Below are 42,831 nucleotides of genomic sequence, written 5' to 3' on the forward strand. Positions count from 1 at the left end.
CTGGAGGTGACCCGCGCCGTGGCCGATGCCATAGGGGGCGGCCGCGTGGGCCTGCGCCTGTCGCCCGTCACGCCCGCCAACGACATCCACGACAGCAACCCTCAGCCGCTGTTCGAGCATCTGGCGCGCCAGCTCGCGCCGCTCTCCCTGGCCTACATCCACGTGATCGAGGGCGCCACCGGCGGGCCGCGCGAGGTCGAGGGCAACCCCTTCGACTACGCCGCCTTCAAGGCCGCCTACCGCGATGCCGGGGGGCGCGGCGCCTGGATGGTCAATAACGGCTACGACCGCGACATGGCCCTGCAGGCCGTGGCCAGCGGCCACGCCGACATGGTGGCCTTCGGCAAGGCCTTCATCTCCAACCCCGACCTGGTCGAGCGCCTGCGCCGCAACGCGCCGCTCAACGAGTGGGACCGGTCCACCTTCTACGGCGGCGGCGAGAAGGGCTACATCGACTATCCGGTCATGGCGGAATCTTGATGAAAATCAATTTCCGCAGGCCGGTGTGCCGGCCTGCGGCGCGAACACCAGCCGCGCGCACAGCCCCCTGCCCTGCGGCCCGGGGGTGAGCTCCAGGCGCGCGCCCAGCAGCTCGGTGTAGCGCGTCACGATCCCCAGACCCAGGCCCGCGCCCTGGCCCAGGCGCTCGCCCTCGCGGCCCTGCATCCAGCGCTGCTGCAGCTGCTGGCGCTGCACCGGCGCAATGCCGGGGCCGTTGTCGAGCACCGAGAGCACCACGGAGCCCTCCTCGCGCGCCAGCTCCACCGTCACCTGCGGCGCCTCGCCCGCGGGCGGCACGCCGTAGCGCAGGGCGTTGTCGATCAGGTTGTTCAGCACGCCCTCGATCAGCAGCGGCTGGCCCTGCACCGTGACGGACTGCTCCAGCCCCAGCGCGCCCAGGTCCACGCCCGCGGCGTCCGCGCGGGGCAGGAAGCGCAGCACGGTGTCACGCACCAGCTGGTCGAGCAGTACCGGCTGCAGCGGCATGGAGCCATGCGCCTCGTCGGCCAGCGCCAGCGCCAGCAGCTGGTCCACGAGGTGGCTGGCGCGCGCCTCGCTTTGCACGATGCCGGCCAGCTGTTCGCGCCATACGGCCGGTTCCTTCTGCGCCAGGCCGTAGCTGGCCAGCGCGCGTATGCCGGCCAGCGGCGTGCGCAGCTCGTGCGCCACATTGCCGGCAAATTCGTGCTGCGCCCGCACGCCATCGGCCACGCGCGCCAGCAGGCCGTTCACGGACCTGCCCAGGCGCTGCAGGTCGCGCGTGGAGGCCTGCACCGGCATGGACGAAAGGTCGCGCGCGTCGCGCCGGTCCAGCGCCTGCTGGAACATGGCCAGCGGCTGCAGCTCCTGCCGGATGGCACGGCCCAGCCACCAGGCCAGCACCACGAGCAGCAGCACCTGCGAGGCCAGTGAGTACAGCAGCGCGCTGCGCAGCATGATGCTGCGGCTGTGCACGGTCTGCGCCGTGATGACCTCGAAGGGCGCCGGCGTGGCCAGCTGCAGCCGCACGGCGCGCAGCGCGCGGCCGTGAAAGAGCACGTCGGAGAAGCGGTAGACCTGCTCGCCGTGCGGCGGCCGCACGGGCAGGCTGGCGTTGCCGGCCAGCAGCGAGCCGTCCGCCCGCAGGACGGCGAAGTACACGGTCTCCACCTGGTCGAACAGCACGGCCTTGACCTCGCGCGAGCTCAAGGGGAACTCCAGCCCGTCCGGCCCCTCGCGCACATTGGCCGCGATGGCGTAGGCGTCGTCGAGCAGCGAGCGGTCGAAGGCGCGCTGTGTGAAACTGTTGGCCAGCAGCGCCGAGGCCACCGTGCCCACGAGCCAGATCAGCGCCAGCGGCCCCAGCACATGGCGCAGCAGCCGCGTGCGCAGCGAGGGCGGCGGCGCGGCCGGGGCCTGCGGCGGCGTGCTCATGGCATGCCGTCGGCGGGCGGCGCGGCCTGCGCCTCCAGCATGTAGCCCAGGCCGCGCAGCGTGCGAATGCCCGCGCCGCTGCCCGCCAGCTTCTTGCGCAGGCGCGAGATGAAGGCCTCCAGCGCGTTGTCGCCCAGGGTCTCGTCGAAGTCCGAGAGCTTTTCCGACAGGGTGCGCTTGCTCACCACGCGGCCCGGCGGGGTCATGAGCTCCCACAGCACCTCGAACTCTCGCGCGGGCAGCTCCAAAGGCAGGCCATGCAGCGCGAAACGGCGCACATGCCGGTCCAGCACCAGGGCGCCGGCCACGGTGCGGTCCTGCGTGCCCTGGCTGCGGCGCACCAGGGCGCGCAGCCGCGCCTCGACCTCGGCCAGGTCGTAGGGCTTGCCCAGGTAGTCGTCGGCCCCGGCGTCCAGCCCCGCGATGCGCTCGGGCGTGCGATCGCGCGCCGTGAGCACCAGCACGGGCGTGCGGTCGCCGCGCGCGCGCGCCGCGCGCAGCACCGCCAGACCGCTGCCCAGCTGCGCGCCGCCGGCGCCTTCGTCGGCCCCGCCCAGCGGCAGGTTCAGGTCCAGCAGCACGGCGTCGAACGGCTGCACGCACCAGAAATGGTGGGCCTCGGCGACGCTGGCCGCGACGTCCACGCGGTGGCCCGCATCGGCCAGGCTGCGCTGCATCACGCCGCGCAGCACGGGGTCGTCCTCGACGATCAGGATTCGCATGGAAGGGTGGTGAACGGGGAAGTACGCATTTTTACGCAGTGACCTGGTCAGGCTGCGGTCAGGCACGGCCGACGATAAACGGCGCGTATGAGCATACGACAGTTGTATCTTTTCTCCGCCCTGGCCTGGGCCATCGGCCAGGCCCCGGCCGGCTGGGCGCAGACCCCGCCCGCGGCATCCGGCACCCCCGCGCTCACGCTCGCGCAGGCCCTCGCGGCCGCGCGCGACAACAGCGACGTGGCCCTGGCCCGCCACGCCCTGGCGGGAGCGCGCGCCGACGTGCTCGCGGCCGACCATGCGCCCGTCCCCGTGCTGAGCGCCAAGGCGGCCTCCATCGACCTGCAGAACGGCGTGGGCGGCGGCAACGTCGTCACGCGCAAGCGCATCGACAAGTCCATAGGCATCGACTGGACCTGGGAACGCGGCGACAAGCGCGCCCTGCGCACGCTGGCCGCCCAGCGCGCGCTCGACGCCGCGCAGTCCGACGTGCAGGACATGCAGACCCAGCAGCTGCAAGCGGCCCTGGACGCCTACTACGACCTGCTGGCCGCGCAGGAGCGGCTGCGCGAGACGCGCGAGATCGAGCGCGGCATGGCCGAGCTCGACCGTGTGGCCAACCTGCGCCTGAAGGCCGGCGACCTGGCCCGCCAGGACGCCGCGCGCACGCGCATCGAGTCCGAGCGCGCACGCTCGGACTCCGAACTGGCCGAGCTCACGCGCACGCAGGCGGCCGTGGCGCTGGCCCAGCTCACCGCGCGCGGCCCGGGCCTGCAGGCCTGCGCCTGCGACTGGCCCGCGCAGGTGGCCGGCCCGGCGCCGGGCGGCGACCTGCTCGCCTGGGCCGAATCGCGCGCCGACGTGCGGGCGGCCCTGGCGCGCGTGCAGGCCGCGCAGGCGGAGCTGGACAGCGCCATGGCGCTGCGCAAGGCCGACGTGACCATAGGTGCCTCCTACGACCACTATCCCGGCACATCGAACCGGCTCGTGGAGCTGCGCGCGCAGATACCGCTGCAATGGGGCTACCGCTTCGAGGGCGAGATCGGCCGCGCCCAGGCCATGCTGAGCGCGGCCCAGGAAGCCCTGGACAAGACGCGCCGCCTGGCGCTGCTGGACCTGCAGTCGCTGCAGCAGCAGGCCGCCAGCGCCGCGCAGCGCGCCGCCGGCTACGAAAACGGCATCCTGCCGCGCGCGCGCGAGGTCGCGCAGAGCGCCGAGCTCGCCTACGCAAAGGGAGCCATACCGCTCACCGACCTGCTCGACGCGCGCCGCACGCTGCGCGCCACCGCGCTCGAGGCCCTGGCCGCGCGCGCCGACTACGCCAAGGCGCAAGGCAACTGGCTGCTGCGCACGCAGCCCCAGACGCTGCTGCCCTGAAAAACCCTTCTTCGACATCCGAACCCACCATGGTGCATTTCATACCCTCGCGCGTGCGCGCAAGCCGCACGACACGCCGGCCCGGCCACGGCCTGCTGGCCCTGGCCCTGTGCGCGGCCGCCGTGCTGCAAGGCTGCCACAAGGCCCCCACCGAACCCACGGCCCCGGAAGCGGCGCCGCCCATACTGCAATCGGGCCAGCTGCGCTTTCCGCCCGGCCATCCCCAACTCGCGCTGCTCGCCGTGACCGAGGCGCGGCCCGCCAGGGAGCTGGTCGTGGACCTGCCCGCGCGGCTGGTCTGGAACGAGGAGCGCACGCAGCGCGTGTACCCGGCGTTCGCGGGCCGCGTGTCGGCCATCCGCGCCGACCTGGGCCAGAGCGTGAAGGCCGGCGCGCCGCTGGCGCTGCTGGCCTCGCCCGACTTCGGCCAGGCCCAGGCCGACACGGCCAAGGCCCGGGCCGACCAGGCGCTGGCGCAGCAGGCCCTGGCGCGCCAGCGCGAGCTGTTCGAGGCCGGTGTCGTGGCCCGCAAGGACCTGGAGCAGGCCGAGGCCGAGGCCGCGCGCGCACGGGCCGAGGCGGCGCGCGCCGCCGCGCGCACCAGCCTCTACGGCGGCGGCGGCGCGGTGGACCAGCAGCTCGCGATCACGGCCGGCATGGGCGGCGTGGTGGTCGAGCGCAACCTCAACCCCGGCCAGGAGGTGCGGCCCGACCAGTCCGGCCCCGGCACGCCCGCGCTGTTCGTGGTGACCGACCCCTCCTCGCTGTGGGTGCAGATCGACGCGCGCGAGAGCGACCTGGCCTCGCTGCGCCCCGGCGACGCTTTCGCGCTGCAGGTGCCCGCCTACCCCGGCGACACCTTCACGGGCCGCGTGACGGCCACGGCCGACGCCATAGACCCCGTCACGCGCACGCTCAAGGTGCGCGGCCTCGTGCCCAACGCCGACCGGCGCCTGAAGGCCGAGATGCTGGCCACCGCGCGCGTGAGCGAGAGCCGCAGCGCCGCTTTCGTGGTTCCCGCCGCGGCGCTGACGCTCGACGGCGCCACGCACAGGGTCTACGTGCAGCGCGAGAGCGGGGTCTTCGAGCCGCGCACCGTCGTGCTGGGCCATGAGGGCCCGAAGAACGTGGAGGTCGTCCAGGGCCTCTCCGCGGGCGAAAAGGTGGTGACGCAGAACGTGCTGCTGCTGGCGCGCCAGTTCCGCCTTGCCCAGGAGGCCAGCGCCACCGGCTCCGAAGCCAAGGCGCAGCCCGCCAAGGAAGCGCCATGAAGCGGCTGATCCACTACGCGCTGCACCAGCCGCTCTTCATCGTGCTGGGCACGCTGCTGTTCGCCATGGCGGGCGTCATCGCGTTCAAGAACCTGTCCGTGGAAGCCTTTCCCGACGTGACGGACACGCAGGTGACCATCATCGCGCTCTACCCCGGGCGCGCCGCCGAGGAGGTGGAAAAGCAGGTCACGCTGCCGATCGAGGTCGCCCTCTCGGGCCTGCCCAATGCCATCCGCGTGTTCTCGCACACGCAGTTCGGCCTGTCGTTCACCGTGGTCACCTACGACGACAACGCCAACGTGCACATCGTGCGCCAGCAGGTGGGCGAGCGCCTGCGCAGCGTGGACCTGCCGCCGGGAGTGGAGGCCGATATCGCCCCCAACGCCACGCCCGTGGGCGAGATCATGCGCTACCGCCTCCGGGGCGACGGCTACTCCACCACCGAGCTGCGCAGCACCGAGGACTGGGTGGTCGAGCGCGCGCTGCGCCAGGTGCCCGGCGTGGCCGACGTGGTGGCCATGGGCGGCTCCATCAAGCAGTACGAGGTGCAGCCCGATCTGGACAAGCTGCGCGCCTACAAGCTCACGTTCCAGAACCTGCTCGACGCGCTCGGACGCGGCAACGCCAACGCGGGCGGCAGCTACGTCGCCCAGGGGGCCCAGCAGTACGCCATCCGCGGCATCGGCCTGCTGCAGTCGAGCGAGGACATCGGCCGCATCGTGGTCGCGGCGCATGGCGGCACGCCGGTGCTGATCCGCGACGTGGCCCAGGTCAAGGTGGGCGCCGTGCCGCGCCTGGGCACCGTGGGCCAGGACGACGACGACGACGTGGTCACCGGCATCGTGGTGATGCGCAAGGGCGAGAACCCCAGCGTCGTGCTCAAGGACGTGAAGGCCAAGATCGCCGACCTGAACGCGCGCAGCCTGCCGCCGGGCATGCAGATCGTGCCGTTCTACGACCGCACCTGGCTCATGGAGAAGACGCTGACCACGGTGTTCCGCAACCTCGTGGAGGGCGCGCTGCTGGTCTCGCTCGTGCTCTACATCTTCCTGTCGAACCTGCGCGCGAGCCTGGCCGTGGTGGTGGTGATCCCGCTGTCGCTGCTGGCCACCTTCATGGGCCTGAAGTTCATGGGCGTGCCGGCCAACCTGCTGTCGCTGGGCGCCATGGACTTCGGCATCATCGTGGACGGCGCGGTGATCGTGATCGAGAACATCATGCACCGCCTGGCCGAACGCGGCGAGGACATGGACGACCGCGACCGGCGCGAGACCATCATCGAGGCCGCGAGCGAGGTGGGCCGCCCCACGCTGTTCTCGATGCTCATCATCATCGCCGCGCACATCCCCATCTTCGCGCTGCAGCGCCACGAGGGCCGCATCTTCCAGCCCATGGCGCTGTCGGTGACCACGGCGCTCGTCGGCTCGCTGATCTTCTCGCTCACGCTGGTGCCGCTGCTGGCCTACTGGATGCTGCGCCGGAAGCTGCCGCACGGCGACAACCGCGTGGTCGTCTCGGCCAAGCGCCTGTACGGGCCGGTGCTCGACTGGGCGCTCGCGCGCCGCCGCACGGTGGTGGTGGTATCGCTCGCCATGTTCGCCGTCGCGCTGGCCGCGGCATCGCGCCTGGGGTCGGAGTTCCTGCCGGAGCTCGACGAAGGCACGATCTGGGTGAACGTGCGCCTGCCCGCCAGCGTGTCCAACGACGAGGCCGCGCGCATGCTGCGCCAGGTGCGCCAGGCCCTGCGCACCGTGCCCGAGGTGCGCACCACCATCTCCAAGGCGGGCCAGCCCGAGGACGGCACCGACCCCAAGACCATCAGCATGGCCGAGGTGTTCGTGGACGTGAAGCCCGCGGACCAGTGGCGCCCCGGCCTCACGCACAAGCAGCTCATCGAGGAGATGGACCGCGCGGTGTCCGCGATCCCCAGCCTGGAGCCCGCGTTCTCCCAGCCCATCCGCGACAACGTGCTCGAATCGATCTCGCAGATCGACGGGCAGATCGTCATCAAGGTCTCGGGCGACGACCTGGGCGAGCTCAAGCGCATCACGCAGGACATAGAGCGCGAGATCAAGCAGGTGCCCGGCGTCTACCGCGCCGAGATCGACCGGCTGGGCGACCTGCCCCAGCTCGTGATCGACATCGACCGCGACCGCGCGGCGCGCTACGGCCTCAACGTGGGCGACATCCAGGACGTGATCGAGGCGGCCCTGGCCGGCAAGGCCACCACCAGCCTGTGGGAGGGCGAGCGCAAGTTCGCCGTCGCGGTGCGCCTGCCCGAAGACCGGCGCGCCATCGCCAGCCTGCCGGGCACGCCCATCGCCACGCCGGACGGCGGCTACACCACGCTCGGCGCCGTCGCCAGCATCCGCGAGACCACGGGCGCGATGAACATCGCGCGCGAGAACGGCAGCCGCACCATGGCCATCGGCATCTTCATCAAGGACCGCGACATGGGCTCGGTGGTCAAGGACATGCAGGAGCGCGTGCGGGCCCGCATCCAGCTGCCGCCGAGCTACCGCGTGACCTGGTCGGGCGAGTTCGAGAACCAGGAGCGCGCGATGAAGCGCCTGTCGGTCGTGGTGCCGATCTCGCTGCTGCTGATCTTCGTGCTGCTGTTCGACGCGTTCAAGTCGTTCAAGACCGCCTCGCTGATCCTCGTGAACGTGCCGCTCGCGCTCATCGGCGGCTTCATCGCGCTGTGGGTGCTGGACATTCCGCTGTCGGTGTCGGCCGCCATCGGCTTCATCGCGCTGTCGGGCCAGGCCGTGCTCAACGGCGTGGTCATGCTCTCGGGCTACCAGCAGCTGCAGGCCGGCGGCATGGGCGTGGTCGAGGCCGTGCGCCAGGGCTCCATGCAACGCCTGCGCACCGTGCTCATGACCGCCCTGCTGGCCATGCTGGGCCTGCTGCCCATGGCGCTGTCGCACGAGATCGGCGCCGAGACGCAGCGCCCGCTGGCCATCGTGGTCATCGGCGGCCTGGTCACGGCCACGCTGCTGACCCTGGTGGTGCTGCCGGCCCTGTACGTGGCCTGGTTCGCTCCGCGCAGGAACGGACCTGCACCCACGGTACCCGTGGCCATGGCCTGACGGGGAGCCGGTAGGAATTGAATGAAAAATGGCTGCAGCGCCCGCCTATCAAGCGCTGCCAGCTATCTAAACAATAACAAAAAAGCGCACCCGAGGGTGCGCAAAGAGGGGACTGTTGCGAGTGGCCGGTGCCGCTGTGCCGCGTCAGGCCATGCCCAGGCGGGGCGGCACAGCGGCCTGGGCAGCCAGGCTGGCCGGCTGCGCGGCCGTGCCAGGCGGGCGCCCGGCCCAGCCCTGCGCGCCTTCCGCGAGACGGAACTGCTGCACCACCTGCGACAGGCGCGCGGCCTGCTCGCGCAGCGACTCGGCGGCCGCGGCGGACTGCTCCACCAGCGCCGCGTTCTGCTGCGTCATGCGGTCGATCTCACCCACGGAGGCATTGACCTCGCCGATGCCCGCGGCCTGTTCGGTGGCGGCGGAATAAATCTCGCCGATCATGTCCGTCACGCGCTGCACGCTGGTCACGATCTCCTGCATGGCCTTGCCCGCGTCCTCCACGTGGCGCACGCCGCCCTCCACGGCCCGCACGCTCGACTGGATCAGGCCCTTGATCTCGCTGGCCGCAGCGGCGCTGCGCTGCGCGAGGTTGCGCACCTCGCCGGCCACCACGGCGAAGCCCCGGCCCTGCTCGCCCGCGCGCGCGGCCTCCACGGCCGCGTTGAGCGCCAGGATGTTGGTCTGGAAGGCGATGGAGTCGATCAGGCCGATGATGTCGCCGATCTTGCGGCTGGAGGCGGCGATCTCGTGCATGCTGCTCACCGCCTGCTGCACCACCTGGCCGCCGTGCGTGGCCGTGCCCGAGGCCGAGGCCACGAGCTGGTTGGCCACCTGCGAGGACGAGGCCGTCTGCTGCACCGTGGCCGTGAGCTGCGCCAGCGCGGACACGGCCTGCTGGGCGTTGCTGGCCGTCTGCTCGGTGCGCGCCGACAGGTCCTGGTTGCCGGTGGCGATCTCCTGGCTGGCCACCGAGATGCTGCCCCCGGCATCGCGCACCTGGGCCACGATGGCGCCCAGGCTGCCCTGCATGTCCAGCAGCGTGCGCTGCAGGTCGGAGGCCTCGTCGCGGCCCTCCACCGCCATGCGCTGCGACAGGTCGCCGCTGGCGATCGACTGCGCCAGGGCGCGCGCGTCCTCCAGCGGGCGGCAGATGGAGACCATGTTCAGCATCGTCGACGGCACCACCACCGCCACGGTGATCAGCACCGCCAGGCCGAACAGCCACTGGGTCTGCTCGGCGATGCTGCCCTGGCGCGCGATGGCACCGTCCACCTCGGCGCCCAGGGCCTTGTCCAGGGCCTGCAGCTTTTCGGCGGCGGCCGCGAACTGCGCCACGGCCCTGGTGCTCATGCGGTTGGCGATCGTGGCCGTGTCGTAGCCGCCGTTCTCGAGCTGGCGCGCCACATGGGCAAACTGCTCGCGGTAGGTGTCCAGGTGCTTGGCGATGTCCTGCACCAGGGCCTGTTCCTGCGCCAGGTTCAGGCCTTCGAGCCCGGCCGCCACGGCCTTCGCGCGGTCCAGCGCCGCCAGCCACTGCGTGTGCGCCGCGCGCACCGCCTCGGGCCGCTCGTAGTGGATGATCATGTCCTTCTCGGCCTGGCGTATCTGCCCCATCTCCCCGCGCAACTCGCCCAGCAGGCGCACCGCCGCGTGGGGCCCGGCGATGAAGTCCTGGCTCAAGCCATGGAGGCGGAACATGCCCAGCATGCCCGCGCCTCCCAGCATGAGCAGCAGGACCAGCACCACGCCGATGGCGCCAATCATGCGCATGCGAATCGAGAACCAGCGCATGAGCGCGTACATCTTCATGTTTGTCTTCCTTTTGTCATTTGCGCGACGCTTCCAGCGGTGCCGCGGCGCCAATGTGCAACAAATTGCAGCAGGATTATTTGACAAAAAGACAATCCGTTGACAATTTTTTACCTGTGGAGACTACCTACTATTCGCCACGCCAGCGCTTGAGCAGCAAGGCGTTCGTCATCACGCTGACCGAACTCAGCGCCATGGCGGCGCCGGCCACCACGGGGTTCAGGTAGCCCAGCGCCGCCAGCGGTATGCCGGCCACGTTGTAGGCAAAGGCCCAGAACAGGTTCTGGCGGATCTTGGCGACGGTGCGGTGCGAGATGTCCAGCGCCGCCGCCACCAGGCGCGGCTCGCCGCGCATCAGCGTGATGCCCGCGGCGTGCATGGCCACGTCGGTGCCGTTGCCCATGGCCATGCCCACGTCGGCGGCGGCCAGCGCCGGCGCGTCGTTCACGCCGTCGCCCACCATGGCGACCACCCTGCCGTCCGCCTTGAGCGCGGCGACGGCCGCCGCCTTGTCGCCGGGCAGCACCTCGGCCATGACCTCTCCCGCCGCCGGGTCCAGGCCCAGGCGGCGCGCCATGGCCTCCGCCGCGCCGCGGTTGTCGCCCGAGACCATCACGCAGCGCACGCCCCGGGCCTTGAGCCGCTCCAGCGCCTCGCGCGCGCCGGGCTTGGGCTCGTCGCCGAAGGCCAGCAGGGCGCGGGCCATGAGCCCCCGGGCGGCGCGCTCGGCCACGGCCGACACGGTGGCGCCCTGCCCCTGCAGCGCGGCGGCCTGGCCGAGCAGCGGCCCCAGGTCCACGCCCAGCTCCTGCATCCAGCGCAGGCTGCCCACCAGGTAGGTGCGGCCCGCCACCTCCCCCTCGGTGCCGCGGCCGGGCACGGCGCGCACGCCGCCGGGCTGGGCCAGGGCCAGGCCGCGCTCCTGCGCGGCCACCACCACGGCCCTGGCCAGCGGGTGCTCGCTGCCGCTCTGCACCGCGGCCACGGCGGACAGAAGCGCCGACTCATCCGATCCCGGGTCCACGTGGAACGCCGTCAGGCGCGGGCGCCCCACGGTCAGCGTGCCGGTCTTGTCGAAGGCCACCGTGCCCACGCGGTGCGCCACCTCCAGCGCCTCGGCGTCCTTGATCAGGATCCCGTGCCGGGCCGCCACGCCCGTGCCGGCCATGATGGCCGCCGGCGTGGCCAGCCCCAGCGCGCAGGGGCAGGCGATGACCAGCACCGCCACGGCGCGGATCAGCGCCGTCTCCAGCCCCGCGCCAGCCCACAGCCAGCCCAGCAGCGTCGCCAGGGCAATGGCGATCACCGTGGGCACGAACACCGCCGACACCTTGTCCACCAGCCGCTGGATCGGCGCCTTGGCGGCCTGGGCGTCCTCCACCAGGCGGATGATGCGCGCCAGCACCGTCTCGGCGCCCACCGCCGTCACCCGCATGACGATGCGGCCATCGCCATTGATGGAGCCGCCCGTGAGCTGCCCGCCGGCCTCGCGCGGCACCGGCAGGGGCTCGCCGGTCAGCATGGACTCGTCCACCTGCGTATGGCCCTCGGCCACCAGCCCGTCCACGGGAATGCGCTCGCCGGGGCGCACCACCAGGCGGTCGCCGGCCATGACCTCGGCCACCGGCACGTCCACCTCGCCGTCACGGCCCAGCAGGTGCGCCACCTCGGGCCGCAGCGCATGCAGGGCGCGGATGGCCGCCGTGGTCTGGCGCTTGGCGCGCGCCTCCAGCCACTTGCCCAGCAGCACCAGGGTGATGACCACGGCCGAGGCCTCGAAGTACAGGTGCGGCTGATGGCCCGCCCCGGCCGTGAGCCACAGCCAGAGCGACAGGCCGTAGCCCGCGCTGGTGCCCAAGGCCACCAGCAGGTCCATGTTGCCCGTGAGCGCCTTGGCCGCATGCCAGCCGGCCTGGTAGAAGCGCGCGCCCAGCCAGAACTGCACCGGCGTGGCCAGCAGGAACTGCACCCAGGCCGGCAGCATCCAGTGCTGGCCGAACAAGGCGCCGAACATCGGCAGCACCAGCGGCGCCGACAGCAGCAGCCCCACCGCCACGGGCATGAAGCCGGCCCAGGGCGACTGCGCCAGCGCGTCATCCGCGTCCTGCTCGGCCGCGGCGCGCGGCTCGTAGCCGGCGTTGCGCACGGCGCGGCGCAGCACCGCGTCCATGCCGGGGGCCGTGCCGGGGTCGCAAACGACGTGCGCGCGCTCGGTCGCCAGGTTCACCGTGGCGTCGCGCACGCCCGGCACCTTGCGCAGCGCGCGCTCCACGCGGCCCACGCAACTGGCGCAGGTCATGCCGCCAATGCCCAGGTCGAGGCTGTCCTGGGCACCGGCTGATGGAGAAAGGGCAGAGGTCATGGCGGGCATCTTGTGGTCAACGATGGCCACTACCTTAAACCCTCACATCATGGCAAAGTCAAGCCATGCATGAGGCTTGACTTTGACACCATGTCAGGCTTCATGATGGGGCTTCATCCACAGACCACGCACCCGAAAGGACCACCATGCAATACACGTTTCAAGTCACTGGAATGACCTGCGGCCACTGCGAGCGCGCCGTGGTGCATGCCGTACGCGCGCTCGACGAGGAGGCCCTGGTCAAGGTCGACCTGCCCACGGGCCAGGTGGTGGTGGAGAGCGAGAAGGCGCGCGACGCGATCGCCGCCGCCATCCGCGAAGAAGGCTACCAGGTCGCGTCATGACCCCCGCCGCCGCCCAGCGCTGGCCGGTCGCCATAGGCCAGGCGGCCGAGCGCGCGGGCGTGTCGGCGCGCATGGTGCGCCACTACGAAGGCCTGGGCCTGCTCCATGGCGTGGCGCGCACCGGCAGCGGCTACCGCCAGTACAGCCAGGCCGACGTGCACACCCTGCGCTTCATCCGCCGCGCGCGCGACCTGGGTTTCTCGATGGGCGAGATCGCCCAGCTGCTCGGCCTGTGGCAGGACAAGGCCCGCGCCAGCGCCCAGGTCAAGCAGATCGCGCAAAAGCACATCGACAACCTCTCCGAACGCATCGCCGCCATGCAGGCCATGCAGCGCACGCTGCAGGCGCTGGTGGGCTGCTGCCACGGAGACGAGCGGCCGGACTGTCCGATCCTCGACGACCTGGCGAGTTGAAATGAAGGACAACCCCTGAGCGGCTACGCCGACCAGGCCCATCAGCCGCGAATGCCTGCGCTGGCCTGCGCTGGCCTGCGCTGGCCTGCGCGCCAGGCTATGGAGCCGACGGCTGAGGCACGCCCATGGGCGTGCACAGTTCCACCAGAAAGCCGTTGTTGTCATGCACATAGGCCACGGTCTGGCCCCACGGCATGGTCTCGGGCGGCTGCACCAGCGCGGCGCCCGCGCGCACGGCGCGCTCCACGGCAGCGACAACGTCCGCCGTGGTCAAGGCAATCTCACAGCACGGCGCGCCCGGCTGCGACCTTGAAGCAACACAACGAATTCCTTTGTTATCAATCGCTGGCCGCTCTCTTTTCAGGAATTCTCGCGAGCGCCGCAGCGGGCGTCGCTGGCGCGGCCGGGTGCCCCAGCACGCCGTGCATCAACGTGGCGATGCACTGCTCGGCCACCTGCGTGGCGCTGTAGTCGCCTTCGGGCTGGTACCAGCGCCCGATCCAGCTGAGCGCCCCGGCGATCACGAAGGCCGTCATCTTCGGGTCGCAGGGCGCGAGCGAGCCGTCCTGCACGCCCTGGGCCACCAGGCGGCGGAAGGCCAGGTCGATCTCGGACTTCATGCGGCGCAGCTCGGTGCGGCTGGGCTCGGGCACCTCCTCGTCGCCCACGCGGATCAGGCACATGCCGAAGGGCTGGGTGACGATGTCGGCATACACCTGCATGCAGGCGCGCAGCTGGTCCACGGCGTTGCCGCCGGCGGCGCGCGAGGCCTCGATGCCGTCGAGCGTCATGTGCAGGCCCTTCTTCACGCACTCCAGCAGGATCTCGTCCTTGTTCTTCACGTAGTAGTACAGCGTGGGCTTGCTCACGTGCAGGCGCGCGGCGATGTCGTCCAGCGAGGTGGCGTGAAAGCCCCGTTCGTTGAACATCTGCGCCGCCGTGGACAGCACCGCGTTGCGCTTGGCCTCGCGCTGCGCCTCGCGTGCGGGCGCCTGGGCCCAGGGCGAGGCCGGCGCCTTGGCGCGGCGCCTGGGCTGCGGATCTGTGCGTGATGTGCCCATACGGGAAATCCTTCGTGTCTCGGGTAAGTACTGATTTTCCAGAATCGCGGCTGCACCAGAATCTACTTTCGAGTAACAAGTCTACGCATAAGTAGACGATCGTCCTTTCGCACAAACCCGTAGAGGAGCCCGATGGAGACAACGCTTGCGCGCGGCGCACATTCCGCCGCCCCGCCCTTGCTGCAGGTGGACAGCGTGACGCTGGCGTTCGGCGGCGTGCGCGCGCTGTCCGGCGTGGGCTTCGGCGTGCAGCCGGGCTCCATCACCGCCGTGATCGGGCCCAACGGCGCGGGCAAGACCTCGCTGTTCAACACCATCTCGGGCTTCTACCGGCCCACGGGCGGCAGCATCCGATTCAAGGGCCAGGACATCACGCGCATTCCCGCGCCGCAGCGCGCCCGCATGGGTCTGGGGCGCAGCTTCCAGAACATCGCCCTCTTTCGCGGCATGACGGTGCTGGACAACATCAAGCTCGGCCGCCACGCGCACCTCAAGACCAACGTGTTCGACGCGCTGTTCTATATGGGCCGCGCCCGGCGCGAGGAGGCCGCGCTGCGCCGCGACATCGAGGAGCGCATCATCGACTTCCTGGAGATCGACCACATCCGCCACGCGCCCGTCTCGGCCCTGTCCTACGGCCTGCAAAAGCGCGTGGAGATGGCGCGGGCCCTGGCCATGCAGCCCGAGATCCTCATGCTCGACGAACCCGTGGCCGGCATGAACCGCGAGGAGACCGAGGACATGGCGCGCTTCATCCTCGACGTGCGCGCCGAGTGGGGCGTGACGGTGCTCATGGTGGAGCACGACATGGGCATGGTCATGGACCTGTCGGACCACGTGGTGGTGCTCAACTTCGGCCAGGTCATCGCCCAGGGCATACCCGCCGTGGTGCAGGCCGACCCCGAGGTCAACCGCGCCTACCTGGGCTCGGGCAACGTCGATGAGCTGCGCGCCAAGCTGCGCGCCGCCGCACGGCCAGCCATGGCGGGAGCCGCATGATGGATTGGGCCTACCTGTTCGAGATCAGCCTCACCGGCATCGCCAGCGGCGGGCTGTACGCGCTCGCGGCGCTGGCCTTCGTGATGGTCTACAAGGCCACGCGCGTGGTGAACATCGCCATCGGCGAAATGCTGATGGCCGGCGGCTACCTGTTCTTCACCTTCGCCGCCATGTGGGCGCTGCCGCTGTGGCTGGCGATTCCGGCCGCCGTGCTGGCCTGCGGCCTGCTGGGCGCGGTGATCGAGCGATGCACGATCCGCCCGCTGCTGGGCGAGCCGCCGATCTCCGTCTTCATGGTCACCGTGGGCCTGTCCTCGGTGCTCATCGGCCTGGTGGAAATGGTCTGGACGGCCGACCAGCGCCGCCTGCCCGAGTTCATGCCCGGCGACCCGATCATGGTCGGCGACGCCTTCCTCGCGCCCAAGGTGTTCTGGGGCGCGGCGGTGGCGGCCGTGTTCATCGCGGCCGTACTGCTGGTGTTCCGCTACTGGCGCGGCGGCGTGGCGCTGCGCGCCACGGCGAGCGACCAGGCCGCCGCCTACTCGGTGGGCATCAACGTGCCGCGCGTGTTCTCGCTGGCCTGGGTGGCGTCCGCCATGCTCGCGGCCATCTCCGGGATCATCGTCGGCTCGATCGGCGGCATCTCATCGAGCATGGGCATGTTCGGCCTGTCGGTACTGGTGGTGGTCATCGTCGGCGGGCTCGACAGCGTGCTCGGCGCGCTCGTGGGCGGCATCCTCATCGGCCTGGTGGAGGCGCTGGCCGGCGCCTACCTGGGCGGCGAATACAAGCTGCTGGCCACCTTCGTGGTGCTGGTCGTCATCCTGATGGCGCGGCCCTACGGCCTGTTCGGCACCCATGAGATAGAGAGACTCTGATGCGTATCGGCACCCTCAAGGAAAGCTACGTCGCCGACGCGGCGCTGTTCGACTCGCGCACCCAGCATGCGTGGCTCGCCATCGCCGCCGCGCTGCTGCTGCTGTTCCCGTTCGTCGCCAGCGACTACTGGCTCTACATGGCCTGCCTCGTGGCCATCAACGTGGCAAGCGCCACAGGCCTCAACATCCTCACCGGCTACACCGGCCTGGTGAGCCTGGGCCAGGCCGCCTTCATGGGCCTGGGCGCGTACACCGTGGCCATCCTGCAGACGCGCTACGGCACGCCCTTTTTGCTGAACCTGCTGGCCGGCGGCGTGGTGGCCATGCTGGGCGGCATCGTGGTGGGCATTCCGTCGCTGCGCGTGAAGGGGCTGTACCTGGCGATCGCAACAATAGCGGCCTCGTTCATCGCGCACTTCCTGTTCGCCAACTTCCAGATCACCGGCGGCACGGCCGGGCTGTCGCTGCCGCCGGCGCGCCTGCTGGGCATGGACCTGGACACCTCGTTCCGCCTGTACTGGCTCATCGTGCCGGTGACGGTGCTGATGCTGCTGGGCGCGGCCAACCTGTTCCGCACGCGCATCGGCCGGGCCTTCATCGCCATCCGCGACCGCGACATCTCGGCCGAGGTGCTGGGCATACCGCTCTTGCGCTACAAGCTGCTGTCGTTCGGCCTGTCGTCGTTCTACGCCGGGCTGGCGGGCGGGCTGTGGGCCTACTTCTTCCGCGTGGTCACGCCCGAGAGCTTCCCGCTGTCGATGTCGATCTTCTTCCTCGCGGCCATCATCGTCGGCGGCATGGGCTCGATCCTCGGCGGAATCCTCGGCGCGGTGTTCATGACCATGGTGCCCGAGCTGCTCAAGCTCATCGTCGACCTGCTGCCCGGCGGCGCCGCGATGGCGGTGTTCCTCTCGCCCGTGCGCCTGGTGGTCTTTGGCGCACTCATCATCGGTTTTCTGGTGTTCGAGCCGCTCGGGCTCGCAGAAATATGGCGCCGCGTGCGCCGCTTCTTCCACCTGTGGCCCTTCCGTAATTAACACCCTAGGAGACAGACATGGCACAGCATCGCATTTCCACGAAACGCCGCAGCCTCATGCTGGGCGCAGCCGCCGCCGCGCTCACGCAACCGCTCTCAGTGCTGGCGCAAGGCGCCGAGGAGATCGTCATCGGCGGCTCCATCCCCATGACCGGCGTGTTCGCCTTCGCAGGCGTGGGCATCAACGCGGGCATCCAGGATTACGTGAAGATCGTCAACGACGCCGGCGGCATCAAGGGCCGCAAGGTCAAGTATGTGCCCGAGGACACGGGCTACAAGGTGGACGTGTCGGTGGCCGCGTTCAAGAAGATCACGAGCCAGAACAAGGTCAACGTCTACTACGGCGACTCCACCGGCTTCGCCAAGACCATCAACCCCGAGCTGGAACGCAACGGCAACATCCTCATGGCCGGCGCCTCGTTCGCCAGCGAACTGAACGACCCGAAGAAGTACCCGCACCAATTCCTCGTGGGCCCCGACTACACGGAGATGTTCGGCATATTGCTGAAACACATCGCCAAGGAAAAGCCCGGCGCCAAGGTGGCCTTCGTGTATTCCGACTCCGAATTCGGCCGCGATCCGATCGAGAAGAGCGAGGCCGCCGCCAAGGCGCTGGGCCTGTCGGTACCCGTCAAGATCATGACGCCCGCGGGCAGTGTGGACGTGTCCACCGAGGTCATCAAGCTGCGCCGCGCAGCGCCCGACTACACCATCTTCCACGGCTACATCCTCGCGCCCATTCCCGAGTTCATCACCCAGGGCAAGCAGCAGGGCATGAAGAGCAAGTGGATGGGCACGTTCTGGACCATGGACAGCTCCACCGTCATGAAGATGGGCGAGGCGGGCGACGGCTTCATGGGCGTGATGCCCTACCGCTACTACTACGACACCGAGCGCGCACCCATGCTGGAGAAGATCCGCGCCATGCGCCCCGAGTACCAGAGCACGGCCTACATGCAGGGCTTCCTGGCGGCGATGCTGTTCCTGGAGTCGGCCAAGCGCTGCCTGGAGGGCAACAAGCCGCTCACCGGCAGCAACCTCAAGGCGGGCCTGAACAGCCTGAAGGACTTCGACACCGGCGGACTCATCGGCGTGCCCATCACCATCAGCGGCAACTCCATCCCCGTGGGCCGCGTCTACAAGGCGGACATGAAGGCGCAGAAGATGGTCGCCGCATCCGACTGGATCAAGCTCTGACCCCGCCGCAGCCATGACCCAGCAAGCCACGGATTGCGTCCTCGAAGTCAACAACATCGAGGTCATCTACAACAAGGTCGTGCAGGCCCTGCGCGGCCTGTCGCTGGCCGTGCCGCGCGGGCAGATCGTGGCGCTGCTGGGCAGCAACGGCGCGGGCAAGAGCACCACGCTCAAGGCCGTCTCGGGCCTGCTGCCGCTGGAAAACGGTGCGCTCGAAGCGGGCAGCATCCGCTTCAACGGGCAGAGCACCACGGCCATCGCGCCACAGTTGCTGGTGCGCCGCGGGCTGTCGCACGTCATGGAAGGGCGGCGCATCTTCGAGGACCTCACGATCGAGGAGAACCTCGTCGCCTCGACCTACGCGCTCAGCGGGCGCAGCACTGCGGCCAGGCCCGACTTCGACCTGGTGTACGAATACTTCCCGCGCCTGCACGAGCGGCGCAAGGGCCTGGCCGGGTATCTCTCGGGCGGCGAGCAGCAGATGCTGGCCATCGGCCGCGCGCTCATCGCCCAGCCCGAGTTGATCCTGCTCGACGAGCCCTCGCTGGGCCTGTCGCCGAAGCTCACCGAGGACATCTTCGGCATCATCGCGCGCATCAACGCCGAGCGCGGCACCAGCATGCTGCTGGTGGAGCAGAACGCCACCGTGGCCCTGGCCGTGGCGCACAGCGGCTACATCATGGAGAACGGCAAGATCGTCATCGACGGCACGGCCGAGCGCCTGGCGAGCGACCCGGACGTGCGCGAGTTCTACCTCGGCATGGGCGGCGGGGGCGAGGCGAAAAGTTTCAAAGAGATCAAGCACTACAAGCGCCGCAAGCGCTGGCTGTCATGAACCTTCCCGAACTCACCCTGCCCCAGATGCTGCGCCAGCGCGCACAGCGCGATGCCCAGCGCGTGGCGATCCGGCAAAAGGACTTCGGCATCTGGAAGCCCGTCACCTGGGCGCAGTACTACCAGCGCGCCTGCCACTTCGGCCAGGGCCTGCAGCAGCTGGGCCTGCCCGCGGGCGGCCACGTGGGCGTGATTGCCGAGAACCGCATCGAATGGGTGCTGGCGCAGATGGGCGCGGGCCTGGTCGGTGGCATCGCCGTGGGCGTGTACTCCACCAGCCCCACGGCCGAGGTGGCCTACGTGGTGGGCCATGCCGACATCGACATCATGGTCTGCGAGGACCAGGAGCAGGCCGACAAGGTGCTGGAGGCGCTCGACCAGCTGCCGCGCCTGCAAAAAATCATCGTCATGGAAACCAAGGGGCTGCGCAGCTTCGCCCCCGAGCACCGCGCGCTCATCACCACTTTCGACGAGGTGGAGCGCCTAGGCGCCAGCGTGCACAGCCAGGCGCGCATCGACGAGGTGCTGGCACGGCAAAGGCTCGACGACATCGGCCTGATGATCTACACCTCGGGCTCCACCGGCAAACCCAAGGGTGCGATGATCTCGTGGCGCAACATGCGCGGCGTGGCGCCGGGCATCATCGAGCGGCTGCGGCTCGATGCCGCGACCACCCACCTGTCGTACCTGCCGCTGTGCCACGTGGCCGAGCAGATGCTGACCACCTTCTGCCCCATCTACCTGGGTTCCACGGTGAACTTCGGCGAGTCCATCCGCACCGTGCAGGAGGACCTGCGCGAAGTCGCGCCCACCATGTTCCTGGGCGTGCCGCGCATCTGGGAAAAGCTGCACTCGGCCATCACCATCAAGATGCAGGAAACCGGCGCGCTGCGCCGCGCGCTCTACCAGCGCGCCCTGGCCGGCTGCGCCCCGCTGGCCGAGAAGCCGCGCAGCCAATGGACCGTGCTGGAGCGCCTGCGCCACGCCGCGCACTACTGGCTGGTGCTGCGCGCGCTGCAGAACTTCATCGGCCTGCGCGAGGCGCGCGTGGCGCTCACCGGCGCCGCGCCCATCGCGCCCGACGTGGTGCGCTTCTTCCGCACCCTGGGCGTGCCGCTCATCGAGGTCTACGGCCTGACCGAATCCACCGGCATGGTCACCGGCCATGATCTCGGCCAGGTGCGCGTGGGCACCGTCGGCCCGGTCACCCAGGGCGTGGCGTACCGCATCGCGGACAGCGGCGAGTTCCAGATCCAGGGCGAAATGGTGTTCGCGGGCTACTACAAGAACCCCGAAGCCACGGCCACGACCATCGTGGACGGCTGGCTGCACACGGGCGACGTGGTGCGCGAGGAGAGTGGCCAGATCAAGATCGTGGACCGCCTCAAGGACATCATGATCACCGCCGGCGGCAAGAACCTCACGCCGTCCGAGATCGAGAACACCATGAAGGCCAGCCCCTACATCAAGGAGTGCGTCATCGTGGCCGAGGGGCGCAAGTTCGTCGGCGCGCTGGTCATGATCGATTACGAGACCGTGGGCAAGTGGGCCGAGGCGCGGCGCATCGCGTTCACGCATTTCCGCTCGCTGGTGGAAACGCCCGCCGTGCGCCAGCTCATCGAGGCCGAGATCGCCGGCGGCAACGCCAGGCTGGCCCAGGTGGCGCAGATCCGCAAGTTCCACCTTTTACCGAAGGAACTGGACCACGACGACGGCGAAGTCACCGCCACCATGAAGGTGCGCCGCAGCAGCATCTACAAGGCCTACGCCGCCGAGATCGAGGCGCTGTATTCATAGCAAAAAAGGCCTTCAGCACTTGTCCATCAAGCGCTGAAAGCTATCGTTCAAGTAGCACCTCATGACCGCCACTCCCTTGATCTTCACGCGCCAGGGCGCCATCGCCACGCTACGCTTCGACCGCCCCGAGGCCATGAACGCGCTCGACGTGCCCACCGCGATCGCGCTGCGCGACGCCGTGCGCGCCATAGCGCAGGATTGCGGCGTGCGCGCCGTGCTGCTGCAGGGCAGCGGCCGCGCCTTCGTCGCCGGGGGCGACCTGGCCACCCTGCGCGTCGACCCGGTGCAGGGCGCCAAGGACCTGCTGGAGCCGCTCAACGAGGCCCTGGTGCTGCTGCAGGGCCTGGACGCCCCCGTCATCGCCCAGGTGCACGGCGCGGCGGCGGGCGCGGGCCTGTCGCTGATGCTGATGTGCGACTTCGTGCTCGCGGCCGAGGGCACGAAATTCAACCTGGCCTACATCAACCTGGGCACCAGCTGCGACGTGGGCGCCTCGTGGGCGCTGCCGCGCCTGGTGGGCCTGCGCCACGCACTGGAGATCGCGCTGCTGGGCGAGACCTTCACCGCCGCCGACGCGCTGCGCCTGGGCCTGGTCAACCGCGTGCTGCCCGCCGCCGAGCTCGACGCCGCCGCACAGGCCTTCGCCGCGCGCATCGCCAGCGGCCCCACCGTGGCCCACGGCCACATGCGCCGCCTGATGCGCACGAGCTTCGAGCGCGACCTGCCCGCGCAGCTCGCCGCCGAGGCCCGGGCCTTCGGCGCCTGCGCCCGCACCGCCGACATGCGCGAAGGCATCGAGGCCTTCTTCGCCAAACGCCCGCCGCACTTTCGCGGCCAATGAAAGGAAAACCCATGACCCACCGCGACGTCTTCGTCATCAGCACCGCCCGCACCGCCATCGGCACCTTCGGCGGCAGCCTCAAGGACGTGCCCAACACCCAGCTCGCCACCACCGCCGTGAAGGCCGCCATCGCGCGCGCCGGCATCGCGCCCGACGCCGTGGGCCACGTGGTCATGGGCAACGTGATCCCCACCGACACCAAGGACGCGTACCTCGCACGCGTGGCCGCCATCGACGCGGGCTGCCCCATCGAGACGCCCGCGTTCAACGTCAACCGCCTGTGCGGCTCGGGCCTGCAGGCCATCATCTCGGCGGCGCAGGCCATCGGCTACGGCGACTGCGACGTGGCCGTGGGCGGCGGGTCGGAGTCCATGAGCCGCGGCCCCTACTTCGACACCGCCGCACGCTACGGCGCGCGCATGGGCGACGCCAAGAGCATCGACTACATGCTCGGCATCCTGCACGACCCCTGGCAGAAGATGCACATGGGCATCACGGCCGAGAACGTGGCCGAGCGCTATCGTGTCAGCCGCGAAATGCAGGACCGATTGGCGCTGGAAAGCCAGCAGCGCGCGGCCGCCGCCATCGCCGCCGGGTACTTCAAGGAGCAGATCGTCCCCGTCGAGATCCAGACCCGCAAGGGCACGGTGCTGTTCCAGGAAGACGAGCACGTGCGCGGCGCCACCACGCTGGAGGTGCTTGCCGGCATGAAGCCCGCGTTCAGGAAGGAAGGCGGCACGGTGACCGCCGGCAACGCCTCGGGCATCAACGACGGCGCCTCCGCCGTGGTGCTGGCCGCCGGCGACCGCGTGGCCGCCCTGGGCCTCAAGCCCCTGGCGCGCCTCGTGGGCTACGCGCACGCGGGCGTGGAGCCCGCCTACATGGGCATCGGCCCCGTGCCCGCCACGCAGAAGGTGCTGGCGCGCACGGGCCTCACGGTGCAGGACATGGATGTGATCGAGGCCAACGAAGCCTTCGCCGCCCAGGCCTGCGCCGTGGCGCAGGAACTGGGCCTGGACCCCGCCAAGGTCAACCCCAACGGCTCGGGCATCTCGCTCGGCCACCCCGTGGGCGCCACGGGCGCCATCATCACCACCAAGGCGATCGCCGAGCTGCACCGCACGGGCGGGCGCTACGCGCTGGTGACCATGTGCATCGGCGGCGGCCAGGGCATTGCGGCGATTTTCGAGCGGGCTTGACTATAAGAGAATGTACGTTTCCGGCAACATGTCAAAAACGTACATGAACTTCCTTCTCCGTTCAGCAGCGGCACTACTGTACGCCCTGTGTTTCGCCAGTGCTGCGGTGGCCAAACCGCAGGTGGCCACTCTCATCGTCATGCCCCAGGATCTGCGCCAGAACCCGCAGATCGTCAGCGATTTGGCTGCCCGGGGTATCAACCACGCCACGGTGTACCTTACCTGGGCCGATGTCGAGGCTCAGCCGGGCCGCTTTGACTTCTCGGCCTACGACCCGTACTTCGACCAGCTCACCCAGGGCGGACTATCGCTCATCGTCGTGCTCGACATGGGAGGCCGTGCGTACTTCGATGAAATGGGCAAGCATTTCCCCGGCCGCACCACCGTGCCTGCCTGGCTGCACAAGCAGGTGCCCGATGGATTCATGAAGAACTTCTCGGGCCAGTCCACGCCGCAGCCCGACTTCATGAACCCCACGGTGCGCCAGTTCTCGGCTCAGTTCGTGCGCAATGCTGTGGCCTATCTCTCGCAGCGCTATCCCGGGAAGGTCACGGCCTACTCCCTCGGCCTGCAAGAAGAGCATGAAATCAAATACGGCCAGACCGGCTACCAGTGGCGCGACTACGCCGACGCCGCGCAGGCTGCCTTCCGCCAGCAAACGGGCGCGCCGCTGCCCGTCATCAACTACACCAGCGACATTGCCCTGGGCCTGCCCAGGACGGAGCCGCTGCTGCACGCGCACAAGCAGTTCCGCGAAGCGAATCTGAAGGAGGCCACCTGCTTCTACGCCGACGCCATCCGCAGCCAGGGCGGCCGCGCCATGAGCTACTTTGGCGAACTCTTCACCGCGCACGACGGCATCTACGCCACCAGCGTGGCCGAGCAACTGGCCGACTGCCTGGACATTGCCGTCATCGACTACAACTTCTACGACGGGTACAGCCTCTCGCCCGACGCGCGCGTGCTGCCCATGCTGGCCAACTACATGGCCTCTGTGGGCTACAAGCAGATCATGGTGGGCGCCTATGCCGAGCAGTGGGAGCGCGTGAAAAAATCCACCGAACTCCTGCCCATCATCAGCCGCACCCTGTCCACCGCTCTGGCGCAGCCGAACGTGATCGGCTACGAGGTGGGCGGCTTGCAGCGCCAGCTCGACGCGCACCTCGCCGGCACGGTGGATCTTGAAAAGCTCCAGGCCTTGCGCGTGCAACCCCCCGCGCCCGCCACGGCCAGCACGGGAACGAAGCTCACCGTGGGCATCCTCGCCTCCACCAGCAACTACTACGTATGGCACGGGGACCGCAGCGGCGGCGTCAACGTGCACCGCGAGGCGCTGCTCGAAGCCTACAACCTCCTGAGCACGCAGCCTGGCTTCGACGTCCACGTCATCGGTGAGAAGAACCTTCAGGAAGGCGACCCGCTGCTGCAGCGCCTGGACGCCATCGTGGTTCCGCACCAGGCCGCTCTGCCCGCATCCATCAAGCAGCAACTCACGGCGTACTGGAAAAAGGGCGGCACGCTGGTCCAGGACATGCGCCTGGGCGAATTCGATGAGAACGGCAAACCCGTCTACGACTGGATGCACGAGGTTTTCGGCATCGAGAACATTACGTGGAGGCCACGCGGCGGCATCTTCCTGACGGACGACGGCCAGATCCTGCGCCTGAAACCTGCACGCAAGCTGTACACGGGTTACGCGGCCATGACCCCACGTCCCGGCTATCGCCTGCTGGCCACCGACATCCTCAACAAGCGCCAAGGCATCATGGTGCGTGGCGAACGGACGTTGGTGTTCGGCTTTACGCCGCAATTGGTCGAAGATGCCACCCAGACCATGTGGCAGCAGATTTTCGTGCGCGAAATCGCCAACGCCGTGCGATGCCCTACACCCACTACTTGTAGAACGCCTCTACGCTCCCCTTGAGCGTGATGAGCAGCGGCCGCCCCCTGCGGTCCAGCGTCTTGCCCGCGGGCACCTTGATCCAGCCCTCGCTCACGCAGTACTCCTCCACATCGAGGCGCTCCTTGCCGTTGAAGCGGATGCCTATGTCGGCCTGCTGCTGGAACACGGCCGCCACGTGGTGGGGGCTGCGCGGGTCTACGGCCAGGTGGTCGGGCAGGGGGATCAGGGCGGAATCGGTCACGGGAAGAGTCTCGGAAGAAAACGGACGGGCCCGCATTGTCGCGCAGCCGCGGCGGTCCGCGCGCTCCATAGCTCCTGGAAAAATAGCTGCTTGCGCTTGCCAGTAAAGCGTTTAAGCCGCTTTTCATTCGAAAAACACGCCTGTGGATAAGTCTGCGGAGCGTTCCAGCACAACCCGCGGCTTATGCACAGGCGCGGGCCGGAGCCCGGGCTTGTCCCCATTCGCGGTACAGCGGGCGCCCGTCGCCGTCCCCATGCTTTGGCATCCTGCAAGTGGTTGATACGCAAAGCAAAAACCGGCTTGCCCACAGCCGGGCCGGGCTTCTACTACTACGACTATTCTTTATAAGAACATCAAAGAACAACCAGGAACGAACCGGAGCGCCGCGCAAAAACCCCCTGCCCGGCCGCGCCGGTGCGTGGCAAAGCGGTGCCCTGCCGGGTGCCTGGGGGGAAAAGAGTGGGAGCCGGCCGGTCAGCGCAGCATGGCGTAGCCCACGCCGATGGCGGCGATGAGCCCCACGGCGTCGGCCAGCAGCGCGCAGGCGAGCGCGTGGCGCGTGTGCTTCATGCCCACGCTGCCGAAGTACACGGCCAGCACGTAGAAGGTGGTCTCGGTGGAGCCCTGGATGATGGCGGCCAGGCGCCCCACGAAGGAGTCCACGCCGTGTGTCTGCAGCACGTCGATCATCAGGCCGCGCGCGCCCGCGCCCGAGAGCACCTTCATCAGCCCCACGGGCAGGGCGGGCAGGAAGTCGGTGTTCCAGCCCAGCGCCGCCACGCCCGCGCCCAGGGCGGTCAGCAGCGCGTCCATGCAGCCGGCGGCGCGGAACACGCCGATGGCCACCAGGATGGCGATCAGGTAGGGGATGATCTGCACGGCCACGCCGAAGCCTTCTCTTGCGCCGTCGATGAACGCGTCGTACATGTTCACGCGGCGCCAGGCGCCGGCCAGCAGGAAGAGCGCCACCACGCCCAGGATGACGGCCGCGCCCGTGGTGCCCGCCACCTGGGCCGCGCGCTCGGCGGGCAGGCGCGAGAGGGCCGCCACGGCGGCCGCCAGCAGGCCGCCCACGGCCAGCAGCGGCAGCAGCAGTCGCGCGCGCCACAGCGGCAGGCGCTGCGCCACGGCCACGGACAGCACGCCCGCGAGCAGCGAGGCGAAGGTGACCAGCAGCGTGGGCAGGAAGATGTCCGCCGCGTTGAAGCCCACGCCCAGCCCCTGCTTGAGCGCCACGCTCTGGCGGATGGCGATGACCGAGGTCGGTATCAGCGTGAGCCCGGCCGTGTTCATGACCACGAACATGATCTGCGCGTTGCTGGCTTGGCCTGCGGGCTCCCGGTTCAGGGTCTGCAGCTCCTGCATGGCCTTCAGGCCCAGCGGCGTGGCGGCGTTGTCCAGCCCCAGCAGGTTGGCGGAGATGTTCAGCGTCATCGCGCCCTGGGCCGGGTGGCCCGCGGGCACGCCGGGAAACAGGCGCCGCAAGAGCGGCCCGGCCAGGCGCGCCAGCAGCTCCACCATGCCGGCCTGCTCGCCCACGCGCATCAGGCCCAGCCACAGCGCCATGATGCCGGCCAGGCCCAGCGAGATCTCGAAGCCCGCACGCGCGCCGTCGAACATCGCCGACAGCAGGGCCTGGAAGATGCCCGCCTCGCCCAGCAGCCAGCGCACGGTGGCGGTGGCGAAGGCGATCAGAAAGAAGGCGGTCCAGACCCGGTTGAGCGCCATGGTCTCGAAAGGTTAGAAGGGTGCGCCGCCGTCGTCCTGCGGAGGCGGAACGGGTGTGCCCGGCGCGGTGCGCCCTTCCCCGCCCAGCGCCTCGATCAGGTCGGGGATGAGCCTGGAAAGCTCGCCCGTGGCGATGGCCACGTCGGCGTCGAAGCCGCCATCGTCCTGCGACTGGCCCTCGAACACCGTGTCCAGGAAGGCCAGCTTTTTCAATTGAAGCCCCTCGGTGAGCACGAAGCTCACGCGGTCGTCCCAGGTCATGGCCAGCTTGGTGGGCAGCTTGCCGGCCTGGATGTGGGCCTGCACCTCCTCGATGTCCAGCGGGTGGCGCGCGTAGCGCACCACGGCCTTGCTCTCGTCCGCCGCCTTGAGCTCGCATTCGCGGTCGATGGAGAAGCCCGGGGGCGGCTCCTGCTCCTTGAGCCAGTGGGCCATGGCGGCCTGCGGGCTGGTTTGCGTATCGACGAGCGCGACCGACAGGCCCGGCAGCGCCTCGACCAGCGCCGTGACGATCTCGTCGGCACGGCCCTGGGCGCCCGTGTCCAGCACCAGCAGCCGCGCCTCGCGGTCCATCCACACCCAGGTCGATCCCTGCTTGGTGAAGGCCATGGGCAGCAGGTCGAGCTTGGCCTCGTCCTTCAGTTCGCGCGTTTCCTTCTTGCCGGGCTTGCGGCCGGTCTGCTGCTCGATCTGCGCGGCCTTCTCCTTGACCTTGCGCGCCAGCACCGTGCCCGGCAGCATCTTGGACTCGGTCATGAAGCGCAGGATCCACTGCCCGCCCACGCTCTCGGCCAGCAGGCCATGGGCCTCGCCGCGCGGCGGCACCCAGCCGCTGGACTTTTCCTGCGTTGCGCCGCATTCCTGGAACGGCGTCTTGGCCAGGGCCTCCTCCAGCTGGGTCAGATCTGTCTGCCACTCGGGGGCGATGCGGTACACGATGATGTTCTTGAACACGGAAAACGCTTCCTTTTTGATAGCTTTTGGCGCTTTATGGTAAAGCGCTAGGACCTGTTTTTGCTTGAAATTGTGCACCGCGATCGCGGCGCGTGCGGCGCGGCCTGGCAGAACTTTACACAGGTGCAGGATTCGCACACGGTGGCGTTACACGGGCGCCGCACATTACGCCTCAAGCGCCGGGGTGGTCCCGGCGACGCAAGAAAGGAAGTCACCATGACCCGTTTCAAGATCACCCAGCGCCTGGCCTGCACCGCCCTGGCCGCTGCTTTGGCCGGCATGGCCATCCCGTCCATGGCCCAGCCCGCGCCGGGCGCCGGCCCCGCCGCGGAGCAGTCGCAGCGCCCGGGTCCGCGCGGCATGACGCCCGAGCAGCGCCAGCAGTTCATGCTCCAGCGCGCCGAGGCCTTCAAGCAGAAGCTGCAGCTCACGCCCGCGCAGGAGCCGGCCTGGAACACCTTCATGCAGTCCATGCGGCCGGACGCCGGATCGCGCAGAGCCTGGCTGGACATGAAGGACATGGACAAGCTCACCACCCCCGAGCGCATCGACCGCATGCGGGCCATCCGCGCACAGCGCGCGGCCGAGATGGACCGCCGCAGCGATGCCGTGAAGGCCTTCTACGCCACGCTGACGCCGGCCCAGCAAAAGACCTTCGACGCCGAGGGCACGCGCATGTATGGCCGGCGCGGCGCCCAGTGGGACAGGCACATGGGTGAGCACAAGGGCGACTGGCGCGGCATGCACCGCCATGGCCCGGGCCCCATGGCGGCCCCCGCAGCGCCTGCGGCACCCGCGGCGCAATGACCGCCCTCCACGGCCGCGCGCAGCGGCCGTGGCCTATGGCGCAGAGGATGCATGGGTTCGTGGTTATGGCTACAGTTGTTACGCTTGTGCGACACAGCATCGTGGATGGATAGCATGCAATCTCTCGTCTCCCCTGGTCTCCTTCGCCCGTCCGGCGCACGCAGGCACGGCCGCCGCCCTCTCCTCTCCGCCGCGGCCGCCTGCCTCCTTTCCGCCATTCCCCCCGCCTTCGCGCAGCAGGCTGCGCATGCCCCGTCGGTCTACCTGCAGGCCAGCCGCGCGCAGCACGGCACCGATGCCCTCACGGTCGGCGCCACCCTGCCCTTCGGCGTGTGGAGCATGCCGCTGTGGGGCGGCGAGCTGCGCGGGCATTGGGACATGTACCTGAGCCGCTGGTCCTTTGACGGCATCGCTGGCCACGACAGCACCCTGGTGCTGGGCGTCAAGCCCACGCTGCGCCTGCGCCCGGACCAGGGCCGCTCCGCGTGGTTCTGGGAGGCCGGCGTGGGCGGCACCCTGGCCAACCACCGCTACCGCACGGCGGAGCGCGAGTTCAGCACGCGCTTCAACTTCGCCTCCCACCTGGGCGTGGGCATCAACCTGGGCGCGCGGCGCCAGCACGAGCTGCTGCTGAGCGTGGAGCATCTCTCCAACGCCGGCATCAAGAAACCCAACCCCGGCCTGAACTTCGTGCACCTGCGCTACGCGCTGCACTTCTGACGGCTGCTGTGGACAAGGCTGGGGATGACCGGCCGGCGAACTGCCGCTTGTCCACAGAAGCGGGCCGCGCACGGAAGTTGTTCCCTTTTCGCGCATGGGTTGCACCACCCGCCAGGCACAGGCTTGGCCGTGCCGCAAGTGCTTGCTGCCATTGGATAAAAGCGCCTTGTCCACAAAAAACGGGCGGCTCTACTACTACCACCATGTATTGATAAATACCTTGATGGGATAACAGCAGGGCTGCCCGTGTCGATGCGCTTCAGGCGCCTCGGGCCTGATTCGACGCCAGCTGGTCCATGAGGAGCCGCGCCATGTCCTGCTTGCGCTCGGGCGGCAGGCGGGGCGTGATGGCGCCAAAGCTGATGGCGGCCAGCGTGCCGGGCGATGCCGCGAACGTGGCGCCCACGCCCGATACGCCGACGGTGAGCGTGTCCACGATGTCGGCGTAGCCTGTGGCGCGCGTGCGCCGCGCGGCCTGCAACAGGCGCTCGCGCGTGAAGCCGGCCTGGGTGTATTCCTCCACGTGGCGGTCGAAGATGCGCTCCACCTCGGCGTCGGAGAGCCGCGCCATCAGCGCCAGCCCGCCCGCGCCCAGGCCCAGCAGCCGGCGCCCGCCCACGTCGGTGGTGAACACCTTGACCGGGAAGTGCCCCTCCTCGCGGTGCAGGCACAGGCAGTAGTCGCCCTGGCGTATCACGAGGAATACCGTGTCGCCCGACATGCGCGCCAGCCGCTGCATGAGCGGGCGGCAGTGGTCCACCAGCGGCACGCGCCGCATCGAGGCGAAGCCCAGCTGCATCGCGTCCAGGCCCAGGCGGTAGGCCTTGCTCCCGGGGTCGCGCTCGGCGAACTGCTCCTCCACTAGGCAGGACAGCAGGCGGTGGACCGTGGAGCGCTCCAGGCCCGAGGCGGCCATGACCTCGGTGAGGCGGATGCCGTCCTCGTGGTGCTGCGCCAGCAGGCGCAGCAGCTGCAATGCCCGGCGCAGGCTCTGCGCGCCGGCGGTTCCCTGTGATGTATCCATATTGTGGGAAAAAAGTCTGTTGTTGTTTGTGATGCAGGAATTCGCAAGTCTAGACTGCCGCAGCCCTGCTACCGATCCAATGGAGACAGCCCCATGGCGTTTGACACCCTCGAAATAGAAAACCACGGCGCGGTGCGCCGCATCCTGCTGGCGCGCGAGGCCCAGCGCAATGCCCAGAACCAGCAGATGCTCGACGAGCTGATGGCCGCCCTGGACGACGCCCGCAGCGACGGCGGCGTGCACGCCGTGGTGATCGGCGGCAAGGGTGCGCACTTCTCGGCCGGGCACGACCTCAAGCAGGCCCAGGCCGAACGCGCGAACTTCACGGTGGAGGAGCGCTGGGCCTACGAGGAGCTGCGCTACTTCGACTACTCGCTGCGCATCTGGGACTTTCCCAAGCCCACCATCGCCCAGGTGCAGGGCGCCTGCGTGGCCGGCGGCTTCATGATCGCCAACATGTGCGACCTGGTGGTGGCCAGCGAGTCGGCGTATTTTTCCGACCCCGTGGGCCACACGCTGGGCGCGGCGGCCACCGAGGTGCTGATCCACCCCTGGGTGATGGGCGCGCGCAAGGCCAAGGAACTGCTGTTCACGGGCGGCAGGCTCAGTGCCGCCGAGGCGCACGCCATCGGCATGGTCAACCGCGTGGTGAGCGATGCCGAGCTCGGCGAGTCCACGCTGGCGCTGGCGCAGCAGATCGCCAAGGCGCCGCCCTTCGGCCTGCGCCTGATCAAGCGCTCGATCAACCGCACGCTGGACGCCCAGGGCCTGCGCACGGCACTGGCCGCGCATTTCGACACGCACCAGCTGTCGCACCTGAGCGAAGGTTTCCTCACCGCGCGCGACCGGGGCCTGGCCAACGCGATCCAGAAGAACCCCGAAAAGGCCGGGTGATGTCCGCGCACCGTCTCGAACCGCTGCTGAACCCGGCGTCCATCGCCATCGTGGGCGCGAGCAACAACGCCGCGCGCATCGGCGGCATGCCCATCGCCCACCTCACCACGTTCGGCTACCAGGGCGCGGTCTATCCCGTCAATCCCAAGTACGGGGAGGTGTTCGGCCTGCGCTGCTGGCCCGACATCGAATCGCTGCCCGAGGCGCCCGACCTCGTCGTGCTGGCCATCGCGGCGGCTGAGGTGACGCCCATGCTCCGGCGCTGCGCGGCCAAGGGTGCGCGAGCGGCCATCGTCTACGCCGCCGGCTTCGCGGAGGAAGGCACCCAGGGCGCCGCGCTGCAGGCCGAAATGCAAGCCTGCGTGGCCGCCACGGACATGGTGGTGGCCGGCCCCAACCTCATGGGCTTCGCCAACCTCAACAGCCGGGCGCACACCAGCTTCGCCTCGGTGTTCAACACCGCGCCCATGCAGCAGGGCCCCGGCAGCGTGAGCCTGCTCACGCAAAGCGGCAACGTGTGCGCGGCGGTGTATGCCATTGCGCGGCGCCTGGGCGTGGACTTCAGCCACTTCGTCAACACCGGCAACGAAGCCTGCGTGGACTTCGCGCAGTACCTCGAATACCTGGCGCAGGACGCTGCCACGCAGGTCTGCATGGGCTACATGGAGGAGCTGCGCGACGGCCCGCGCTTCATCGCCGCGGCCGAGGAGTTCGCCAGGCGCGACAAGCTGCTCATCCTCTACAAGGCGGGCGAGACCGACAAGGGCGCGCAGGCCGTGCGCTCGCACACCTCGGCGCTGGCGGGCGACCAGGCCGTCTACCGGGCCGCCTTCCGGCAGCTGGACATCATCCAGAGCCACGATTTCGTGCAGATGGCGCAGCTGGCGCACCTGGCGGGCTACCGCCACAGGCGCGCGGGCCGGCGCGTGGCCATCATCACCATCAGCGGCGCGCTGGGCGCCATCCTGGCCGACAAGTTCATCGGCGCGGGCCTGGAGGTGCCCACGCTGCCGCAGGCGCTGCAGGACCAGCTGCGCGCGGGCATTCCCGACTACGGCATGGTCTCCAACCCCGTGGACGTGACGGGCAACGTGGTCAACGACCCCGGCTTCGTGCGCACGGCCATGCAGGCGCTGGCACAAAGCGATGCGGTGGACACCGTGCTCGTCTACGCGCCGGGCTACCTGCTCGACCGCATGGCTGACGACCTGTGCGCCGTGTCGCGGCAGTACCCCAAGCTGTTCGTGGCCATAGACACCGGCGCCGCCACGGCGCGCGAGCAGCTGCGCGCCGGCGGCGTGCCGGTGTTCGAGGACATAGGCGTGGCGACCTCGGCGCTCGCGCCCTTCCTGCTGTGGCAGGAGCGGCGCCGGTGCAACCGCTGGATGGCCGTGCGCCGGCAATCCGCCCCTGCCCGCGCGGCACTGCCGGACAGCCTGGACGAATACCGCACCAAGCGGCTGCTCGCACAGCATGGCGTACCCGCCGCCCCCGAGCGCGTGGCCGCCACGGCCGACGAAGCGGCGGCGGCGGCCGATGCGCTCGGCTATCCGGTGGTGATCAAGGTGCTGTCGCCCGACATCGCCCACAAGACCGAGGCCGGCGGCGTGCGCCTGCGCCTGGCGGACGCCGCCCAGGTGCGCCAGGCCTTCGGCGAAGTGCTGGCCAGCTGCCGCCGCCACGACCCGCGGGCGCGCATCGAGGGCGTCCTCGTCTGCAGGATGGAGTCCGGCGTGGCCGAGCTCATCGTGGGCGCCACGCGCGACCCGGTGTTCGGCATGACGCTCACCGTCGGCCTGGGCGGCGTGCTGACCGAGCTCTACCAGGACGTGAGCCACCGCGTGCTGCCCGTGGACGAGGCCATGGCCCGCGAGATGCTGGGCGAGCTCAAGGCCTTTCCGCTGCTTGCCGGCTACCGCGGCCGCCCGCCGGGCGACGTGGATGCCGCGTGCGCCGCGATCGCCGCCTTCTCGCGCGCCGTGCTCGCCTTGGGCGACCAGGTGGCCGAGGTCGAGGTCAACCCGCTGCTCGTCAAGGAGGCGGGCCAGGGGGCCTGCATGCTCGACGCGCTGGCGGTCCCCTCGGGTCAATGATTTTTCTTTTCACCACCACAAGCACCAGGAGACAAACCCATGATCAAACAACTGATGGCGGGCATCGCCCTCGCCGCCGCGGCCCTGTGCGGCCCTGCCCAGGCCCAGAACTACCCCAGCAAGCCCGTCACCATCGTCGTGCCGTTCGCGCCCGGCGGTGCCACCGACATCATGGCGCGCACCCTGGCCGAGCGCCTGAACAAGCGAATGGGCCAGCCCGTGATCGTGGAGAACAAGCCCGGCGCCGGCACCATGATCGCCTCCGAGCACGTGGCCAGGGCGCAGCCCGACGGTCACACCGTGCTGCTGGCCGCCTCCTCGCTGGGCATTGCGCCGGCGCTCTACGCCAAAGTCAACTACGACCCCGTCAAGGACTTCACGCCGATCTCGCTGGTCGCCTCCGTGGTCCACGTGCTGGAGGTGCACCCCAGCATTCCCGTCAAGAACGTGGCCGAGCTCATCGCCTGGATCAAGGCCAACCCCGGCAAGGCCAACTACGGCTCGGTGGGCGCGGGCACCTCGACCCACCTGGAGTCCGAGCTGTTCAACACCATGGCCGGCGTGAAGATGACCCATGTGCCCTACAAGGGCAGCGCCCCGGCCCTGATGGACCTGGTGGGCGGCAACCTGCAGGTCATGTTCGACGCCTGGGCCTCGTCCGGCCCGTTCGTCAAGGACGGCAAGACGCGCCTGCTGGCCGTGACCACGGCCCAGCGCTCCAAGCTGCTGCCCGACGTGCCCACCGTCGCCGAATCCGGCCTGCCCGGCTACGAGGCCATGCCCTGGCTGGGCTTCGTGGCGCCCGCAGGCACGCCTGCGGCCGCGGTGAACAGGTTCCATGCCGAGCTGATGGAAGTGCTCAAGGAGCCCGAGGTGCAGGAAAAATTCCGCGCGCTGGGCCTGGACATCATCGGCAACACGCCGCAGCAGTTCGCCGACTTCATCAGGCGGGACATCGTCAAGTGGGCCAAGGTGGTCAAGGATTCGGGCGCCAAGGCGGATTGACAGGGAAAACCGGAAAGAGAAACACGCATGCAAGTGGGCTACCCGGCGGAAGACGAAGCCTTCCGCCTCACGCTGCGCGAATGGTTCGAGACCCATTACCCGCGTTTCAAGGCCGACTGGCCCGTCCCGCCCGACCCCAACGAGCTGGCCTGGCGCCGCGCCTGGGAGGACTATGTGTGCCAGGCCGGCTGGTCGGGCCTGGGCTGGCCGCTGGAGTACGGCGGCAAGGCCTGGCCGCTCACGCGGCAGGCCATCTTCCACGAGGAGCAGGCGCGCATCGGCGCGCCGCTGGGCGTCAACATCATCGGCCACGGCATCCTCGCCCCCACGCTGATCCACTTCGCCAGCGCGGCGCAGAAGGCCCGCTACCTGCCCGGCATCCTCGCCAACCGCGAGGTCTGGTGCCAGGGCTATTCCGAGCCCGGCGCGGGCTCCGACCTGGCGGCGCTGGCCACGCGCGCCGAGCGCCGGGGCGACCACTATGTGCTCAACGGCCACAAGATCTGGACCTCGTTCGCGCACATCGCCGACCATTGCTTCGTGCTGGCCCGCACCGACCCCGGCGCGCAGCGCCACAAGGGCATCAGTTTCCTGCTGGTCGACATGAAGAGCCCCGGCGTGCGCGTGGAGCCCATCCGCCAGATCACCGGCGAGGCCGACTTCAACGAAGTCTTCTTCGAGGACGTGCGCGTGCCGCTCGATGCCCTGGTGGGCGAGGAGAACGGCGGCTGGCGCCTGGCCATGGCGGCCGCGAGCTTCGAGCGCGGCACCTACTTCATCCCGCGCCAGGTGCGCTTCGCGCAGGAGGTCGAGGCGCTCGGGCGGCTCGCGGCGGGCATTTCCCGCGAGGGCGGCGAAAGCGCACTGCAGGACCCGCACCTGCGCCGCGAAATCGCCCGCCTGGCCGTGGACAGCCATGTGCTCAGGCTCAAGGGCCTGCGCGCGCTCACCCATGCGCTGCGCGGCGGCCCGCCGGGGGCAGAGGGCTCGTCCACCAAGCTGCATTGGAGCGAGGCGCACCAGAAAATGATGAACATTGCCATGGAACTGCTGGGCGAGCGGGCCCTGCAAGGCCCCGGGCCCGCGGGCGCCGACCCGGCCGCGGCGCTGTGGGCGCGCGACTACCTGTGGACGCGCGCCGAGACCATCCTCGCGGGCACCTCGGAAGTGCAGCGCAACATCCTGGCCGAGCAGATGCTGGGCCTGCCGAGGTGACCCCATGGATTTCGCATTGAACGAAGAGCAGCAGATGCTGCAGGCATCGGCCCGCCGCTTCCTGGCCGACCACCATCCGCTGGCGCGCGCACGCCGCGCCCTGCCCTGGAGCGACGGCGCGCAGCAGCGGCTGTGGAAGGACATGGCGGCCATGGGCTGGATGGCCCTGCTGCTGCCCGAAGCGCACGGCGGCCTGGAACTGGGGCTGACAGAAGCCAGCCTGGTGGCCGAGGAAGCGGGCCGCCAGCTGCTGAACCTGCCCTGGGCCAGCAGCGCCGTGCTGCTCGCGCTGTGGTTCAAGGCCGCGCCCCACGACGGGCCCCCCCTGCTGCGCGACGCGGTGCAGGCCGCCGCGGCCGGCACGCGCGCCCTGCACTGCGTGGCCGGCACCGACGCCTGGTGGGACCATGCGGGCCAGTGCAGCGACATCGTCGTGGTGCGCGGCTGGCACGATGGCGCGGCGCCACTGCGGATCGCCCTGGTGGACGCCGCGCAGGTGGCCGCGGCGCCGGCGCTGGACCCCACGCTGCGCCAGGGCGCCGCAGCCCGGATGCCGCTGCAGTGGCACACGCTGGACGTTCCGGCGCGGCCGCGCATGCATGCCCGCGCCGCCCACCGGCTGATGCTGGCGGCCGAGCTGGCGGGCGTGGGGCAAGCGGCGCTCGACATGGCCAGCGCCCATGCGAAGGAACGCGTGCAGTTCGGCAAGCCCATCGGCAGCTACCAGGCCCTCAAGCACCAGTTGGCCAATGCCTGGATGGGCATGGACAACGCCCGCCTGGCCGTGCTCTACGCTGCGGCCGCGCTCGATGGCGATCTGCCGGACACCCGCTTCGCCTGCGCCGTGGCCGAGTACACGGCCATCGATGGCGCCCTGCAGTCCACGCGCACTGCCGTCCAGGTGCACGGCGGCATGGGCTTCACCTGGGAGCACGACGCGCACCTGTTCCTCAAGCGCGCGCAACACCTGGCCGCGCGCCTGGGTGGCGCCTCGCGTGCTCTTGTGCAGGTCGAGATGCTGACGCTGGCGTGAAGGTGCCGCCTACTTGCCCAGGCCGAGCTTGTCGATGATGGCCTTCTCCGTCTTCATCGTGTCCAGCGCGTACTGCCGGTAGGTGGCGCTGTCCATGTAGTAGGTGTCCATGTCGAACTTCGCCAGGGACTCCTTGTAGTTGGGCATCTCCATGGCCTTCTTGAACGCGTCGTGCAGCACCTGCACGACCTTGGGGTCCGTGCCCTTGGGCACGGCCAGGCCGAACGGCGAGGTCTGCACCAGGTTGATGCCCACTTCCTTGAGCGTGGGCGTGTTCGGGAACCTGGCCGAGCGCTTGTCGCCCCAGGTGGACAGCAGGCGCAGCTTGCCCTGCTCCACGTAGGGCGCCCAGCCGGGCGTGTCGGCCACCGACATCACGTGCCCGCCCAGCACTGCCTGCAGCGATTCGGAGTTGCCCTTGAAGGGGATGTGGTTGAGCGTCACGCCCGCCTGCATGGCGATGTTCTCCATCGTCAGGTGCAGCGTGGTCAGCGCGCCCGGCGTGCCGTAGTTCAGCTTGCCGGGGTGGGCCTTGGCGTAGGCGATGTAGTCCTGCATGGACTTGATGGGCGAGTCCGCGGGCACCACCAGGCCGAAGGCGTAGCCGGCCAGGCCGATCACGTACTGCAGGTCGGTGGCCGGGTCCCAGTGGATCTTCTGCGTGTAGGGCAGGCGGAACACCGGCAGCGGGATCTGCGCCAGCGTGTAGCCGTCCGCGGGGGTGTTTTGCATCGTCTGCGCGGGCAGCACGCCGCCGGCGCCGGGCTTGTTCTCGATGATGACCGGCTGGCCCAGGATCCTGGAGGCGTTTTCCGCGAGCACGCGGAACGGCACGTCGGTCGAGCCGCCGGCCGTGAAGCCGATCAGCACCTTGATCGGGCGGCTCGGGAAGCGGTCGGCCTGCGCCAGGGCGGGGCCGGCGGCGAAACCGGCGGCCAGCAGCAGGGCCAGGGTGCGGCGGGAGAGGAGGGGCGGGTTCATGGAGGAGGCCTCGGGTCAGGGTGTGGTGGTTATTTCTCTCTGCGAAACTAAAAATGGAATTCTTCCGGAGAAATGATAAGTATCGCCCAGAGGAATTTTTCTATCCATAAGGAAATACGCAAATAGTCCCATTCATTGCGTCATAAAATAATTCCGCTGAGAGAAATTAATTGGAGAAACCCATGGCCAGAACCCGGAACATCGACTTCGACGAGGGCGCGGACAGCCGCCGCTTCGTGACCGCGCTGGCCCGGGGGCTGGACGTGCTGGCCTGCTTCCACGTGGACGAGAAGTGGCTGACCAACGCCGAGATCGCCGCGCGCACCGGCCTGCCCAAGCCCACGGTGGTGCGCCTGGCCTACACGCTGTGCGTGCTGGGCTACCTGCGCCATTCGCGCGAGAGCGGCAAGTACGCGCTGGGCGACAGCCTGGCGGCGCTGGGCATCACCATGGTGTCCAACCTCAAGCTGCGGCGCATCGCCCGGCCCTACATGCAGGACCTGGCGGACCGCTACGACATCTCGGTGTCGCTGGGCATCCGCAACGGCCTGTCGGTGCTGTACGTGGAGAACTGCCGCTCGGGCGCGCCGCTGTCGCTGGGGCTGGACCTGGGCTCGCGCATCCCGGTCGCGGAGACGGCCATGGGCCACGCGCTGCTGGCCGTGATGGAGCCGCGCGAGCGCGAGCGGCTGCTGGCCGAGATCCGCCAGGCCGAGGGCGCGCGCTGGCCGCAGCTGCGCCAGGCCATCGAGGCCGGCTGCGCCCACTGGCAGGCGCGCGGCTTCACCGTGGTGGTGCGCGACTGGCAGACCGACATCGCCGGCGTGGGCGCCGCCATCCGCCAGCCCGACGGGCGCGTGATCACCTTCAACGCGGGCGGCTCGGCCAGCAAGTTCCCGCGCGAGCTGCTGGAGCAGGAGATCGGCCCGCAGCTCGCGCGCATGGTCAGGGGGCTGGAGTCGTTCGTGCGCAGCGACGATGCCTGAAAACTATCAAAAAAGTAGCTTGTAGCGCTTTTGCAGCAAGCGCTGGGGGCATTTTTGATACTGAATCAGCCCGCGCCGCCGGGCGGGCCGAGGTGCGCGCGCAGCAGGCCGTCGAGCTGGTCCGGGGGCAGCGGGCGGCTGAAGAAGTAGCCCTGGTAGCCCTGGCAGCCCGCGCGGGCCAGCCAGTCGCTCTGCGCGTCGGTCTCCACGCCCTCGGCGATGACGTCCAGGCCCAGGCTGGCCGCCAGGGCGACGATGGTGCGCACGATGGTCGTGTTGTTTTCGTCGCTGAGCAGGTCGCGCACGAAGCTCCGGTCGATCTTGAGCTGCTCCAGCGGCATGCGCTTGAGGTAGGCCAGCGAGGAATAGCCCGTGCCGAAGTCGTCCAGCGAGAAGCCCACGCCGTGGGCGCGCAGCGCCTCCATGGTGGCGATGGTGGCCACCATGTCCTCCACCAGCAGGCTTTCCGTCAGTTCGAGCTTGAGCTGCGCTGGCGGCGCCCCGGTGACGGCCAGCACGCGCGCCACGTCGCCCACGAAGCCCGGGTCGCGGAACTGGCGCGAGCTCACGTTCACCGCCATGGTCAGGTGCGCCATTCCGGGGAACTTCTGCCAGGCCGCGAGCAGGGTGCAGGCCTTGTGCAGCACCCAGCGCCCCAGCGGCAGGATGAGGCCGGTTTCCTCGGCCACGGGGATGAATTGCGCGGGCGGGACCATGCCCCGCTGCGGGTGGGTCCAGCGCAGCAGGGCTTCCACGCCCATGATCCCTCCGCGGGCGTTCACCTGGGGCTGGTAGTGCAGCGCGAATTCCTGCTGCGACAGCGCGTTGCGCAGGTCCGCCTCCAGGGCCGCCCGCTCGTCTACCGTCCGCTGCATGCCCGGGTCGAAGAAGCGCAGCGTGCTGCGCCCCGCGGTCTTGGCCTGGTACATGGCCAGGTCGGCCTGCTTGAGCAGCTCGCCCATGCTGGCCGGCGTGTCGCCGAACAGCGCGATGCCGATGCTGGGCGTGCTGCGGTACTGGTGGCCGGCCAGCGCATAGGGCGCGCACAGCACGTTCAGGATCTTCTCGCCGACCTTGTTGGCATGTTCGGCCAGGGTCGCGGCCTGGACGGTGAGCTGCTCCAGCAGCACCACGAACTCGTCGCCGCCCAGGCGCGCCACCGTGTCCACGCTGCGCACGCAGGTGGAGAGCCGCTGGGCCACCATCTGCAAGAGCCGGTCGCCCTGGTCGTGGCCCAGGGTGTCGTTCAGGGTCTTGAAGTTGTCCAGGTCGATGAACAGCAGCGCCCCGCCCTGGTGCTGGCGCCGGGCCGTGGCCAGGGCATGGCCCATGCGCTGCATGAATTGCGCGCGGTTGGGCAGGCCGGTGAGCGGGTCGAAGAACGCCAGGCGCTGGATTTCGCGCTCGTGGTTCTTGCGCGGCCCGATGTCGGAGTCGATGGTCAGGATGGATTCGGGCTCGCCCTGCTCGCTCAGCACCAGGGTCCAGCGCCCTTCGACCTCGATGGAGCGGCCATCGCGGGCGCGCTGCGTGATCTCGCCGCTCCAGTCGCCGCGCTGCAGCACCTGGGCGGTGGCGTGCAGGAAGTCCCCGGGGTCGTGGTGCAGCAGGCTGGCCATGGAGCGCCCCAGCGCTTCCTCGCGGCTCCAGCCGTACATGCGCTCGGCCCCCTCGTTCCAGAAGGTGATGCGGTGCTCCAGGTCGCGCACGATGATGGCGTCGCGCGCCCTGTCCAGCAGCGAGGCCTGGTGGCGTATGCGCATGTCGTCCGTCTGGCGCTGCAGCTCCGCCGATGCGCGCGCGGCGAAGATCTGCAGCGCGCTGCAGACGAATTCCACCTGCGCCAGCGGCTCGCGGAACATCACCATCACCATGCCCATGGGCGTGCCGTCGCTGCTGGCGAGCTGGCGGCCGACGTAGCTGCGCATGCCGGCGCGCGCCAGTGCGCCGTCGTGGGGATAGCGCTGCGTGAGGTGGTCGCTGATCACGAGCTGGTCCTGGCGCAGCAGCTCCTGGCTGGGCGTGCCTTCGAGCGCGTAGGCGCCCGTGGCCTGCGCCACGCCGTCGCTGACATGCGACAGCGTCACGGCCTGCAGGACCTGGCCCCGCACGGGCGCCTGCAGCCGCACCACGCAGGCCACCTGCGCCGAGAGCGTGTCGGCCATGTGGTGCGCCAGGCGCTCGAAGAACGCCCCTCCCGTGCCGGCCGAAACGGCCGTGGCCACCTTCACCATGGCGGCCTGCAGGCGCTGCTGCTCGGCGCGGGCGCGCAGGTTCTGGATGCCGAAGGCCAGGTCGGCGGTCATGGCTTCGAGCAGCTGCGTCTCCTGCGGGCCCACATGCAGCACCTGGGGCGCGTACAGGGTCAGCAGGCCGAAGGTGCGCCGCGCATTGCGCAGCGGCAGGCACACCACGGCATGAAAGCCAAGCCGGGCCATGCGTTCGGTCCAGCCCTTGAGGGCCGGGCTGTCCTGCACGTCGCGCACGATCACCGTGCGGCCGCTGCGCAGGCACACGCTGGCCGGGCCCTGGCCGCCGTCCTCGTGCGGCGACCAGCTCAGCTGCATGTGCTCCAGATACCCTTGGGCAGCTCCGGCGTGCGCCACGACCTCAATGCGCTTGCGCGTGTCGTCGCGCGCCATGCCCACCCAGCCCATGCGGTAGCCGCCGATCTCCACGGCCGCGCGGCACACGGCATGCAGCAGGTCGGCCTCGCTGGTGGCGCGCACCAGCGTCTCGCTGCAGGCGCTGCGCAGGCGCTTGGCCCGGTTCAGGCGCACCAGTTCCTCCTCGATGCGGCGGCGCTCGGTGATGTCGTTGGCCAGTATCTGCCAGGCGGGACGGCCGTCGAACTCCGTGTCGCCGACGAAGACCTCCATGTCGATGCGCGTGCCGTCCTTGCGCCTGTGGTGCCAGACGGTGGGCGAGAGCGCGGGGGAGCGGGCGGCCCGCTCGTCGGAGCACATGGCCATGGCGCCGTCGGCCTCGTCCCGGTGTTCCGGCGGCCAGAGCATGCGCATGTCCATGCCCGGCAGCTCGTGCGCGTCGTAGCCGTATTGCCGCGCCATGGCGTGGTTGGCGAGCAGCAGGCGCAGGCTGTCGCGCTCGCAGACCCACATGGGCTGGGGGTGCTCGGCGAACAGGCTGCGGTATTGCCGCTCGGAAGCGCACAGCTGGCCATGCACGCGGCGCAGCTGCACCATCGCGCCCAGGGACTCGGCCAGGACGCACAGGTGCTCCAGGTGGCGCGGCGCAAAGCGCTGGCCCGGTGCCGCAATGACCTGCAGCATGCCGGCCACGGCCGCGTCCGTGCGCAGCGGAATGGCGACGAAGTGGCGGGCCGGCGCGCCGTCTTCCATGTCCTGCATGTCCTGCACATGGCCGGCGGACATGTCGCCGGCCTCGCCCGGCAGCTGCTCCAGGCGCCGCCACAGCGCCTGGAGGGCTTCCGGCGGGGGCTGGGGCGCTTCGCCCGCGCGGGCCTGCACGTCCAGCGGCGCCTCCCCGCGCAGCGCGATCATGGCCCCCGCCCCCCCGGTGATTTCGCAGGCGGCGCGCGCGGCCTGTTCCAGCACCTGCTCCAGGGGCTGCTGCAGATCGGCGATGCGCTGCTGCGCGCGCAGCAGGTGCGCGTGGGCCAGGGCCTCTTCCTGCGTCTGCCGCTCCATGAGCTCGATGGCGCTGATGTCGGTCATGCGGCGCAGCCCGGTGTCATGCGCCGGCCAGCGCTGGAGAACGGGCGCAACCGCCTGGAGAAACGCGAGCCTGCGGCCATGCTTTTTCTCTTTCAGGGCGCTGCGCCACCTGCGGCAATGGCAGGGCCTTCACGCGACGGGGCAGGACGGTTCAGTGGCACGGCATGGGGCTCCTCACGCCGCAGGGGCGAGCAGGCGAGATTGTTTTTTACGTAATGTTACATCATGGGAGGAAAGTCCATATTGACGCCGAAACAACACCCGCGGTCATGTGCCGGGAATCTTAGAACCTGTTTACGATCTCCTGAGTAGCAACGCCAAGAACGCCAAGTGGATGAACTGCAGGCTGGTGTTGAGCAGGCGCTCGCAGTTCTTCCACAGCCTGCGGTTCTTCTCCAGCCAGGCAAAGCTG

The 42,831-nt window shown here is 69.7% G+C and carries 35 protein-coding genes and 1 pseudogene (1 of these 36 cut by a window edge); 23 read left to right on the forward strand and 13 right to left on the reverse strand.

Going from position 1 to position 42,831, the window contains the following annotated elements; all coding sequences use genetic code 11:
* On the forward strand, nucleotides 1-480 hold the final stretch of the coding sequence (locus ACX12L_RS08715) for an alkene reductase (RefSeq protein WP_459262281.1). 639 nt of this gene lie to the left of the window's left edge; only the last 480 of its 1,119 coding nucleotides appear in the window; its start codon lies beyond the left edge, outside the window; its stop codon occupies nucleotides 478-480.
* A gap of 6 nt (nucleotides 481-486) precedes the next feature.
* Here ACX12L_RS08715 and ACX12L_RS08720 read toward each other — a convergent pair whose 3' ends face one another.
* Together ACX12L_RS08720 and ACX12L_RS08725 are read right to left on the reverse strand one after the other, a co-directional pair.
* Complete coding sequence (locus ACX12L_RS08720; protein WP_459262282.1) at nucleotides 487-1,914, reverse strand: sensor histidine kinase; 1,428 nt, start codon at nucleotides 1,912-1,914, stop codon at nucleotides 487-489.
* A complete protein-coding gene (locus ACX12L_RS08725; protein ID WP_459262283.1) occupies nucleotides 1,911-2,636 on the reverse strand; it encodes a response regulator transcription factor in 726 nt (241 codons plus the stop codon). Before ACX12L_RS08725 ends, ACX12L_RS08720 begins: the two co-directional genes overlap by 4 nt.
* 102 nt (nucleotides 2,637-2,738) lie before the next feature.
* Between ACX12L_RS08725 and ACX12L_RS08730 the strand changes: the two genes are divergently transcribed.
* The 3 genes from ACX12L_RS08730 to ACX12L_RS08740 are packed head-to-tail and all read left to right on the forward strand — an operon-like array spanning nucleotide 2,739 to nucleotide 8,373.
* Nucleotides 2,739-4,010, forward strand: coding sequence for a TolC family protein (locus ACX12L_RS08730; protein WP_459262284.1), 1,272 nt, complete (start codon nucleotides 2,739-2,741; stop codon nucleotides 4,008-4,010).
* Nucleotides 4,011-4,039: 29 nt separating this feature from the next.
* Nucleotides 4,040-5,281 (forward strand): efflux RND transporter periplasmic adaptor subunit, encoded by a 1,242-nt coding sequence (locus ACX12L_RS08735; RefSeq protein ID WP_459262285.1) that lies wholly within the window; start codon nucleotides 4,040-4,042, stop codon nucleotides 5,279-5,281.
* On the forward strand, nucleotides 5,278-8,373 hold the full coding sequence (locus ACX12L_RS08740; protein ID WP_459262286.1) for an efflux RND transporter permease subunit: 3,096 nt from the start codon (nucleotides 5,278-5,280) through the stop codon (nucleotides 8,371-8,373). Before ACX12L_RS08735 ends, ACX12L_RS08740 begins: the two co-directional genes overlap by 4 nt.
* Nucleotides 8,374-8,517: 144 nt before the next feature.
* Here the strand turns inward: ACX12L_RS08740 and ACX12L_RS08745 are convergent, their stop codons facing one another.
* Entirely contained in the window at nucleotides 8,518-10,179 is a 1,662-nt protein-coding gene (locus tag ACX12L_RS08745) for a methyl-accepting chemotaxis protein (RefSeq protein ID WP_459262287.1), read from the reverse strand.
* 130 nt (nucleotides 10,180-10,309) lie between these two features.
* Nucleotides 10,310-12,541: a heavy metal translocating P-type ATPase gene (locus ACX12L_RS08750; protein WP_459262288.1), complete on the reverse strand. Its 2,232-nt coding sequence runs from the start codon at nucleotides 12,539-12,541 to the stop codon at nucleotides 10,310-10,312.
* Nucleotides 12,542-12,687: 146 nt separating this feature from the next.
* Between ACX12L_RS08750 and ACX12L_RS08755 the strand changes: the two genes are divergently transcribed.
* On the forward strand, nucleotides 12,688-12,885 hold the full coding sequence (locus tag ACX12L_RS08755) for a heavy-metal-associated domain-containing protein (RefSeq protein WP_459262289.1): 198 nt from the start codon (nucleotides 12,688-12,690) through the stop codon (nucleotides 12,883-12,885).
* Nucleotides 12,882-13,298, forward strand: a complete 417-nt coding sequence (gene cueR, locus ACX12L_RS08760; RefSeq protein ID WP_459262290.1) for a Cu(I)-responsive transcriptional regulator — start codon at nucleotides 12,882-12,884, stop codon at nucleotides 13,296-13,298. Before ACX12L_RS08755 ends, cueR begins: the two co-directional genes overlap by 4 nt.
* Before the next feature lie 97 nt (nucleotides 13,299-13,395).
* Here cueR and ACX12L_RS08765 read toward each other — a convergent pair whose 3' ends face one another.
* On the reverse strand, nucleotides 13,396-13,572 hold the full coding sequence (locus ACX12L_RS08765) for a VOC family protein (protein ID WP_459262291.1): 177 nt from the start codon (nucleotides 13,570-13,572) through the stop codon (nucleotides 13,396-13,398).
* A 64-nt stretch (nucleotides 13,573-13,636) separates the two neighbouring features.
* Nucleotides 13,637-14,359 carry a TetR/AcrR family transcriptional regulator gene (locus ACX12L_RS08770; protein WP_459262292.1) on the reverse strand — a complete coding sequence of 241 codons (723 nt, stop codon included), beginning with the start codon at nucleotides 14,357-14,359 and terminating at the stop codon, nucleotides 13,637-13,639.
* Nucleotides 14,360-14,491: 132 nt separating this feature from the next.
* Between ACX12L_RS08770 and ACX12L_RS08775 the strand changes: the two genes are divergently transcribed.
* The 9 genes from ACX12L_RS08775 to ACX12L_RS08815 all read left to right on the forward strand — a co-directional run bounded on the left by ACX12L_RS08775 (nucleotide 14,492) and on the right by ACX12L_RS08815 (nucleotide 25,064).
* A complete protein-coding gene (locus ACX12L_RS08775) occupies nucleotides 14,492-15,358 on the forward strand; it encodes an ABC transporter ATP-binding protein (RefSeq protein WP_459262293.1) in 867 nt (288 codons plus the stop codon).
* On the forward strand, nucleotides 15,355-16,236 hold the full coding sequence (locus ACX12L_RS08780) for a branched-chain amino acid ABC transporter permease (RefSeq protein WP_459262294.1): 882 nt from the start codon (nucleotides 15,355-15,357) through the stop codon (nucleotides 16,234-16,236). Before ACX12L_RS08775 ends, ACX12L_RS08780 begins: the two co-directional genes overlap by 4 nt.
* On the forward strand, nucleotides 16,236-17,273 hold the full coding sequence (locus ACX12L_RS08785) for a branched-chain amino acid ABC transporter permease (RefSeq protein ID WP_459262295.1): 1,038 nt from the start codon (nucleotides 16,236-16,238) through the stop codon (nucleotides 17,271-17,273). The genes ACX12L_RS08780 and ACX12L_RS08785 overlap by 1 nt, the downstream gene beginning before the upstream one ends.
* Before the next feature lie 17 nt (nucleotides 17,274-17,290).
* Nucleotides 17,291-18,469, forward strand: coding sequence for an ABC transporter substrate-binding protein (locus ACX12L_RS08790; RefSeq protein ID WP_459262296.1), 1,179 nt, complete (start codon nucleotides 17,291-17,293; stop codon nucleotides 18,467-18,469).
* 13 nt (nucleotides 18,470-18,482) lie between these two features.
* Nucleotides 18,483-19,304, forward strand: coding sequence for an ABC transporter ATP-binding protein (locus ACX12L_RS08795; protein ID WP_459262297.1), 822 nt, complete (start codon nucleotides 18,483-18,485; stop codon nucleotides 19,302-19,304).
* Nucleotides 19,301-21,100 (forward strand): AMP-dependent synthetase/ligase, encoded by a 1,800-nt coding sequence (locus ACX12L_RS08800; RefSeq protein ID WP_459262298.1) that lies wholly within the window; start codon nucleotides 19,301-19,303, stop codon nucleotides 21,098-21,100. The genes ACX12L_RS08795 and ACX12L_RS08800 overlap by 4 nt, the downstream gene beginning before the upstream one ends.
* Nucleotides 21,101-21,161: 61 nt before the next feature.
* Complete coding sequence (locus tag ACX12L_RS08805; RefSeq protein ID WP_459262299.1) at nucleotides 21,162-21,941, forward strand: enoyl-CoA hydratase/isomerase family protein; 780 nt, start codon at nucleotides 21,162-21,164, stop codon at nucleotides 21,939-21,941.
* 11 nt (nucleotides 21,942-21,952) lie between these two features.
* Nucleotides 21,953-23,140 (forward strand): acetyl-CoA C-acyltransferase family protein, encoded by a 1,188-nt coding sequence (locus ACX12L_RS08810; RefSeq protein WP_459262300.1) that lies wholly within the window; start codon nucleotides 21,953-21,955, stop codon nucleotides 23,138-23,140.
* A 43-nt stretch (nucleotides 23,141-23,183) separates the two neighbouring features.
* Complete coding sequence (locus ACX12L_RS08815; RefSeq protein WP_459262301.1) at nucleotides 23,184-25,064, forward strand: beta-galactosidase; 1,881 nt, start codon at nucleotides 23,184-23,186, stop codon at nucleotides 25,062-25,064.
* On the opposite strand, the gene ACX12L_RS08820 is transcribed toward ACX12L_RS08815, so the two are convergent.
* From ACX12L_RS08820 to ACX12L_RS08830, 3 genes are all read right to left on the reverse strand, one after another.
* Nucleotides 25,033-25,320: a DUF3297 family protein gene (locus ACX12L_RS08820; RefSeq protein WP_459262302.1), complete on the reverse strand. Its 288-nt coding sequence runs from the start codon at nucleotides 25,318-25,320 to the stop codon at nucleotides 25,033-25,035. The genes ACX12L_RS08815 and ACX12L_RS08820 overlap by 32 nt on opposite strands.
* Before the next feature lie 438 nt (nucleotides 25,321-25,758).
* Entirely contained in the window at nucleotides 25,759-27,012 is a 1,254-nt protein-coding gene (locus ACX12L_RS08825) for a nucleoside recognition domain-containing protein (RefSeq protein ID WP_459262303.1), read from the reverse strand.
* Nucleotides 27,013-27,024: 12 nt separating this feature from the next.
* On the reverse strand, nucleotides 27,025-27,966 hold the full coding sequence (locus ACX12L_RS08830; RefSeq protein WP_459262304.1) for a recombination-associated protein RdgC: 942 nt from the start codon (nucleotides 27,964-27,966) through the stop codon (nucleotides 27,025-27,027).
* A 216-nt stretch (nucleotides 27,967-28,182) separates the two neighbouring features.
* Here ACX12L_RS08830 and ACX12L_RS08835 point away from each other — a divergent pair, with 216 nt between their 5' ends.
* Nucleotides 28,183-28,773: a Spy/CpxP family protein refolding chaperone gene (locus ACX12L_RS08835; RefSeq protein WP_459262305.1), complete on the forward strand. Its 591-nt coding sequence runs from the start codon at nucleotides 28,183-28,185 to the stop codon at nucleotides 28,771-28,773.
* Nucleotides 28,774-28,887: 114 nt separating this feature from the next.
* Entirely contained in the window at nucleotides 28,888-29,493 is a 606-nt protein-coding gene (locus ACX12L_RS08840) for an acyloxyacyl hydrolase (protein WP_459262306.1), read from the forward strand.
* A gap of 259 nt (nucleotides 29,494-29,752) precedes the next feature.
* Here the strand turns inward: ACX12L_RS08840 and ACX12L_RS08845 are convergent, their stop codons facing one another.
* Entirely contained in the window at nucleotides 29,753-30,517 is a 765-nt protein-coding gene (locus tag ACX12L_RS08845; RefSeq protein WP_459262307.1) for an IclR family transcriptional regulator, read from the reverse strand.
* 93 nt (nucleotides 30,518-30,610) lie between these two features.
* On the opposite strand from ACX12L_RS08845, the gene ACX12L_RS08850 reads away from it, so the two are divergent.
* From ACX12L_RS08850 to ACX12L_RS08870, 5 genes are read left to right on the forward strand one after another with little or no spacing between them, the layout of a single operon-like run.
* Nucleotides 30,611-31,411: an enoyl-CoA hydratase gene (locus tag ACX12L_RS08850; RefSeq protein ID WP_459262308.1), complete on the forward strand. Its 801-nt coding sequence runs from the start codon at nucleotides 30,611-30,613 to the stop codon at nucleotides 31,409-31,411.
* Complete coding sequence (locus ACX12L_RS08855) at nucleotides 31,411-33,504, forward strand: acetate--CoA ligase family protein (protein ID WP_459262309.1); 2,094 nt, start codon at nucleotides 31,411-31,413, stop codon at nucleotides 33,502-33,504. Before ACX12L_RS08850 ends, ACX12L_RS08855 begins: the two co-directional genes overlap by 1 nt.
* A gap of 39 nt (nucleotides 33,505-33,543) precedes the next feature.
* Complete coding sequence (locus ACX12L_RS08860; protein WP_459262310.1) at nucleotides 33,544-34,509, forward strand: tripartite tricarboxylate transporter substrate binding protein; 966 nt, start codon at nucleotides 33,544-33,546, stop codon at nucleotides 34,507-34,509.
* A 27-nt stretch (nucleotides 34,510-34,536) separates the two neighbouring features.
* A complete protein-coding gene (locus ACX12L_RS08865) occupies nucleotides 34,537-35,724 on the forward strand; it encodes an acyl-CoA dehydrogenase family protein (RefSeq protein WP_459262311.1) in 1,188 nt (395 codons plus the stop codon).
* A gap of 4 nt (nucleotides 35,725-35,728) precedes the next feature.
* Entirely contained in the window at nucleotides 35,729-36,757 is a 1,029-nt protein-coding gene (locus ACX12L_RS08870) for an acyl-CoA dehydrogenase family protein (RefSeq protein ID WP_459262312.1), read from the forward strand.
* Between the two features lie 9 nt (nucleotides 36,758-36,766).
* Here the strand turns inward: ACX12L_RS08870 and ACX12L_RS08875 are convergent, their stop codons facing one another.
* Nucleotides 36,767-37,738: a tripartite tricarboxylate transporter substrate-binding protein gene (locus ACX12L_RS08875; RefSeq protein WP_459262313.1), complete on the reverse strand. Its 972-nt coding sequence runs from the start codon at nucleotides 37,736-37,738 to the stop codon at nucleotides 36,767-36,769.
* Between the two features lie 182 nt (nucleotides 37,739-37,920).
* Between ACX12L_RS08875 and ACX12L_RS08880 the strand changes: the two genes are divergently transcribed.
* Nucleotides 37,921-38,724 carry an IclR family transcriptional regulator gene (locus ACX12L_RS08880; RefSeq protein WP_459262314.1) on the forward strand — a complete coding sequence of 268 codons (804 nt, stop codon included), beginning with the start codon at nucleotides 37,921-37,923 and terminating at the stop codon, nucleotides 38,722-38,724.
* 65 nt (nucleotides 38,725-38,789) lie between these two features.
* Here the strand turns inward: ACX12L_RS08880 and ACX12L_RS08885 are convergent, their stop codons facing one another.
* A complete protein-coding gene (locus tag ACX12L_RS08885) occupies nucleotides 38,790-42,419 on the reverse strand; it encodes an EAL domain-containing protein (protein WP_459262315.1) in 3,630 nt (1,209 codons plus the stop codon).
* Nucleotides 42,420-42,713: 294 nt separating this feature from the next.
* Nucleotides 42,714-42,831, reverse strand: a pseudogene (locus tag ACX12L_RS08890) (IS5/IS1182 family transposase); the annotation flags it as partial.

It is taken from the genome of Alicycliphilus sp. T452, assembly GCF_054512775.1.

Bases quoted from the DNA above. Each gene is read 5' to 3' on its own strand.
- ACX12L_RS08805 (WP_459262299.1), top strand. From the start codon at position 21,162: ATGACCGCCACTCCCTTGATCTTCACGCGCCAGGGCGCCATCGCCACG.
- ACX12L_RS08750 (WP_459262288.1), bottom strand. From the start codon at position 12,541: ATGACCTCTGCCCTTTCTCCATCAGCCGGTGCCCAGGACAGCCTCGAC.
- ACX12L_RS08885 (WP_459262315.1), bottom strand. From the start codon at position 42,419: ATGACCGACATCAGCGCCATCGAGCTCATGGAGCGGCAGACGCAGGAA.
- ACX12L_RS08800 (WP_459262298.1), top strand. From the start codon at position 19,301: ATGAACCTTCCCGAACTCACCCTGCCCCAGATGCTGCGCCAGCGCGCA.
- ACX12L_RS08845 (WP_459262307.1), bottom strand. From the start codon at position 30,517: ATGGATACATCACAGGGAACCGCCGGCGCGCAGAGCCTGCGCCGGGCA.
- ACX12L_RS08740 (WP_459262286.1), top strand. From the start codon at position 5,278: ATGAAGCGGCTGATCCACTACGCGCTGCACCAGCCGCTCTTCATCGTG.
- ACX12L_RS08815 (WP_459262301.1), top strand. From the start codon at position 23,184: ATGAACTTCCTTCTCCGTTCAGCAGCGGCACTACTGTACGCCCTGTGT.
- ACX12L_RS08770 (WP_459262292.1), bottom strand. From the start codon at position 14,359: ATGGGCACATCACGCACAGATCCGCAGCCCAGGCGCCGCGCCAAGGCG.
- ACX12L_RS08785 (WP_459262295.1), top strand. From the start codon at position 16,236: ATGCGTATCGGCACCCTCAAGGAAAGCTACGTCGCCGACGCGGCGCTG.
- ACX12L_RS08720 (WP_459262282.1), bottom strand. From the start codon at position 1,914: ATGAGCACGCCGCCGCAGGCCCCGGCCGCGCCGCCGCCCTCGCTGCGC.
- ACX12L_RS08725 (WP_459262283.1), bottom strand. From the start codon at position 2,636: ATGCGAATCCTGATCGTCGAGGACGACCCCGTGCTGCGCGGCGTGATG.
- ACX12L_RS08835 (WP_459262305.1), top strand. From the start codon at position 28,183: ATGACCCGTTTCAAGATCACCCAGCGCCTGGCCTGCACCGCCCTGGCC.
- ACX12L_RS08870 (WP_459262312.1), top strand. From the start codon at position 35,729: ATGGATTTCGCATTGAACGAAGAGCAGCAGATGCTGCAGGCATCGGCC.
- ACX12L_RS08880 (WP_459262314.1), top strand. From the start codon at position 37,921: ATGGCCAGAACCCGGAACATCGACTTCGACGAGGGCGCGGACAGCCGC.
- ACX12L_RS08745 (WP_459262287.1), bottom strand. From the start codon at position 10,179: ATGAAGATGTACGCGCTCATGCGCTGGTTCTCGATTCGCATGCGCATG.
- ACX12L_RS08865 (WP_459262311.1), top strand. From the start codon at position 34,537: ATGCAAGTGGGCTACCCGGCGGAAGACGAAGCCTTCCGCCTCACGCTG.
- ACX12L_RS08790 (WP_459262296.1), top strand. From the start codon at position 17,291: ATGGCACAGCATCGCATTTCCACGAAACGCCGCAGCCTCATGCTGGGC.
- ACX12L_RS08850 (WP_459262308.1), top strand. From the start codon at position 30,611: ATGGCGTTTGACACCCTCGAAATAGAAAACCACGGCGCGGTGCGCCGC.
- ACX12L_RS08775 (WP_459262293.1), top strand. From the start codon at position 14,492: ATGGAGACAACGCTTGCGCGCGGCGCACATTCCGCCGCCCCGCCCTTG.
- ACX12L_RS08840 (WP_459262306.1), top strand. From the start codon at position 28,888: ATGCAATCTCTCGTCTCCCCTGGTCTCCTTCGCCCGTCCGGCGCACGC.
- ACX12L_RS08795 (WP_459262297.1), top strand. From the start codon at position 18,483: ATGACCCAGCAAGCCACGGATTGCGTCCTCGAAGTCAACAACATCGAG.
- ACX12L_RS08820 (WP_459262302.1), bottom strand. From the start codon at position 25,320: ATGCGGGCCCGTCCGTTTTCTTCCGAGACTCTTCCCGTGACCGATTCC.
- ACX12L_RS08875 (WP_459262313.1), bottom strand. From the start codon at position 37,738: ATGAACCCGCCCCTCCTCTCCCGCCGCACCCTGGCCCTGCTGCTGGCC.
- ACX12L_RS08825 (WP_459262303.1), bottom strand. From the start codon at position 27,012: ATGGCGCTCAACCGGGTCTGGACCGCCTTCTTTCTGATCGCCTTCGCC.
- ACX12L_RS08735 (WP_459262285.1), top strand. From the start codon at position 4,040: ATGGTGCATTTCATACCCTCGCGCGTGCGCGCAAGCCGCACGACACGC.
- ACX12L_RS08855 (WP_459262309.1), top strand. From the start codon at position 31,411: ATGTCCGCGCACCGTCTCGAACCGCTGCTGAACCCGGCGTCCATCGCC.
- ACX12L_RS08860 (WP_459262310.1), top strand. From the start codon at position 33,544: ATGATCAAACAACTGATGGCGGGCATCGCCCTCGCCGCCGCGGCCCTG.
- cueR (WP_459262290.1), top strand. From the start codon at position 12,882: ATGACCCCCGCCGCCGCCCAGCGCTGGCCGGTCGCCATAGGCCAGGCG.
- ACX12L_RS08780 (WP_459262294.1), top strand. From the start codon at position 15,355: ATGATGGATTGGGCCTACCTGTTCGAGATCAGCCTCACCGGCATCGCC.
- ACX12L_RS08810 (WP_459262300.1), top strand. From the start codon at position 21,953: ATGACCCACCGCGACGTCTTCGTCATCAGCACCGCCCGCACCGCCATC.
- ACX12L_RS08755 (WP_459262289.1), top strand. From the start codon at position 12,688: ATGCAATACACGTTTCAAGTCACTGGAATGACCTGCGGCCACTGCGAG.